The organism is Actinomadura rugatobispora, from assembly GCF_055379765.1.
In genome coordinates this window covers 12326926-12383819 of sequence record NZ_AP029191.1, presented here as the reverse complement: position 1 = coordinate 12383819, position 56894 = coordinate 12326926, and the positions used below count along the sequence as shown (strand labels likewise).

The 56894-nt window shown below is 72.1% G+C and carries 49 protein-coding genes and 1 pseudogene (2 of these 50 only partly in view); 36 read left to right on the top strand and 14 right to left on the bottom strand.

The window, feature by feature from the left end:
- Positions 1-382, bottom strand: a pseudogene (locus ACZ466_RS55630) (SDR family NAD(P)-dependent oxidoreductase) (its annotated part extends 350 nt beyond the left edge of the window); the annotation flags it as partial.
- A gap of 326 nt (positions 383-708) precedes the next feature.
- Between ACZ466_RS55630 and ACZ466_RS55625 the strand changes: the two are divergent.
- Positions 709-2844, top strand: a complete 2136-nt coding sequence (locus ACZ466_RS55625; protein WP_464042562.1) for a (Fe-S)-binding protein — start codon at positions 709-711, stop codon at positions 2842-2844.
- A gap of 191 nt (positions 2845-3035) precedes the next feature.
- Here ACZ466_RS55625 and ACZ466_RS55620 read toward each other — a convergent pair whose 3' ends face one another.
- Entirely contained in the window at positions 3036-4190 is a 1155-nt protein-coding gene (locus tag ACZ466_RS55620; RefSeq protein WP_378283475.1) for an acyl-CoA dehydrogenase family protein, read from the bottom strand.
- Between the two features lie 397 nt (positions 4191-4587).
- On the opposite strand from ACZ466_RS55620, the gene ACZ466_RS55615 reads away from it, so the two are divergent.
- Positions 4588-5373 carry a FadR/GntR family transcriptional regulator gene (locus ACZ466_RS55615; protein WP_378283477.1) on the top strand — a complete coding sequence of 262 codons (786 nt, stop codon included), beginning with the start codon at positions 4588-4590 and terminating at the stop codon, positions 5371-5373.
- Between the two features lie 311 nt (positions 5374-5684).
- On the opposite strand, the gene ACZ466_RS55610 is transcribed toward ACZ466_RS55615, so the two are convergent.
- The 3 genes from ACZ466_RS55610 to ACZ466_RS55600 form a co-directional block, all read right to left on the bottom strand.
- Positions 5685-6620 carry an LLM class flavin-dependent oxidoreductase gene (locus ACZ466_RS55610; protein ID WP_378283478.1) on the bottom strand — a complete coding sequence of 312 codons (936 nt, stop codon included), beginning with the start codon at positions 6618-6620 and terminating at the stop codon, positions 5685-5687.
- Between the two features lie 115 nt (positions 6621-6735).
- Complete coding sequence (gene fabG, locus ACZ466_RS55605) at positions 6736-7521, bottom strand: 3-oxoacyl-ACP reductase FabG (RefSeq protein ID WP_378283479.1); 786 nt, start codon at positions 7519-7521, stop codon at positions 6736-6738.
- The gene (locus tag ACZ466_RS55600) at positions 7518-8333 is read right to left on the bottom strand and encodes a crotonase/enoyl-CoA hydratase family protein (RefSeq protein WP_378283480.1); all 816 of its coding nucleotides are present in this window, start codon (positions 8331-8333) and stop codon (positions 7518-7520) included. The genes fabG and ACZ466_RS55600 overlap by 4 nt, the downstream gene beginning before the upstream one ends.
- A 266-nt stretch (positions 8334-8599) precedes the next feature.
- Here ACZ466_RS55600 and ACZ466_RS55595 point away from each other — a divergent pair, with 266 nt between their 5' ends.
- Genes ACZ466_RS55595 through ACZ466_RS55585 form a run of 3 tightly spaced genes read left to right on the top strand, consistent with a single transcriptional unit; the run spans position 8600 to position 12212 of the window.
- A complete protein-coding gene (locus ACZ466_RS55595) occupies positions 8600-9943 on the top strand; it encodes a hypothetical protein (protein ID WP_378283481.1) in 1344 nt (447 codons plus the stop codon).
- Positions 9940-11358 (top strand): acyl-CoA reductase, encoded by a 1419-nt coding sequence (locus ACZ466_RS55590; protein WP_378283482.1) that lies wholly within the window; start codon positions 9940-9942, stop codon positions 11356-11358. The genes ACZ466_RS55595 and ACZ466_RS55590 overlap by 4 nt, the downstream gene beginning before the upstream one ends.
- Complete coding sequence (locus tag ACZ466_RS55585) at positions 11355-12212, top strand: oxidoreductase (protein WP_378283483.1); 858 nt, start codon at positions 11355-11357, stop codon at positions 12210-12212. The genes ACZ466_RS55590 and ACZ466_RS55585 overlap by 4 nt, the downstream gene beginning before the upstream one ends.
- 105 nt (positions 12213-12317) lie before the next feature.
- On the opposite strand, the gene ACZ466_RS55580 is transcribed toward ACZ466_RS55585, so the two are convergent.
- Positions 12318-13124: an enoyl-CoA hydratase-related protein gene (locus ACZ466_RS55580; protein ID WP_378283484.1), complete on the bottom strand. Its 807-nt coding sequence runs from the start codon at positions 13122-13124 to the stop codon at positions 12318-12320.
- A 52-nt stretch (positions 13125-13176) separates the two neighbouring features.
- On the opposite strand from ACZ466_RS55580, the gene ACZ466_RS55575 reads away from it, so the two are divergent.
- Positions 13177-14868 carry an AMP-binding protein gene (locus ACZ466_RS55575; RefSeq protein WP_378283485.1) on the top strand — a complete coding sequence of 564 codons (1692 nt, stop codon included), beginning with the start codon at positions 13177-13179 and terminating at the stop codon, positions 14866-14868.
- A gap of 20 nt (positions 14869-14888) precedes the next feature.
- On the opposite strand, the gene ACZ466_RS55570 is transcribed toward ACZ466_RS55575, so the two are convergent.
- Complete coding sequence (locus ACZ466_RS55570) at positions 14889-15917, bottom strand: LLM class F420-dependent oxidoreductase (protein WP_378283486.1); 1029 nt, start codon at positions 15915-15917, stop codon at positions 14889-14891.
- A gap of 65 nt (positions 15918-15982) precedes the next feature.
- On the opposite strand from ACZ466_RS55570, the gene ACZ466_RS55565 reads away from it, so the two are divergent.
- On the top strand, positions 15983-17158 hold the full coding sequence (locus ACZ466_RS55565) for an acetyl-CoA C-acyltransferase (protein ID WP_378283487.1): 1176 nt from the start codon (positions 15983-15985) through the stop codon (positions 17156-17158).
- 55 nt (positions 17159-17213) lie between these two features.
- On the opposite strand, the gene ACZ466_RS55560 is transcribed toward ACZ466_RS55565, so the two are convergent.
- Positions 17214-18434: a CaiB/BaiF CoA transferase family protein gene (locus tag ACZ466_RS55560; protein ID WP_378283489.1), complete on the bottom strand. Its 1221-nt coding sequence runs from the start codon at positions 18432-18434 to the stop codon at positions 17214-17216.
- Positions 18435-18563: 129 nt separating this feature from the next.
- Here ACZ466_RS55560 and ACZ466_RS55555 point away from each other — a divergent pair, with 129 nt between their 5' ends.
- The 10 genes from ACZ466_RS55555 (at position 18564) to ACZ466_RS55510 (ending at position 28449) form a co-directional block, all read left to right on the top strand.
- The gene (locus ACZ466_RS55555) at positions 18564-19052 is read left to right on the top strand and encodes a MaoC family dehydratase (RefSeq protein WP_378283490.1); all 489 of its coding nucleotides are present in this window, start codon (positions 18564-18566) and stop codon (positions 19050-19052) included.
- 22 nt (positions 19053-19074) lie between these two features.
- Entirely contained in the window at positions 19075-19734 is a 660-nt protein-coding gene (locus ACZ466_RS55550; protein WP_378283491.1) for an SRPBCC family protein, read from the top strand.
- A gap of 22 nt (positions 19735-19756) precedes the next feature.
- Positions 19757-20626 (top strand): FAD binding domain-containing protein, encoded by an 870-nt coding sequence (locus ACZ466_RS55545; RefSeq protein WP_378283492.1) that lies wholly within the window; start codon positions 19757-19759, stop codon positions 20624-20626.
- Positions 20619-21128, top strand: coding sequence for a (2Fe-2S)-binding protein (locus ACZ466_RS55540; RefSeq protein WP_464042556.1), 510 nt, complete (start codon positions 20619-20621; stop codon positions 21126-21128). Before ACZ466_RS55545 ends, ACZ466_RS55540 begins: the two co-directional genes overlap by 8 nt.
- Positions 21125-23533, top strand: coding sequence for a xanthine dehydrogenase family protein molybdopterin-binding subunit (locus tag ACZ466_RS55535; protein ID WP_378283493.1), 2409 nt, complete (start codon positions 21125-21127; stop codon positions 23531-23533). The genes ACZ466_RS55540 and ACZ466_RS55535 overlap by 4 nt, the downstream gene beginning before the upstream one ends.
- A 106-nt stretch (positions 23534-23639) precedes the next feature.
- On the top strand, positions 23640-24506 hold the full coding sequence (locus ACZ466_RS55530) for a sugar phosphate isomerase/epimerase family protein (RefSeq protein ID WP_378283494.1): 867 nt from the start codon (positions 23640-23642) through the stop codon (positions 24504-24506).
- A gap of 80 nt (positions 24507-24586) precedes the next feature.
- Positions 24587-25765, top strand: coding sequence for a CaiB/BaiF CoA transferase family protein (locus tag ACZ466_RS55525; protein ID WP_378283496.1), 1179 nt, complete (start codon positions 24587-24589; stop codon positions 25763-25765).
- A gap of 52 nt (positions 25766-25817) precedes the next feature.
- Positions 25818-26630 carry a UGSC family (seleno)protein gene (locus tag ACZ466_RS55520; protein WP_378283497.1) on the top strand — a complete coding sequence of 271 codons (813 nt, stop codon included), beginning with the start codon at positions 25818-25820 and terminating at the stop codon, positions 26628-26630.
- Positions 26631-26677: 47 nt separating this feature from the next.
- A complete protein-coding gene (locus ACZ466_RS55515; RefSeq protein WP_464042553.1) occupies positions 26678-27724 on the top strand; it encodes a hypothetical protein in 1047 nt (348 codons plus the stop codon).
- A complete protein-coding gene (locus tag ACZ466_RS55510) occupies positions 27721-28449 on the top strand; it encodes a GntR family transcriptional regulator (RefSeq protein ID WP_378283499.1) in 729 nt (242 codons plus the stop codon). The genes ACZ466_RS55515 and ACZ466_RS55510 overlap by 4 nt, the downstream gene beginning before the upstream one ends.
- A 239-nt stretch (positions 28450-28688) precedes the next feature.
- On the opposite strand, the gene ACZ466_RS55505 is transcribed toward ACZ466_RS55510, so the two are convergent.
- Positions 28689-29864 carry a CaiB/BaiF CoA transferase family protein gene (locus ACZ466_RS55505; protein WP_378283500.1) on the bottom strand — a complete coding sequence of 392 codons (1176 nt, stop codon included), beginning with the start codon at positions 29862-29864 and terminating at the stop codon, positions 28689-28691.
- 44 nt (positions 29865-29908) lie between these two features.
- Positions 29909-31522, bottom strand: a complete 1614-nt coding sequence (locus tag ACZ466_RS55500) for an MFS transporter (protein WP_378283501.1) — start codon at positions 31520-31522, stop codon at positions 29909-29911.
- 182 nt (positions 31523-31704) lie between these two features.
- Here ACZ466_RS55500 and ACZ466_RS55495 point away from each other — a divergent pair, with 182 nt between their 5' ends.
- Genes ACZ466_RS55495 through ACZ466_RS55465 form a run of 7 tightly spaced genes read left to right on the top strand, consistent with a single transcriptional unit; the run spans position 31705 to position 39807 of the window.
- Positions 31705-33183, top strand: a complete 1479-nt coding sequence (locus ACZ466_RS55495; protein WP_378283502.1) for an aldehyde dehydrogenase family protein — start codon at positions 31705-31707, stop codon at positions 33181-33183.
- On the top strand, positions 33180-34085 hold the full coding sequence (locus ACZ466_RS55490; protein WP_378283503.1) for an NAD(P)-dependent oxidoreductase: 906 nt from the start codon (positions 33180-33182) through the stop codon (positions 34083-34085). The genes ACZ466_RS55495 and ACZ466_RS55490 overlap by 4 nt, the downstream gene beginning before the upstream one ends.
- Positions 34078-34914 (top strand): N-acyl homoserine lactonase family protein, encoded by an 837-nt coding sequence (locus ACZ466_RS55485; protein ID WP_378283505.1) that lies wholly within the window; start codon positions 34078-34080, stop codon positions 34912-34914. Before ACZ466_RS55490 ends, ACZ466_RS55485 begins: the two co-directional genes overlap by 8 nt.
- 16 nt (positions 34915-34930) lie before the next feature.
- The gene (locus tag ACZ466_RS55480; RefSeq protein WP_378283506.1) at positions 34931-36088 is read left to right on the top strand and encodes an acyl-CoA dehydrogenase family protein; all 1158 of its coding nucleotides are present in this window, start codon (positions 34931-34933) and stop codon (positions 36086-36088) included.
- On the top strand, positions 36085-38163 hold the full coding sequence (locus ACZ466_RS55475; RefSeq protein ID WP_378283507.1) for an acetate--CoA ligase family protein: 2079 nt from the start codon (positions 36085-36087) through the stop codon (positions 38161-38163). The genes ACZ466_RS55480 and ACZ466_RS55475 overlap by 4 nt, the downstream gene beginning before the upstream one ends.
- Before the next feature lie 4 nt (positions 38164-38167).
- On the top strand, positions 38168-39538 hold the full coding sequence (locus tag ACZ466_RS55470; RefSeq protein ID WP_378283508.1) for an MmgE/PrpD family protein: 1371 nt from the start codon (positions 38168-38170) through the stop codon (positions 39536-39538).
- Positions 39535-39807, top strand: a complete 273-nt coding sequence (locus ACZ466_RS55465; protein WP_378283509.1) for a hypothetical protein — start codon at positions 39535-39537, stop codon at positions 39805-39807. Before ACZ466_RS55470 ends, ACZ466_RS55465 begins: the two co-directional genes overlap by 4 nt.
- Before the next feature lie 518 nt (positions 39808-40325).
- Here the strand turns inward: ACZ466_RS55465 and ACZ466_RS55460 are convergent.
- Positions 40326-41243, bottom strand: coding sequence for an SDR family NAD(P)-dependent oxidoreductase (locus tag ACZ466_RS55460; RefSeq protein WP_378283510.1), 918 nt, complete (start codon positions 41241-41243; stop codon positions 40326-40328).
- Between the two features lie 135 nt (positions 41244-41378).
- Between ACZ466_RS55460 and ACZ466_RS55455 the strand changes: the two genes are divergently transcribed.
- The 4 genes from ACZ466_RS55455 (at position 41379) to ACZ466_RS55440 (ending at position 46271) form a co-directional block, all read left to right on the top strand.
- The gene (locus tag ACZ466_RS55455; RefSeq protein ID WP_378283511.1) at positions 41379-42356 is read left to right on the top strand and encodes an LLM class flavin-dependent oxidoreductase; all 978 of its coding nucleotides are present in this window, start codon (positions 41379-41381) and stop codon (positions 42354-42356) included.
- Complete coding sequence (locus tag ACZ466_RS55450; protein WP_378283512.1) at positions 42353-43147, top strand: SDR family NAD(P)-dependent oxidoreductase; 795 nt, start codon at positions 42353-42355, stop codon at positions 43145-43147. Before ACZ466_RS55455 ends, ACZ466_RS55450 begins: the two co-directional genes overlap by 4 nt.
- A 42-nt stretch (positions 43148-43189) precedes the next feature.
- Positions 43190-44683: an aldehyde dehydrogenase family protein gene (locus ACZ466_RS55445; protein ID WP_378283513.1), complete on the top strand. Its 1494-nt coding sequence runs from the start codon at positions 43190-43192 to the stop codon at positions 44681-44683.
- A 187-nt stretch (positions 44684-44870) separates the two neighbouring features.
- Positions 44871-46271 (top strand): family 1 glycosylhydrolase, encoded by a 1401-nt coding sequence (locus ACZ466_RS55440; protein ID WP_378283514.1) that lies wholly within the window; start codon positions 44871-44873, stop codon positions 46269-46271.
- A gap of 31 nt (positions 46272-46302) precedes the next feature.
- On the opposite strand, the gene ACZ466_RS55435 is transcribed toward ACZ466_RS55440, so the two are convergent.
- Complete coding sequence (locus tag ACZ466_RS55435; RefSeq protein WP_378283515.1) at positions 46303-46836, bottom strand: PaaI family thioesterase; 534 nt, start codon at positions 46834-46836, stop codon at positions 46303-46305.
- Between the two features lie 171 nt (positions 46837-47007).
- Here ACZ466_RS55435 and ACZ466_RS55430 point away from each other — a divergent pair, with 171 nt between their 5' ends.
- Entirely contained in the window at positions 47008-47784 is a 777-nt protein-coding gene (locus tag ACZ466_RS55430) for an SDR family NAD(P)-dependent oxidoreductase (protein WP_378283516.1), read from the top strand.
- Between the two features lie 16 nt (positions 47785-47800).
- Positions 47801-48550, top strand: a complete 750-nt coding sequence (locus ACZ466_RS55425; RefSeq protein ID WP_378283518.1) for an SDR family NAD(P)-dependent oxidoreductase — start codon at positions 47801-47803, stop codon at positions 48548-48550.
- A gap of 74 nt (positions 48551-48624) precedes the next feature.
- Here the strand turns inward: ACZ466_RS55425 and ACZ466_RS55420 are convergent, their stop codons facing one another.
- Positions 48625-49704 carry an amidohydrolase family protein gene (locus ACZ466_RS55420; protein WP_378283519.1) on the bottom strand — a complete coding sequence of 360 codons (1080 nt, stop codon included), beginning with the start codon at positions 49702-49704 and terminating at the stop codon, positions 48625-48627.
- A 152-nt stretch (positions 49705-49856) separates the two neighbouring features.
- Between ACZ466_RS55420 and ACZ466_RS55415 the strand changes: the two genes are divergently transcribed.
- Genes ACZ466_RS55415 through ACZ466_RS55390 form a run of 6 tightly spaced genes read left to right on the top strand, consistent with a single transcriptional unit; the run spans position 49857 to position 56288 of the window.
- Positions 49857-51296: an OB-fold domain-containing protein gene (locus ACZ466_RS55415; RefSeq protein WP_378283520.1), complete on the top strand. Its 1440-nt coding sequence runs from the start codon at positions 49857-49859 to the stop codon at positions 51294-51296.
- Positions 51297-51307: 11 nt separating this feature from the next.
- Positions 51308-52516 (top strand): acetyl-CoA acetyltransferase, encoded by a 1209-nt coding sequence (locus ACZ466_RS55410; RefSeq protein ID WP_378283521.1) that lies wholly within the window; start codon positions 51308-51310, stop codon positions 52514-52516.
- Positions 52517-52547: 31 nt separating this feature from the next.
- Positions 52548-53033 carry a PaaI family thioesterase gene (locus ACZ466_RS55405; protein WP_378283522.1) on the top strand — a complete coding sequence of 162 codons (486 nt, stop codon included), beginning with the start codon at positions 52548-52550 and terminating at the stop codon, positions 53031-53033.
- Between the two features lie 19 nt (positions 53034-53052).
- The gene (locus ACZ466_RS55400) at positions 53053-53910 is read left to right on the top strand and encodes an enoyl-CoA hydratase-related protein (protein ID WP_378283523.1); all 858 of its coding nucleotides are present in this window, start codon (positions 53053-53055) and stop codon (positions 53908-53910) included.
- A gap of 26 nt (positions 53911-53936) precedes the next feature.
- Positions 53937-54791, top strand: coding sequence for an acyl-CoA thioesterase (locus ACZ466_RS55395; protein WP_378283524.1), 855 nt, complete (start codon positions 53937-53939; stop codon positions 54789-54791).
- A 33-nt stretch (positions 54792-54824) separates the two neighbouring features.
- Positions 54825-56288, top strand: coding sequence for a class I adenylate-forming enzyme family protein (locus ACZ466_RS55390; RefSeq protein WP_378283525.1), 1464 nt, complete (start codon positions 54825-54827; stop codon positions 56286-56288).
- Between the two features lie 77 nt (positions 56289-56365).
- Here ACZ466_RS55390 and ACZ466_RS55385 read toward each other — a convergent pair whose 3' ends face one another.
- Positions 56366-56894, bottom strand: the 3' portion of a protein-coding gene (locus tag ACZ466_RS55385; protein ID WP_378283526.1) for an ABC transporter ATP-binding protein. The gene runs 224 nt beyond the window's last position; the window shows 529 of its 753 coding nt (coding positions 225-753); its start codon lies beyond the right edge, outside the window; the stop codon is at positions 56366-56368.

Sequence of the window (56894 nt, the reverse complement as noted above, 5' to 3'; positions counted from 1 at the left end):
CGCCGTTGCCGAGCTCGACCATGGTGCGCGCGGCCTCGCGCGTGGTGAGGTAGGCGCCGTCCAGGTCGACCCGCATCAGGTCGCGCCATTGCTGGAGCGTCGAGTCGAGGTAGCGCGGGTTGGTCATCGAATTGGCCAAGGCCGCGTTGGCGAAGCAGGAGTCCAGCCGGGAGAACTCCTCGACCGTCCTGGCGAAGCCGGCGACGACGGCGTCTTCGTCGGCGATGTCGATCTCGTAGGCGGCGACCCGGTGGCCGTGCGCGGCGAGGCGCTCGGCCGCGGACTCGTTCTTGCCGGGATTCCTGCCCCAGATGCAGACGTCGGCTCCGGCGCGGGCCAGCCCTTCGGCCATGCCGAGACCCACGCCGGAGTTCCCACCGGTGACGAGCGCGACATGGCCGGTGAGATCGAGGGGGGTGCGGTGTGGTCACGATGTGCTTCCTTGGTGAGAAGTCGCGACCTCGCAGCTCGGCCCACGTGCGCCTCGGCCGCACCGCGCGGGCGGCGGCCGAGTGGTCGAGGTGCCTCCGGCCCCGGCGGCGCGCTGCCGTGCCTGCGGGCCTCACAGGTCGACTCATGGTCCGAGAAATAGTAATCTAATTTGACTGATTTGCAAGTCTGGTGCGGTGGAGTGCGTCCGGCGCCGGCCCAGCGGTGATTCTGGTCTCGGGGCGATCGTCATCGCCCGTACCTCAGGAGGACGGAACTGTGCAGTACGCGATCACGTTGATCGTCGGGCTCGTCGGTGTAGCGGTGGCGCTAGCGCTGGCGGGCCGGCGGGTGAGGTTCCTGTGGGATCTGTTCAAGAGCGGTCAGCCCGACCCCGATCGTGTTCTTCAGCTCAAGCGTGACAAGAAGAGCGGTGTGGAGGGGCAGGTCACCGAGGTCCTGGGGCAGCGCAAGCTGCTGAAGTGGACGGTGGCCGGTGCGGCGCATCTGGCGGTGATGTGGGCGTTCCTGCTGCTGATCACCGTGTACGGCGAGGCGGGCGTCCAGCTGCTGTTCGGGTTGCACGCCCACATCCCGTTCCTGCAGACCTGGGGGCCGATCGGGTTCGTCCAGGACACGATCGCGCTGGCGTGCCTGGCCGGTCTGGCCACCTTCGCGCTCATCCGGGTGAGGAACTCGCCGAAGAAGCTGGACCGGGGATCGCGGTTCAAGGGCTCGCACACCGGCGGCGCGTGGCTGATCCTGTTCATGATCTTCAACGTGATCTGGACGATGCTGGCCTTCCGCGGCATGGAGGTCGCCAACGGCAACTTCTCCTACGGCAGGGCCGCCTACGCCTCCTACGGCGTCGGGCAGCTGCTGGAGAACATCGGCGAACCCGACAGCGGCCTGCTGAACGGGCTGGAGGCCTTCTTCCTGCTGGCCCACATCGGCGTGGCGCTGATCTTCCTGGTGATCGTGGTCAACTCCAAGCACCTGCACATCTTCATCGCGCCGCTGAACGTGATGTTCAAGCGCCGCCCCGACGGGCTGGGCGCGGTGCAGCCGATGATGAGCCGGGGCAAGCCGCTGGACTTCGAGGAGGCCGACCCCGACGAGGACACCTTCGGGCGCGGGAAGATCGAGGACTTCACCTGGAAGGGCTTCCTGGACATGGCGACCTGCACCGAGTGCGGGCGCTGCCAGTCCCAGTGCCCGGCCTGGAACACCGGCAAGCCGCTGTCCCCGAAGATGGTGGTGCTGGAGCTGCGCGACCACGCCTTCGCCAAGGCCCCCTACATGCTGGCCTCGGAGGAGGAGCGGGCCGCCTTCACCGACGAGCAGAGGGCCGCCATGCAGGTGGACAAGGAGCTGGTCGGCGAGGACGGGGTCATCCACCCCGACGTGCTGTGGTCGTGCACCAACTGCGGTGCGTGCGTGGAGCAGTGCCCGGTCGACATCGAGCACATCGACCACATCCTGGACATGCGCCGCTTCCAGGTGATGATCGAGTCCTCGTTCCCGTCGGAGGCGGGGGTGATGCTCAAGAACCTGGAGAACAAGGGCAACCCCTGGGGCATGTCGGAGATGAAGCGCCTGGAGTGGATCGAGGAGCTGGACTTCGAGGTCGAGGTCGTCGACGACAAGCTGTCGGAGGACACCGAGTACCTGTTCTGGGTCGGGTGCGCGGGGGCGCTGGAGGACCGGGCCAAGAAGACCACCAAGGCGGTCGCCGAGCTGCTGCACATCGCCGGCGTCAAGTTCGCGGTGCTGGGCCCGATGGAGGCCTGCACCGGCGACCCGGCCCGCCGCCTGGGCATGGAGTTCGTGTTCCAGATGCTCGGCCAGCAGAACGTCGAGACGCTCAACGACGCGGGCGCCAAGAAGATCGTGGCGACCTGCCCGCACTGCTTCAACACCCTGGCCAATGAGTACCCGCAGATCGGCGGGGACTACGAGGTCGTGCACCACACCCAGCTGCTGGCGCACCTGGTCGAGGAGGGCAGGCTCACCCCGGTCACCCCGATCGAGGAGAACATCACCTACCACGACCCCTGCTTCCTGGGCCGTCACAACAAGGTCTACAAGCAGCCCCGCGACATCATGGCCACCGTCCCGGGCGTCAAGACCCAGGAGATGCACCGGCACAAGGACCGCGGTTTCTGCTGCGGCGCCGGCGGTGCGCGGATGTGGATGGAGGAGCGGATCGGCAAGCGCATCAACACCGAGCGGGTGGACGAGGCGCTGACCACCGACCCCGACACCGTCTCCACCGCGTGCCCGTTCTGCCTGGTGATGCTGGGCGATGCCATCAACGAGAAGAAGAACTCCGGCGAGGCCAAGGAATCGCTGGAGGTCGTGGACGTCTCCCAGCTCCTCATCCGCTCCATCAAGGGCGAAGGCACCGCCGAATGACCTCCTGGACGAACGCGAACAGGCCCCTGAGCCCATCGGTCGTGGTTGGGCCCAAGGGCTTGGAACACGGGTGAAAAAATCGGGAGAGCGTCTTGCTCGATCGAGTCGGCCCGGGGAGCGTCCGTGCGGATCGGTTCACTGTCCGCGCTGACCATGACGAGGGCCTGTCCGGTCGTGCCTGGTGGAGTGGGTCAGGACGAAGCGCCGCTCCCAGGTGTGGCGGCGAGCAGTTCGCGCGCCATGATGATCTGCTGGATCTCCGCCACGCCTTGGGCGACGTCGAAGAACACCGACTCGCGGTAGAGACGTTCCACCACCATGTCCTTGGTCAGCCCGTACGCGCCGCACACATGCAGCGCCGCCTGAGCGGCCTCCCGCGCGGCCCGTCCCGACACGAGACGGGCCGCGGCGGCCTCCGCGGCGATTCTTTCCCCCCGGTCGAGCAGGTCGGCGCAGGTCAGGACCAGGGACTCGGCGCCGACGACATCCGCGGCGGCCTTTCCGAGGAGCGCCTGCACGGTGGGGAAACGCCTGCCTATCGGCGTGCCGCGGTACTCGCGGGTCAGAGCGTAGGACGCGGCCTCTTCCAGGGCCCGCGTGGCGATCCCCACGCAGATCATCGACGCGCGCACCTTGCCGAACGCCTCACCGGCCAGCATGACCTCGAACCCGCTGTCCAGGCCGCCCACCAGGCCGTCGTCGTCCACCCGCACGTTATCCAGGGTGACCGGCCGGGCCTCCGTCCCACCCATCGACAGCACCTCGCTCGGCCGGCCGGCCTGCCAGCCCGGGAGAGAGGTGTCCACCAGGAACGCTCCCAGCGCCTTGTCGGAGGTCCTTGCGAACACCAGCGCCAGCTGGGCCTGTTCGGAGAAGGAGATGAACTGCTTGGTGCCCGAGAGCGTCCAGCCCGTGCCGTCGCGCCGGGCCTGGGTGGTGATCTGACGGGGGTCCGAACCGGTCGCCGGCTCGGTGAACGCCCACGCCGCCATCAACTCTCCGGAGACGAGTCCCGGGACGAAGCGCTCGATCTGCGTGGGCGTGCCGTGCTTGAGCAGGGTCATCGCCACCTGGATGGTGGTGCCGGGGTACAGCGCGGCGACGGCGCAGTGCCGTGCCACCTCGCGGCTCGCCACCATGTAGGCGCGGACCGTGCCGCCATCGCCGCCGTACCGCTCGGCGAACGGCAGCCGGGTCATTCCCAGCTCGCAGACCGCCCGCCACAACTCCGGAGAGAAGCGCTGGTCACGGTCGACCCGCGGGGCCAGCGGGGCGACCGTCTTGGCGGCCTGACCGTCGATGGCGGCGCGCAGCTCCTCCAGCTCCGGCTCTACGCGAAGTCTCACCACGCCTCCGCCAGGGTCGGCAGTCGATGCATCGTCATGGCGAATAAGTTAGATAATATTGTTAATATGTCAAGTTCCAGGCCGGTCCTGCCGGTGGAAGTGCCCGGACCGCAGCCGGGCGTGGCCGACCCCCGGTGGTCAACCGTCCTGTCCCGGGCGGCAAGCCGGCGGCGCAGTGTGCGGGTGGCTTCGACGCCGACGAGCATCCGCGGCCGGACTCCATGCTGGAGAGGGCCGGTGCTCGGGCGCACGGCCGTCTCGGATGACCGACATGCCCTCGCCAATTTAGCCGTAACAGAATAAAGAGATAACTTATTAAATTCTGCTACCCTAGCGTCATGAGAGCTGACACTGCACCGGCCGCTCCCGTCCGGTGCGGGGCGGAAGGCGGAGGAGCGTGACCGAGTCCACCGAGTCGACGACGGGGCCGGGAACGCTGGGCCGGCGCGTCCGCGTCCCCAAGATGGCCGAGCTGGTGGCCGCGCAACTGCGCCGCAAGATCGTGCGCGGTGAGCTGGCCGGCGGGGCGGCCCTGCCCGCCGAGACCACGCTGATGGAGGAGTTCTCGGTCTCGCGGCCGACGTTGCGCGAGGCCTTCCGCGTGCTGGAGTCCGAGGCGCTGATCAGCATCCGGCGCGGTGCCCGGGGCGGCGCGCGGGTGCAGGTTCCGCAGGGAGAGGTCGCGGCCCGGTACGCCGGGCTGGTCCTGGAGTACCGCGGCACCACGCTCCAGGATCTCTACCAGGCCCGGAACCTGATCGAGGCTCCCTGCGCGGGGCTTCTGGCGCAGCGGGCCACCGATGACGACCTCGACCGGCTGCGCACCGCGGTGCGCGAGGCCGAGCTGCTGATCGATGATCCGCCGGCGTTCATCCGCGCGCACATGCAGTTCCACGCGCTGGTGGTCGACATGTCGGGGAACGAGACCATGCGGGTGCTCAACGGCATGGTGCGGCACATCATCGACCAGGCGAACTGGTCGCATGTGGATCTCGACGCGGGCAGCCCCGAGAACATCGTGGCGAACCGGGAGGGCTTCCGGGCCCACGTGCGGCTGGTGGAGCTGGTGGCCGCCCGGCAGTCCGAAGCCGCCGAGGAACTGTGGCGGGCCCACCTCGAGGCCGCGGGGGAGTACCTGTTGAACAACCAGTCGATGACCACGGTGCTCGATCTGCTGGGCTGAGGCGAGCCGGGTCCCTTCTCGAGTGGGCCCGGCGCGCCTCCCGAGAACCGGAACGGGAACCCTGCCTCAGAGGCGGTGCTCCTTGCCGGGAATGGTGAGTCCCGAACGAATCCGGGCTCCTTTATGGCTGCCAGGTTGGACCAACCGCCTTTCACGCGGTCGGATACTCGTCCCGGTGCTCCGGCGCGGCGACGGCCGGGAGGATCTGTGCGAAGCGTCCCTTGGCTCTCTTCATCCCTGCAGGGAATCCGCGCCGCCCAGGGCGGACTTGCCTCTGAGGGGCACCTTCGAGCGGCGCGGAGTCGCGCTCGTCAGGAGTCGGACGGTGCTTTCCGCAGGAGGGTGCGCACGGCGACGGCGCCCTCGATGGTGGCCTGGGCGCCGGCGTCGCCCGTGATCAGGTTGAAGGAGCGGCATCCCGCTCGCACGTACGGCAGCAACGCCGCCGCCACGTCCTCGGGAGTCCCGTACGGGCTGTAACGCTCGAACTTCTCGAAGGGGGTCCGGTAGAGGCGCTCCATCATGGTGGCCAATCCCGGACGGGCCTCGCCGGGGGAGTCGCCGAAACCGCACCAGACGTGCATGCCGTGGCCCCACCGCTTGACCTGGCGGCCGCGTGCCGAGGCGAGCTCGGCGATCCGGGCGCAGGACGCGGCGTACCGCTCGGGCGTGGTCCACAGCCCGAGCCATCCGTCGCCGTGCTCCGCCGTACGGCGCAGCGCCGCGTCGGACCGGCCTCCGACCATGATGGGCACGGCGACCTCCGGCGCCGGCCGGACGGACACGTCGTCGAGCGTGAAGAACTCGCCCGACGCGCTCACCTCCGCGCCGCCGAGCAGCGCCCGGACCAGTGGGATCGCCTCGTCCATCCGCCGCCCGCGCGTCGCCGGGTCGACGCCGCACGCGCGGTACTCGGCGGGGTCTTCCCCGCCCACGCCGACACCGAAGACCACTCGGCCGGGGGCCAGGCCCGCCAGAGACGCGACCTGCCGCGCCACCGGAACGGGATGGCGCAGGGGCAGCAGGTAGACCGCCGTCTGGACGGTGACGCGCGTCGACAGCGCCGCCAGCGCCGTGGCGTGGAGGAGGCCGTCGAAGCCCTGGCCTCCCTTGAAGGTCACGTGGTCGCCGACGAACAGCCGGTCGATTCCGGCCTCCTCGGCGTCCGCCACGAAATCCCGCAGCGCCGCCGCGTCGTGGAAGAGCTCGTGCGGCACGCGCACTCCCACGGTGATCTCATCGTCCATCTGTCCTCCGTACCGTCGAAAGGGGGTGCGCCGCGGTCTGATCAAGGCGGGGACGCCGTTTCGCGGTTCCCGTCAGGGCCTTGGCCGCGGTACTTGTGGCCACTTCGAGCAGGCCCTAGGCGCCCATGCTGAGGCCGCCGTCCACGGTGACCACCGATCCTGTGATGTAGCCGGCGCGCTCGTCCAGCAGGAACCTCACCGCGTGCGCGAGTTCTCCAGGGTCGCCGCGGCGGCCCAGCGGGATCATCGCCCGGATCGCCTCCTGTGCCGGAGCGGGCATCACGTTGGTCATGTCGGTCTCGAAGACCCCGGGCACGACCAGGTTCACCGTCACGCCCTTGCGCGCCACCGACCGCGCCAGCGAACGGGTCAGTCCCAGCAGCCCCGCCTTGGCGGCGGCGTAGCCCGCCTCGACGGGGCTGCCCATCGCGGCCGTCACGCTGCCGATGTTGACGATGCGGCCGAACCGCCGGTCGGTCATGGGCTCCAGAACCGCCTGCGCGAGGTGGAACGGGCCGCTGAGGTTGGCCCGCAGGGCGTCGTCCCACTCCTCCTGGGTCATCGCGCGGACCTTGTTCTCGATCAGGAGGCCGGCGTTGTTCACCAGGTGGTCCAGCCGGCCGTGCGTTGCCAGGACGTCCTGCACCAGCCGCCGGCAGAAGGCGCGGTCTCCCACGTCGCCCCGGTGCAGGGACAGGGAGCCGCCGTCCGCCGCCACCTCGTCCGCGAGTCGGCGGGCGGCCTCGTCGTCTCGGGCGAAGACCGCGGCGACGTGCACGCCCTCGGCCGTCAGGACGCGCGTGATCGCGGCTCCGAGCCCTCGGGTGCCGCCGGTCACCACGGCGACCCGGCTCGGCTCGCAGGCCGCGTCCGCGTCGTGCCCGTTGGGGGAGGCGGTCACCGGCGCGCCGCCCCGTCCAGCCTGGCGCGCACGGCCTCGCGCTGGAGGGGACTGCCCACATTGCGCTCCATGAACGCGCGCTCGGCGCGGAATCCCGCCTTCATGGCCTCCTCGTCCCAGGCGCGGTTCAGCATGCTCTTGGCGGCGCGCACCGCCGCCGGGTTGCGGCCGGCGATCTGCGCGGCGATCGCCAGCGCCTCCTCCCGCGGGTCGGCGCACACGCGTGTCGCCAGCCCGATGCGGACGGCCTCTTCCCCGGTGACCTTCCTGGCGGTGAGGGTGAGTTCCTTGGCGACGTCCACCCCGACCAGGCGCGGCAGGATCTGCGTGCCGCACATGTCGGGCGTCAGCCCCCAGTCCATCTCCAGGACGCCCATGCGCGCGTCCGGTGCCACCAGCCGGATGTCGGCGCCGAGGGCCAGTTGCAGCCCGCCACCGAGCGCGAAGCCGTGAACGGCGGCGATGACCGGGACCTCGTGCACCTGCCACACCCAGACGGCTTTCTGTCCCCGGCCCAGGACCAGGCCGGGGACGCCGAACTCGTCCGGCGGATCCCCGGCGTCCTCGACCGCGGCGGGCCGCCAGGGGCGGGCGTCCGCCTGGGCCTGGAAGGCGGCGAAGTCCAGTCCGGCGGAGAACGCGCGGCCCTCGCCGGACAGGACGATCGCGCGCAGGCCCGCCTCGTGCCGGAGCCGTTCGCCGACCCCGATGAGCTCGGCGAACATCGCGTCGTCGAGCGCGTTGAGCTTGTCCGGACGGTTGAGGCGCACATCGGCCACACCGCCCTCCAGCCGGCAGAGCACCCGGTCCATGGCCCGTCTCCTCGCACAACGCGTCGTAATCAGTTAGTTCATATAACTTAAATTCCGCCGCCTCGGGCGTCAACGCGGAATCTCGGGCGCGGGGTCGAGGTGGTCGAGAACATCCTGGTGGCGCTCCCGGACGGCCGGGAGGGGCCATTGACACGGTTCGGGGCGCGTACGTACGCTCGATATAGTTAAATCTTTCAGATTCGGTATGTGAATCTGACGCTACCTCCGTCCGTCCGGGGGCCGGATGGGGTCGAGGAGGAGAGGCCGTGACCAGCGCTCGGGAGACCATCAGGAGCTTCGTCGGCTCCGGTGACCCGTTCGACAGACCATCGGAAGAGGTGCGCGCCCTCCAACTGGAGGCCGCCCGTGAGTGCTTCGGCGAGCACCGGGAGCGCATCCCATTGCTGCGCCGCCGAGCGGACGAGACGGGCGTCAAGGAGATCCGCGCGGAGGGCGACATCGTCCCGCTGCTGTTCTCCCACACCAGTTACAAGTCCTACCCCCTCTCCTACATCACCTCGGGACACTGGGACCGCCTCCTGCGCTGGTACTCGACGGTCTCGGTGGTCGAGACGGGCGAGGTCGACGTCGACGGCGTGACCGACATCGACGACTGGATCGGGCGGCTGGACGCGGCCGGCCACCGGCTCTACATCACCAGCGGGACGTCGGGAAAGGTCTCGTTCCTCAACAGCACCGCGGCGGACCGGGACCTGCTGGGCCGGATCATGGCCAACCTCACCTGCTGGCCTGACCCGCTGCCGCCCGAGCGCGTCCGCCGGGGCTACATCCTGGCGCCCGCCAGCGGGCCGATGCGCTCCATCGACGGTTTCCGGATGCACGCCGACCTGTTCGTGAAGGAGGGCGAACTGCGGCTCCTGACGGAGGACTCGCTGCGCGTCTCCGAGCTGATGCACAGCGGGCTGCTCCGCAAGAAGATGGTCGACGGCACCGCCACCCCGCAGGAGGTCAAGGAGTTCGAGAACGCCTCCGGCGAACGCGAGGGGGTGATGCAGGCCGCGCTGGACGGGCTGCTCGACGACATCGCCGAGCACCGGCGCGAGCCGCTCTTCATCGCCGGGATGAACAACCAGCAGTGGGCCCTCATCCAGGGCCTCCGGGCGCGCGGCGTCCCCGACGGGGAGTTCCACCCCGACTCGCTGGTGCTCGCCGGAGGCGGCAACAAGAACCAGGTCCTGCCCGCGGACTACATGAAGCAGTTCGGCGACTTCTTCGGCGGCGTCCGCAGGGTCCGCAGCTACGGCATGACCGAGTTGCAGGGCTCCTGCCCGTCCTGCGAGAAGGGCAACTACCACATACCACCGTGGGTCCTCCCGCTGGTCCTCGACGAGCCGGGCGAACGGCTGCTCAACGAGGACGAGGGAGTGGTGGAGGGGCGCTTCGCCTTCCTCGACCTCTCCCTGGAGGGCCGCTGGGGCGGGCTGATCAGCGGCGACCGGGTGAAGGTCGACTTCTCCGCGTGCGCGTGCGGCAGGACCGGTCCCACGGTGCTGCCCGACGTGTCCCGGTACGGCGACCTCGGCGGCGACGACAAGATCACCTGCGCGGCGACACTCGACTCCTACGTGAGGGGGATGATCCAGGCATGAGCGGCACGGTACTGTCCGGCACCGGCGGTGACGCGGTGACGACCCGAGGGCCGGTTCCCGTGGTCCACGTCGTCCAGGGCGCCGTCCAGCAGGGCACCGACATCGTCCACGGCCGCACGGGGGCGGAGTTCGCCACGCCCGCTCTCGACCTGGACCACCTGGTGTGGTCCAGGACGGAGCCGGGACCGGCCTTCGAGGTGCCCGTCGCCGAGATCGTCGATCTGCTGGTGGAGACCGGCGAGCGGCTCAAGGCCGATGCCGACGGCCTGCTCGCCGAGGCGCTGGAGCACATGGTCGAGGTCAACCCGCTGCCGCGGGAGGTCCTGGAGCGGGCGTACGCCCGGCTGTGGCGCAGCTTCGACCGCGCGCAGATCCAGGCGCAGATCGACAACGAGCTCGGCGGCTCCGACGTGCTCGACGGCTGGCGGGAGGTGGCGCTGCCGGGCGGGCGCGTCGGTTCGATCCGCGCCTTCCCGCCGCGCCTGGTGCACATCCTGGCCGGCAACGCTCCCGGTGTGGCGGCCATGTCCATCGTGCGGGGCGCGGTGACCAAGGGCGTGAACCTGCTGAAGCTGCCCTCCAACGACCTGTTCACCGCCACCGCGATCCTCCGCACGATGATCGCGCTCGCTCCCGGGCACCCGGTGGTGCGCTCCTTCTCGGCGGCGTACTGGCGGGGCGGGGACGAGACCGTGGAGAGCACGATCTTCCGCGCGCAGTTCTTCGACAAGCTGGTCGCCTGGGGCGGCGAGGCCACCATCCGGGGCGCCCTGAAGTACGTCGGCCCGGGGTTCGAGCTGGTGTCCTTCGACCCCAAGTCGTCGATCTCGTTCATCGGACGGGAGGCGCTGGCCTCCGAGGAGGCTCTGGGGGAGGCCGCCGAGGCCGCCGCCGCCGACGCCACCTTCTTCAACCAGGCCGCGTGCGTGGCCAGCCGCTTCCAGTTCGTGGAGGGGCCGGTGGAGAACGCCGACCGCTTCGCGGCGGTCCTGTGCGAGCGGCTGGGGGTGGCGCGCGAGTTCTCCTCCGCCGGCGGCCCGAAGGTCGGCGGCGAGCTGCGCGAGGAGATCGAGGTGCTGCGCGAGCTGGAGGAGGACTACCGGGTCTGGGGCGGATACGACGGCCGCGGGCTGGTCATCCGCTCGCCCGAGCCCGTGGAGTTCCACCCCGACGGCAAGATCGTGAACGTCGTGCCCGTGCCCTCGCTGGCCGACGCCGTCCGCCACGCGGGCGTCGCGACGCAGACCGTCGGCGTGTACCCGGCCGCGCGCAAGGTGGAGCTGCGCGACGCCCTGGCGTCCGCGGGCGTGCAGCGCGTGGTGCCGCTCGGCGGTGCGGGCGGCATGCCGCCGGGGCTCGCGCACGACGGCTTCTACCCGCTGCAGCGCCTCATGCGATGGGTGAACGACGAATGAGCGACCGGACGCCGGCGACGCACTGGATGATCACCGGTGTGTCGAGCGGGCTGGGCAGGGCGCTCGCCGAGGCCGTGCTCGAACGCGGCGGGGTCGTGGTCGGATCCCTGCGCGACAAGGAGCGGGCGGCCGACTTCGAGGCGCTCGCCCCGGGGCGCGCGTTCGCGATCCTGCTCGACGCCACCGACCCGCCCGAGGTGCTGGCGGAGCGCGCCGCCCAGGGACTGCGCCTGGCCGGCCACATCGACGTCCTGGTCAACAACGCGGGCTACGGCCTGCTGGGCGCGGTCGAGGAGGTGAGCGAGGAGGAGATCCGGCACCAGATGGACACCAACTTCACCGGTCCGCTGCGGCTCGTCCGGGCGCTCCTCCCGCACTTCCGTGAGCGCCGCCGGGGCCATGTCGTGAACATCAGCTCGGTCGCGGGGTTCACCGGCCAGCCGGGGCTGGGGATCTACAACGCCTCCAAGTTCGCGCTCGAGGGGCTGTCGGAGGCGCTGCGGCTGGAGCTCGCGCCGTTCGGCATCGGCGTCACCATCGTCGAGCCGGGCGCGTTCCGCACCCGATGGGCGGGGCCGGGGCTGCGGCAGGCCGGGCGGCGCCTTCCCGAGTACGAGGTGGTCACGGCCATACAGGGAGGGCTGGAGCGGCTGGACGGAGCGCAGCAGGGCGACCCCCGGCGCGCCGCGGCGGCGATCATCAGGGCCGTCGAGGCGGCCGAACCGCCCGGCCGGCTGCCGTTGGGAGCCGATGCCGTGAAGGCGGTCCGGGGCAAGCTGGCCGGTGTCGGCGGTGAACTGGACGCCTGGGAGGACGTGGCCGTCTCGACGGCGTTCGAGCCCGCCGGTCCCTGACCCGGCGCGGGCCCGGCCGGACGGGCAGCGTCTATGGGTGCCCGCGGGCGCGGTGGAATCCGCCCCGCGGGCATCCGTCGAGGAGGCCGATCAGATGCACGCCGGTCATCGCCCGCTCCACCTCGGGGGCCGCTTCTCGCTGAACGCGCGCGGTCCTTCGAGCGCGTCGTGACTCTTGGCGATCTCGTCGTGCGAGGTGTCGTTCAGTGCCCAGGCCTCCGGCTCGGGAAGGCGTGCGGACACGTGCGCCACGGCCTTGCTGGCGCGCACCGCGAGCGGGGCGTTGGCGGCGATGGACGAGCCGAGCTCCACGGCGGTCGTGAGCGTTTCCGCGGGACGCACCACCTGGTTGACCAGGCCCCACTCCAGTGCGGTCGCCGCGTCGATCGGCTCGCCCGTCAGCAGGAGCTGGAGGGCGCGCCGGGTGCCGACGATCCCGGGCAGCCGTACCAGCCCGCCGCCGCTGGCGAGAACGCCCCGCTTGACCTCGGGCAGCGCGAAGCGCGCGTGCTCGCCGGACACCACCAGATCGCACGCCAGCGCCAGCTCCAGCCCGCCGCCGTAGGCCAGGCCGTTGACCGCCGCGATCACCGGCGTCGCGATCCGGTCCCGGACCAGCTCCGAGACGACGCGCGGCCCCGGGACGGAGGGGTCCGCGCGCCCGGCCAGCTCGTGCAGATCGCCTCCCGCGCAGAAGGCGCGCTCGCCGGATCCGGTGATGACGATCGCCCGCACGGCCGGGTCGGCGTCCGCGGCCGCCAGCGCCCGCTTGAAACGGCGGGCCAGCCCGGTGGTGATCGCGTTCATCGACCGCGGCCGGTTGAGCGTGAGGACGCGGACGGGGCCGTGGCCGGTGACGAGCAGCTCCCCGCCGCCCGCCACCGGCCCCCCGTCGGTGAGAGATGCGGTCATAGAATCAACTTAATAGGTTGAATTATTCAAGTCCAGCGGGAAGGTGGAAGGCATGGCGGCCGAGGCCCTGCCCAGCCGGGAGGACCGGTGGGAGTACATCCCGCCGGAGTTCCGGATCCGTGACGACGAGCGTTTCCTCAGCATCCCCGACGCCGTGCGGGTCGCGGCCGCGCGCCACCCCGGCCGCGAGGCGATCATCGAGGGGGACCTGCGGCTGACCTTCGCCCGGCTGGAAGAGGTCATGATCGACGCCGTCCGGGCGGCGATGGCGCTCGGCGTCCGGCCGGGGGACCGGGTCGCGGTCTGGGCGCCGAACTCCGCCCGGTGGATCCTGGCCGCGCTGGCCGTCCAGGGCGCCGGCGGGATCCTCGTCCCGCTCAACACCCGCTTCAAGGGCGAGGAGGCCGCCTACATCCTGCGCAAGAGCGGCGCGACGGCCCTGTTCACCGTCACCGGCTTCCTCGGCAGCGACTACCCGGGCATGGCCCGGCGGGCGGCCCCCGACCTCGCGGCGCTGGCCCCCGGCCGGGTCGTCGTGCTCTCCGGCGAGGCGGCGACCGGTGACCTGTCCTGGGAGGAGTTCATGGCGGCTGGGGCCCCGGTCGGCGAGGACCGGGCCCGCGCCGCGGTCGACGCCGTCGCCGGCGAGACCGTCTCGGACATCATGTTCACCTCCGGAACGACCGGGCGACCGAAGGGCGTGGTGCTGACCCACGGCCAGTCGCTGCGCGCGCACGGCTGGCTGGCGCGGGTCATGGACTTCCGCGCCGGCGACCGGTACCTGATCATCCCGCCGTTCTTCCACACCTTCGGGTACAAGGCCGGATGGATGGCGTGCATCGTCCACGGGGCGACCATCCTGCCCCAGACGGTGTTCTCCGCCGGCACGGTGCTGGAGACCATGGAACGGGAGCGCGTGTCGATCCTGTGCGGCCCGCCGACCCTCTTCCAGGACCTTCTCGCCTCGCCGCGCCTTCCGGAGGCCGACCTGTCCGCCCTGCGGGTGGTGATGGCGTCGGCGGCCCAGGTCCCGCCGGAGCTCAACCGCCGGATCCGCGAGGTGCTCCGTCCGGAGATCCTGCACAGCGGCTACGGGCTGACCGAGGCGACCTCCCTGGTCACCGCGACCCGGCCCCGGCAGGACGACTTCGCCGACATCACCACCACGGTCGGCCGGGCGGCGTGGGAGGTGGAGGTGCGCATCGTCGATCCCGAGGGGCGCGACGTGCCGCGCGGCACCGCCGGCGAGCTGTGGTGCCGGGGCTACACCGTGATGTCGGGGTACTGGGACGAGCCCGCCGCCACGGCGGAGGCGATCACCGAGGACGGCTGGCTCCGTACGGGAGACGTCGCGGTGATGGACGACCGCGGGTTCATCCGGATCGTCGACCGCATCAAGGACGTCGTCATCGTCGGCGGGTTCAACGTGTACCCGGCCGAGGTCGAGCGCATCCTCGGGGAGCACCCGGACGTGGAGTCCATCGCCGTGGTCGGCGTCCCCGACGAGCGGATGGGCGAGGTCACGGCCGCCTTCGTGGTGCCCCGGCCGAGCGCCGCCCTGGACGCGGAGGAGTTCAGGACCTGGGCGGCAGGGCTCATCGCGGGGTTCAAGGCACCGCGCCATGTGGCGGTCGTCGAGGCGCTGCCGCGCAACGCCGGCATGAAGGTCCTGAAGAACGAGCTGCGTGAGCGCGCTCGCGACCTCGTCCAGCGCGGGTCAGGGACCGGGCAGGGGAGTCCCTGACCCGCACTGCCGGCGGCCGCCTACCGGGAGTCCGCCTTGAGATCGGCCATGACGGGCGTCCACAGGTCGATCTCGTGCTCGTAGGGGGCGTAGAACTGGAAACGGGTCACCAGGTCGCCGAAGCGCTCGGTGAGGACGGAGGCGATCCGCTCGGGGGGACCGACGACGGCGAAGGCGTTGAGCACCTCGTCGTCGATCGCGTCGCCCATCGTGGTCCACTTCTCCGGGTCGTCGCCGCGCGACAGGGCGTGCAGCTCGTCGCCCAGCGCGCCCCAGCCGTGCAGGTCGAGGACGCCGCGGTAGGCCGGGGTGCTGGCGTAGAAGGCGATCTGTTCCCGGACGGCGCGGACGGCGGCGGCCAGCGACTCCTCGGTCGTCCCGGTCGCGGTCAGCGGCAGACCGACCACCTCGAATCCGTCCCCGGACCGGCCGGCCTTCTCTCGACCCCGGCGCACGGTCGGCAGGGTGACCTCGCGGATGTAGCGCTCGGTGGTGAAGCCGTGCAGGAGGATCCCGTCGCAGACCTCGCCGGCCACCTCGCACATGGCCTCGCCCACGGCGGCGATGACGATCTTGGGGGCCGGGGTGGGGAGGGGGCCGGGGGAGAAGAAGGGCGTCATCAGAGTGTGGCGGTAGAAGTCGCCCTCGAAGCTCAGCTTCGAGCCGTTCTGCCAGCTGTCCCAGATGGCGCGGATCGCGCTCACCATTTCCCGCATGCGTGCGGCGGGCCTGCTCCAGGGCATCGAGAAGCGCCGCTCGATGTGCGGCTTGACCTGGCTGCCGAGGCCCAGGATGAAGCGGCCCTCGGTGTAGCGCTGCAAGTCCCACGCGGTGTGGGCCAGGGTCATCGGTGATCGCGCGAACGCGACGGCGATGGCCGTTCCCAGCTCCAGCCGCCGGGTGGACTGCGCCGCGGCGACGTGCGGGAGGAAGGGGTCGTGCTTGGACTCCGACGACCACAGGCCCGCGTAGCCCCGCTCCTCGTGCTCGCGCGCCGTGGCCGCCATCTGCTGAAGTGACCCAGTGGTCAGCTTTCCGTCTGCCTGCATGGAGGCAGCTTAAATGATTCCGCTGATATAGTTAAATAATTCATCGTTCCGATCGGAGGAGGCACATGTCGAACGTCGTCATCGTGGAGGCCGTGCGCTCGGCCGTCGGCAAGCGGCGGGGCGGTCTCTCCCACCATCTGGCCCCCGACCTGTTCGCCGACGTCCTCGGCGGCCTGGTCGCCCGCGCGGGCATCGACTCGGGCGTCGTCGAGCAGGTGACCGGCGGGTGCGTGAGCCAGGTCGGCCAGCAGTCCGGCAACATCACCCGCACCGCCTGGCTCACGGCGGGGCTCGACCAGAGGACCGCCGCGTCGACGATCCACGCCCAGTGCGGCTCGTCCCAGCAGGCGTTCACCCTGGCGTACGGCATGGTCGCGGGCGGGGTCGCCGAGGCGGCCGTCGCGGGCGGCGTGGAGTCGATGAGCCAGGTCCCCATGGGGTCGAGCACCCTGCCCGAGCTGGGACCGGCCAGGACGCCCCGCTACGAGCGGCTCTACGAGATAACGTCGCAGTTCGAGGCGGCCGACCGCATCGCCGAGGCATGGGGCCTCACCCGCCCCCAGCTGGAGGAGTTCGCCGTCCTCTCGCAGGCGCGGGCCGCCGCGGCCATCGCCGAGGGCCGCTTCGCGAGCCAGATCGTGCCCGTGGAGGCGCCCGTCGCCGGCGAGGACGGGACGATCGTCGGTACCGGGATCGTCGACACCGACGAGGGGCCCCGCCCGACGACGCCGGAGGGGCTGGCCGGCCTGCGGGTGAACCAGAAGGACCGGCCCGGGGCGCTGCACACGGCCGGGACGTCCTCGCAGATCTCGAACGGCGCCTCGGCCCTGCTCCTCATGACCGAGGAGCGGGCCGGGCGGCTGGGGCTGACGCCCCGCGCCCGGATCGTCGACTCCCTGATGGTCGGCAGTGATCCGGTGATGCTGCTGACCGGCCCGATCCCGGCGACGCGGGCGATCCTGGAGCGCAACGGCCTCACCCTGGACGACATCGACGTCGTGGAGATCAACGAGGCGTTCTCCTCGGTCGTGCTCGCCTGGGGGCACGAGCTCAAGGCCGACTTCGCCAGGGTCAACGTCAACGGCGGCGCGATCGCGCTCGGGCACCCGCTCGGAGCGACGGGCGGCGTGCTGCTGACCAAGGCCCTCAACGAGCTGGAGCGGACGCGGGGCCGCTACGGCCTGGTCACGATGTGCCAGGGCGGCGGCATGGGCACGGGGACGATCATCGAACGGCTCTGAACCGGGACCGCCGGCGAGGCGGTGTCCGGGGACGGTGACGCCCCCGGACACCGCCTCAGATCACCCGCTTCGCCGCGAGATCGGCGATCGTGTCCTCGTCCAGGTCCAGCAGGCCGCTCAGGACGTCGCGGGTGTGCTCCCCCAGCACCGGCGGTGCCGCGTAGTCCTCGACGGGAGTGCCGGACATCCTGATCGGGTAGCGCAGGCCGGGGATCGGCCCCGCCGTCTCGTGCGCCATCTCGATCGGCAGCGCGCGGTGCCGGACGTGCTCGTCGCCGAGGGCCGAGCGGATGTCGTTGACCGGGCTCACCGGCACGTCGGCCGCGTCGAGCACCTCGATCCAGTGTCGCGCCTCGCGCTGGACGAAGATCGCCTCCAGTACCTCCAGCAGTTCCAGCCGGTGCTCGATCCGCGCGGAGATGCTGGAGAACCGGGGATCCTCGATCAGCCCGGGGTGGCCGATCGCGCGGCACGCCCGCCCGAACTGCGGGTTGGTGGTCGCGACGATGAAGAACCGGCGGCCGTCCGCGCACTCGAACGCCTGGGAGGGGATCCCGCCGAATCCCCCGTTGCCCCGCCGTTCGGGCACGTCACCGGAGACCAGGTAGTTCTGGACGTAGTGCGACATCGACGCGATCCCGCAGTCCAGCAGGGAGACGTCGAGGTGCTGCCCCGCGCCGTGCAGGTCCCGGTGCCGGAGCGCCGCCAGGAGGGCGGTGCCGGTGTACAGGCCGGTCAGGATGTCGATCAGGGAGAGCCCGGACTTCATCGGGCCGGCGCCGGGGGTCCCGTCCGGGTGCCCGGAGACGCTCATCATGCCGCTGAGCGCCTGGAAGATCCCGTCGTACCCGGCCCTGCGCTCGTACGGACCGCTCTGGCCGAACCCCGTGACCGAGCAGTAGATCAGCCGGGGGAAGCGCTCGCGCAGGTCCTCGTACCCGAGCCCGTACTTGGCGAGGACGCCGGGGCGGAAGTTCTCCAGGAGGATGTCGGAGCGGCCGATCAGGCCGAGGAGCACCTCCCTGCCCCGGTCGGTGGTGAAGTCGAGGGTGATCGACCGCTTGTTCCGATTGCAGCTGAGGTAGAAGGCCGACATGCCCGCGGTGTCGCCGTCCAGGAAGGGCGGGCCGTACTGCCGGGCGTCGTCCCCGGTCGCCGGGCGCTCGACCTTGACGACCTCCGCGCCGAGGTCGCCCAGCATCTGACTCGCCAGGGGGGCCGCCAGGATCCGGCTGAGGTCCAGGACGCGGACCCCGTGAAGCGCGCCGTCGCTCACCGCTCATCTCCTCGTTCGGGTTCACTGAATATAGTTCAATAGATTAAACTTTTTTGATGGCGCCCTGTGGTCAGGGCGGGTGAATCAGATAGATTATTACATTATTGTCGGGTCGTGGAGGGATGCGAGATGACCGGGACGGCGAGTGCGGCCGAGCCGCTCGTGCGGGGCATGACATGGGAGGACATGGAGGAGGGCGCGGCCTTCCGCACGGCTTCGAGGACCGTGACCGAGACCGACCTGATGAGCTTCGTCCACCTCGGCGGCTTCAACGAGCCGCTCTTCTACGACGCCCGGCACGCCTCCGAGGGCGGCTACACCGGGAGGCTCATCCCCGGTGCGCTGGTCTACGTGTTCGCCGAGGGCCTCATCCTGCAGACCAACGTCCTGCACGGCACCGGGCTGGCGTTCATGCACATGGAGTTCACGGTCGAGCGGCCCACCTATGTGGGGGACACCCTGCACGTGGTCGTGGAGACGACCGGGTCGCGCCCGTCCAGCAAGCCCGGGCGCGGGGTGGTGAGCACCCGCTGCGGTGTGATCAACCAGCGTGGCGAGGAGGTCGCGGTCTTCACGCCCGTGCGGCTCATCCGCGGGCGTGACTTCGAGGCGAGTTAGAGCGGAGCCGGGAGGAGTCGTCATGGAGTTGGAGAACCGGTTCACCGTGCCGGTGGGCGTCGACGAGGCGTGGAAGGTGCTGCTCGATGTCGAACGGATCGCGCCCTGCATGCCGGGCGCCGTCCTCGAGTCGGTCGACGGGGACGGCTTCGCCGGCAAGGTCAAGGTCCGGCTCGGCCCCATGTCCCTGACCTACCGGGGGAAGGCGTCCTTCACCGAGAAGGACGAGCGAGCGCACCGCGCGGTCATCGCGGCCTCGGGGAGGGAGGCGAAGGGCGCGGGAACCGCCAAGGCCACCATCACCGCGGCCCTTGAGGAGCGTGGTGCCGAGACGCTGGTCCGCGTGCGGACCGATCTGGCCATCACCGGACGTCCGGCGCAGTTCGGCCGCGGCATCCTGGAGGAGGTCGCCGGCTCCTTGATCGGCCAGTTCGCCGACGCGCTGGCCGCCGAGGTGTCCGCCTCCCCGCAGAGCACGCCGGCCCCCGGCGAGGCCGGCCCGGTCGACGCCGGACCCGCGGCGCACGCACCCGCGGCGACGACGGGCCCAGCGGAGGTGAACCTGATGAAGGCGGCGGCCTGGCCGATCGTGAGGCGGGCCTTGCCGCCCCTCGCCGCCATGCTCCTTGTCCTTGCCTGGATGGCGCACCGCCGTAACAGGCGGCCCGAACGGACCGCGTAACCGAACGAAGGAGTCCGCGGCGATGAAGCCCGCTGCGTTCGAGTACCACGTCCCATCGACGGTGGCCGAGACGGTCGGCATGCTGGCCGAGCTCGGCGACGACGCCAAGATCCTGGCGGGTGGCCAGAGCCTGGTGCCCATGATGGCGCTGCGGCTCGCCCGGCCCGAGCACCTGGTGGACGTCAACCGTGTCGCCGGGCTGACCGGCGTGAGCCGGGAGAACGGCTCCCTCGTGGTCGGCGCGGCCACGCGCCACGCCACCCTGCAGCGTGATCCTGAGATCGCCTCGGCGGTGCCGCTGCTGGCCAGGGTGGCGCCTTTCATCGGGCACTTCCAGATCCGCAATCGCGGAACGCTCGGCGGCTCGCTCGCGCACGCGGACGCCGCCGCCGAACTGCCCGCGGTGGCCCGCGCCCTGGACGCCGAGTTCGAGGTGGCCGGGCCCGGCGGCGCCCGCCGTGTCGCCGCCGCCGACTTCTTCCAGACCCTGTTCACCACGGCGCTGGAGCCGGACGAACTGCTCGTCGCCGTGCGGTTCCCGGTGTGGGAGCCGGGTAGCGGGTTCGCGGTCGCGGAGGTGGCGCGCAGGCACGGCGACTTCGCCCTGGCCGGGGCCGTGTGCGGGGTCCGGGTGCGCTCCGGCCGTATCACCAGGGTCGCGATCGGCCTGATCGGAATGGGCAGCGTCCCGGTGCGCGCCGAGGCCGTCGAACGCACCCTCATCGGCACCGAGGCGGCGGGGCTCGACCTCGCCGACGTCGGCGCGCAGGCGGTGGCCGACGCGGACCCGCCCGCGGACGTGCACGCCGGCGCGCGCTACCGCGCGAAGGTCGGCGCCACGCTCGTCGCCCGCGCCCTGTCCACAGCGCTCGAGGAGGCGAACCGTGGCTGAGATCACGACGGCACAGGAGTCCGGCACCGAGACCGAGGTCGCGATGTCGGTGAACGGCGTCGCGCGGCGCGTGCGGGTCGAGCCGCGCAAGACGCTCGCCGACACCCTGCGCGAGGATCTCGGCTTGACCGGGACCCATCTCGGCTGCGAGCACGGCGTCTGCGGAGCCTGCACCGTCCTGCTCGACGGCGAGGCCGTGCGGGCCTGCCTGATCTTCACCGTCCAGACCGAGGGGTCCGAGGTCACGACCATCGAGGGGCTCGCGGCCGACGCCGACTCCCTCACGCCGGTGCAACGGGCCTTCCGCGAACACCACGGGCTGCAGTGCGGCTTCTGCACCCCCGGTTTCATCATGTCGGCGACCGCCCTGCTCCGGGACGACCCCGACCCGGACGAGGAGGAGATCCGGGAGGGGCTGTCGGGCAACCTGTGCCGGTGCACCGGCTACCAGGGCATCATCCGCGCGGTGAAGACCGCGGCCGAGGAGGCGGGGCACCAGTGAGCACGGACCCGTTGAGGACCGCCCCGGCCGGTTCTCCCGCGACGCAGACCGCGCCCTTCGGCGCCACCGCCGCGCGCTGGATCGGCCGGCGCATGCACCGCCGTGAGGACATCCGCCTGATCACCGGCCGGGGCCGGTACATCGACGACCTGAACCGGCCGGGCACCGTGCACGCCGCCTTCGTACGCAGCACCGTCGCCCGCGGCGCCATCACGGCGGTCGACACCACCGCGGCCCGGGAGGCGCCCGGTGTGGTCGCGGTCCTCACCGCGGCCGAGGTGAACTCGCCCTCGCACCAGTTCTGGCAGACGATGACCGGCCCTGAGTCGGTCGGCACGCCAGGGCGGGTCCTGGCCGACTCCGATGTCCGGTACGTCGGCGAGCCCATCGTGCTCGTCGTCGCCGAGTCGCGCTACCAGGCGGAGGACGCCGCCGAACTCGTCGAGGTCGACATCGACGCGGAGGACCCCGTGCTCGGCTTCGCCGCCGCGCTCGCCGAAGACGCTCCCCGGGTGCACCCGGAACTGGCGAGCAATGTGGCCGAGGAGGTGCCGACCCCGGAGATCCCGGGACTGGACGAGCGGTTCGGCTCCGCCCCGCACGTGTTCACCGAGACCTTCGACCAGCACCGGTACCTGTGCGTGCCCATGGAGACCCGCGGCATCGTCTCGCAATGGGACCCCTGGACCCGGCAGCTCGAACTGGCCATCTCGGGCCAGGGAGTGCACGAGCCGCGCCTGTTCTACTCCCGGATGCTGGGCATCCCCGAGGACGCCATCCACGTGACCATGGGCGACGTGGGCGGCTCGTTCGGCCAGAAGATGTTCCCGATGCGCGAGGAGCACGCCGTCGTCATCGCCTCCCGGCTGATCGGCGGCCGTCCGCTCAAGTGGATCGAGGACCGGGCCGAGAACCTGATCGGCGGCGGGCACGCGCGCGAAGAGCGGATCGAGCTCAGGGTGGCCACCGACGAGCGCGGAGTGCTGCTGGCCGCCGAGGCCGACCACCTGGAGGACGTGGGCGCCTACCCCGTCCCCGGCAACGGCATGACCGCCGGGACCGGTGCCGTGATGTTCCCCGGCCCGTACCGGTGGGCGGGACCCGGATCGGTGCGCTACACCGGACGCGCCGTGTACACCAACACCTGCGGGCACTGCGCCTACCGCGGCCCCTGGATGATGGAGACGACCGGGCGCGAGCAGATGATGGACGTGATCGCGCGTGATCTCGGCATCGATCCGCTGGAGATCCGCCGGCGCAACGTCATCTCCCGGGACGAACTGCCGTTCACCACACCGTCCACCCTCGTGTACGAGACCGTCAGCCCGGCCGAGACCCTGGAGCAGGCGGCGGAGCTGATCGGCTATGAACGGTTCCGCCGGGAGCAGGAGGAGGCCCGTGGGCAGGGCCGCCTGCTCGGCATCGGGCTGTCGCTGTACGTCGAGCCGCAGTTCGGGTTCGGCCACCTCGGCACCGAGGCCGCGACGATCCGGATCGAGCCCAGCGGCAAGGTCAACGTCTACATGGGCACCGGAAGCCACGGGCAGAGCGTCGAGACGACCATGGCGCAGATCGTCGCCGACGAACTGGGCGTGCCGATCGACGACGTGCGCGTCGTCCAGGGCGACTCGGCCGCGACGCCCTACGGGCCGGGCACCGGCGGCAGCCGGACCGGCGCGATCGCCGGGGGCGCGGCGCACGCCGCAGCCGCGGCCATGCGCGAGCGCGTTCTGGGGATCGCCGCGCATCTGCTGGAGGCGAGCCCGGACGACGTCGAGATGGTCGACGCCGTCGCCCGGGTGCGGGGTGTCCCAGGAGGGCCCGCCGTGACGCTCGCGGAGATCGCCGCGGTCGCCTACATCGACAGCGACGCGCTGCCGTCCGGCGGCGAGCCGGGCCTGGAGGTCTCCAAGCGGTACAAGTCGCCGGCCTTCATGTTCTCCAACGCCTGCCACGCGGTGACCGTGGAGATCGACCGCGAGACCGGCACGGTGGAGATCCTCCGCTACGTGGTGTCGGAGGACTGCGGGAACATGATCAATCCCATGGTGGTGGAGGGGCAGATCGCGGGCGGTGTCGTCCAGGGGATCGGCGGCGTCTTCTACGAGCACATGATCTACGACGCCGAGGGCAACCCCACCACCACGACGTTCATGGACTACCTGCTGCCCACCGCCGCGGAGGTGCCCGACCTCGAATACGGGCATGTCGTCACCCCGTCCGGCACTCCGGGCGGGTACAAGGGCCTGGGCGAGGGCGGGGCCATCGCGTCCCCGGCCGCGCTGGTCAACGCCGTCCGCGACGCGCTCGCCCCGCTCGGCGTGAAGGTGAACCGGCAGGCGCTCTCGCCCGACCGGATCCTCGACTTGATCGACGGCGCCGGGAGGCCGGCGGGGACGGCATGAGCGGGCGCTCCGAACTAGCCGGTTTCACGGGACGGCGCTCACTCCCGACGACGCCGCCCGTGCCTCTGACCGAGCCCGCCACGGAGCCGGTGGATCGGGGTCCGACGTGACCGGCGGTCTCGTCGAGCATCTGACCTTCATGAACGGCTGCGCGGCGCGCGTCCCGTTCCGTGCGCTGCTGCCCGCCGTGGCGGCGGCCGGGTTCGACGCGATCTCACTGTGGCCGAACGTCTGGCGGCACGCCCTGCGCCGGGACGGGCTCACCTTGGCCGCGATGAGATCGATGCTCGATGACCACGGGCTGGGAGTGGCCGACTGCGACTCCTGTCGCGACTGGATACCGGGGCCCGACGGTGCGGCACTCGCGCTGCCGGGGCCGGCGGCGGACCGTCGCGAGATCTTCGAGGTCTGCGCCGCCCTCGGCGCCGGCACCGTCGTGGCGGTGCACCACGGATCCGGCGGGCTCGTGCTGGATCGCGATGCCGCGGCGTTCGCGGCGCTCTGCGACGACGCCGCGGAGCACGGTCTGCGAGTCGCGCTGGAGTTCATCCCCTTCACCCCGGTGCCGGACGTGGCGACCGCCTGGTCGCTCATCGACGCGGCGGGCCGGCCGAACGGGGGAATGGTGTTCGACGTCTGGCACCACGTCCGCAGTGGCGCTCACGACGGCCTGCCGGACACCGTGCCGGCCGCGCGCATCTTCACGGTGCAGCTGGCGGACGGTCCGCTCGAACCGCCCGGACCCGATCTGGAGGAGGAGGCGAGGAGCGGACGGCTGCCGCCGGGCGCGGGGCAGATGGGCCTTGCCCGGCTGCTGAGGATCCTGCGGGAGCGCGGCGTGCGCGCCGCCGTGGGCCCGGAGCTGGCGCTGCCGACGCACGCCCGGCCGCTCGAAGCACTGATCGCCGAGGTCGCCGCGGCGACCCGGAGCGTGCTCGCGGCGGCCGAAGTGAAGACCCGTCCAGCTGTGTAGATCCGTGGCGGTGGCGGAGCGGTTGAGGGTCTGCACATTACATGTAACATGAAGAATGCAGCTTGAATGGAAGGGGCGGCGTGACGGAGATCGAGGCCGAAACCGGGGGAGTGCTGGCGGGCCTGCGCGTCATCGACGCGGCGACCCTCTACGCGGGTCCCTTCATCTCGACCGTCCTCGCCGACCACGGCGCCGACGTGATCAAGATCGAACCGCCCGGCGGTGACCCCTACCGGACCGGCGGCAGCGCGCTGTGGGCCCTGCTGGGGCGCGGGAAGCGCTCGATGACGCTGGACCTGCGCCAGGAGCGGGGGCTCGCGATCCTCCGGCGGCTGGCCGAGCACGTGGACGTCGTCATCGTCAACCTGCTGCCGGACGCGCTGCGGCGGCGGGGGCTCGACTGGGAGACGCTGTCGGCCCTCAATCCCGGGCTGATCCAGGTCTGCGTCACCAGCTTCGGACTCGACGGCCCGCGCGCCAACGCTCCGGGTTCGGGCACGCTGGGCGAGGCGTTCTCCGGTCTCACGCACCTCACGGGGCACCCCGACGGAAAGCCGATGCTCGCCTCCGCGCCGGTCGGCGACGCCGTCACGGGCTACGTGGGCGCGTTCGGAGTGCTGGCCGCGTGCTACGAGCGCGCCCGCACGGGTCGCGGCCGGCTGGTCGACGTCAACCCCGTCGACTCCCTGCTCCATCTGCCGGCGCCCGCCCTGGCCGAGTGGACGGAGGGCGCTCCAGTGCCCGGCCGCCTGGACGGACGCCTGGCCGCCCCCGCGGTGCGCAACACCTTCCGCTGCCGTGACGGCACCTGGGTGGCGATCAGTTGCAGCACCCCGCGCCACCTCGATCAGCTGCTCGACTCGGTCGGGTACACCGGCGCCAGGCTCGGCGACGGCGACGCCTACGACGCCGCGGTGGCGGCCTGGGTCGGCCGGCACGACCGGACGTCGGTCATCGCGCGACTCGGCGAGCGCCGTCTCCCGGTGGTGCCCGTGCACGACGCGCGCACGCTCCATGAAGACGACCACGTCCGGGCGCGCCGCGCCCTCCGGCAGGTGGCCGCCGCCGAGGCCGGCGAGCGGTGGGTCCCGGCCGCGGCGCCGAGGTTCGTCGCGGAGCCCGACGCGGACGCCGCGAGTGGGAACGGCACGTCGGACGAGTGCCCCGGCTTGGGCGAGCACACGGTCGCCGTACTGCGCGACCTCCTCCATCTCGACGAAGCAGCGATTCAGCGGCTGCGCGAAAGCGGCGTCGTCTAGGCCGGCGACGCCCCTCGTCATCGAACCCCGCGGAACCACGGAAGGGACACCGATGAGCACCTCAGCCACGGTCTCGGTCGAGGACGCCGTCCAGCGACTGCGACCCCTGATCCAGGGCGACGGAGCCGACCTCCGGCTGGTGCGGATCGACGACGCCGTCGGCGTCGTCGAGATCGCACTCGAACTCGACGACGCCGGATGCGGCGACTGCGTGCTGCCCCCGGCGCGACTGCGGGACGTGCTCGCGATGCGCCTGCTCGACCTGGGGGTGGCATCCCACCGGCTGGTGGTGCGCGACCCGCGGACCGGGAGCGGACCGGAGCATGAGCGGGTCATCGTGCTCGACCCCACGGCGACCGTCGGAGGCGCCGCGCCGACCGCGCTGCCCGACGTGGGCCCGCTGGAGGGCAAGACGGTGTGCCTCCGGGTCGACGTCCTCTGGACGTCCTGGGACGTCGCCTCCGAGCAGTGGAAGAGCATGTTCGAGGCTGCGGGCGCGAACGTGCGGGTCTTCCGCCGAACGCAGGGCCTGGCGGGCGGCGACGGCGACACGGCCGATCGCGAGTGGGACGACATCCTCACCGGAGCCGACGCGGCCGTGGTGGGGCTCGGCAACTGCGGATCGTGCACGTCGTGGACCGTCAAGGACGCGGTGCGCGCCTCCCACGCGGGTGTCCCGACCGCGGCCGTGGTCACCGAGCACTTCGCCGCCCTCGGCGCCACGCTGGCCAGGAGCTACGGGGAGCCGGGGCTGCGGCTGCAGGTCCTGCCGTTCCCCTTGCAGACACGGCCCGACGACGAGGTCCGCGACATCGCCGTGCGGACCTTCCCGGCCCTGCTCGATCTCCTGGGGGCCCGGGCATGAGCGCGGAGGCACGGCCCGCTGCGCCGCCCTCGGGGTTCCAGAGCGCGATGCGCGAGGTGAGCGCGGACCCGGTCGCCTTCCAGGACTACGCGACCGTCGCGGGCTGGGGCGACGGCCTGCCGCTGGTGCCGCCGACGCCCGATCGTGTCGCGCGATTCCTGCGGACCGCGCACGCCGACCCCGACCAGGTGGTCGTCGACGGCGTCCCCCCGCTGGGAGCACCCTGCACGATGGAGAAGCTGGCGATCAACGCCATCATGGCGGGCGCGCCGGCGGACTCGATGCCGCTTCTCGTGGCGGCGATGCGGGCCATGGACGCCCCCGACTTCGAGCTGCACTCGCTCAACGCCACCACCGGGTCGGTGGTGCCGCTGCTCCTGGTCAACGGCCCGGTCCGCGCCCAGCTCGACCTGCCCCACGGCGCCGGCTGCCTCGGCGGCGTCGCGGGCTCCGCACCCGCGATCGGCCGAGCCCTGCGCCTGGTCATGCGCAACGTCGGCGGGCAGAAGGTCGGGGTCACCTCACAGAGCACCTTCGGCCAGCCGGGACGGGTCGCCGGCATCGTCTTCGGGGAATGGGAGGAGCGTTCGCCGTGGGCACCGCTGGCCGAACGTCGCGGACACACGGGGAGCGCGGTGACGGCCTACGGCGCCATGGGCACGCTCAACGTGTGCGATGTGCTCGCCCAGACCGGCGAGGAACTCGTGTCCATCATCGGGCGGTCGATGGCGGTTCCGGGAGCGAACGGCTTCCTCTCCGGCACCGCGTTCTCCGAGGTGCTCGTGCTCATCAACCCGACGTGGGCGGAGGTGATCGGGCGCGACCATCCCGACATCGCCGATCTTCAGCGCCGGCTCTGGGAGCTCGCCAGCCTTCCGCTCTCGGACTGGCCGAGGCGCTATCACGAGCCCATCGAGCAGCGCGGGCGGGTCAGGAACGGCCGCGTCCACCTTGTCCAGGACCCGGATCAGGTGCTGATCGCGGTCGCCGGCGGCGAGGGGGCGCTGCACGCCACGGTGATCCACAGCTGGGGGGCGACGCTCACGACAACGCGTCCGGTCGTCACTCCCTCGTCGGTAGAATCGCCAGGATGAGGGCTGCCGACCTGGGCGATTCCGAGCTTTCGAGCCTCTCGCCGATCGCCGATTCCGACTCGCTCACGAGCGTGGTCGAGGGGCGTCTGCGACGGGCGATCCTGTCCGGAGAGCTCGAGGCCGGCGCCCGGCTGAGCGTGCCCGAACTGGCGAGGCGGCTGGGGGTCAGCCGCAGCCCCGTGCGTGACGCGATCTACGCCCTCGAGCGTTCCGGTCTGGCCGAACTGCGTCCCAGGCTCGGAGCCGTGGTGCTCCGCGGCGGGCGCGCGGATCTCGGCGATCTCTTCGAGCTCCGCGAGGCGCTCGAGGGGATGGCCGCGCGGCTGGCCGCCGAGCGCATGGCGCCCGACGACCGCCGGCGCCTCCGCGAGGTCATGGCGCACCATGAACGCGCCGTCCACGAGAGCGATCTCCAACGGCACCTGGAGCTCGACGCCGAGTTCCACCGGCTCGTCAACGAGAGCGTCGGCAACGCCCGCCTGTCGGCGAGCCTGCGCGACGTCCATGATCAGATCATGGTCGTGGTCCGTGCCGCCGCCGCCGAGCCGGGAGGCATGGGGCCGGGGGTGCTGCACGACCACAACGCGATCGCGGACGCCGTCTGCCGTTCGGAGCCCGACGAAGCCGAACGCGAGGCGCGCCGGCATGTCAGGGCCGTGCTGCGGTTCGTCCTCGACGTCGGCTTCGCGGCGAGCGAGGGAGCGACGGCCGACCAGCGGGGCTGAACCGGCCCGTCCGATCGCGGCACGATGCCCGATCGCGCCCCCCTGCCGCCGGTCGCCGTCGTCGTCGCCGTCGGCTCACGCTTCGCCGTCCGGGGAGGTCCGGTAGCGTCGGCTTCGGGACATCGCCGGCGGCATCGTCCTCGACGCGGCCGGCGAACAGGATGCCCGTCTCCTCGAACGTCTGGCGTACGGCGGCGACGATCAGTGCCGCGGCCGGCCGGGGGCCGCGCTCGTAGTGGTCATTTCTGCTGGACGATGCCGGCGGAGAGGAGCCGGTCCACCTCCTCGGCGGGGAACCCCCAAGCGAGCAGGACGGAGCGCGAATCCGCGCCCGGGAGCGGGGGCGGACCGCTGATCCGGCCCGGTGTGCGGCTGAAGCGGGGAGCCGGGGCCGGCTGCGTCACATCGAACGCGCGGGGATAGGTGCCGCGGGCGGCGTTGTGCGGGTGGCCGGGCGCCTCGGTGATGCCGAGCACCGGAGTGACGCAGGCGTCGGTGCCGTCGAAGACCTCGGTCCATTCGGCACGGGTGCGGCCGCGGAAGATGTCGGCGAACAGGGTCTTGAGGCGCGGCCAGTTGGCGGGGTCGTCGCGGTCGGGCAGGTCGTCGGCGCGCAGTCCCAGCCGCGCCACCATGATCGCGTAGAACCGGGGTTCGAGCGGGGCCACCGCCATGTAGCGGCCGTCGCTGGTCTCGTAGGTGTCGTAGTAGGGCGCTCCGCCGTCGCAGAAGTTGGTGCCCGGCCTGTCCGCCCACCGGCCCTGTGCCAGCATCGAGTGGACCAGGGTGGTCAGCGACGCCACGCCGTCGACCATGGCCGCGTCGATCACCTGACCCCGGCCGGTCGCGCGGCTGTTCAGCAGGCCGCACACGAGGCCGAAGGCCAGCATCAGGCCGCCCCCGCCGAAGTCGGCGATGAAACCGGGCGGGGTCGCCGGAGGCGATCCCGGGCGCTGGAGGAGGGTCAGGGCGCCGGTCAGCGCCTGGTAGTTGAGGTCGTGCCCCGCCATCTGCGCCATCGGCCCGTTCTGGCCCCAGCCGGTCATCCGCCCGTACACCAGCATGGGGTTGTGCTTCAGGCACACATCCGGTCCGAAGCCCAGCCGCTCGGCCACCCCGGGCCGGAAGCCCTCGATGAGCACGTTGGCCCGCTCGACCAGGCGCATGAGGGCGTCCAGGCCCTCGGTCTGCTTGAGGTCGATCGTGATCGAGCGGCGGCCGCGGCTGAGGGCGTACTTCTCGGGCTTGACGGAGCGGGTGCCGGGGCGGTCCACCCTGATGACCTCGGCGCCGAGGTCGGACAGGAGCATCGCCGTGTACGGGGCCGCGCCCAGGCCGGCCATCTCCACGACACGGACTCCTGCCAGTGGTCCTTCGGACGCCGTGCCAGGGCGGTCGGCGGTTGTCTCGTCCACGTGCTCCTCCTGTGAGTTCGGCGATGACCTGCTTGCCCGGCGGTTCACCGGTCTCCCGGTGCGGCCTCGGCTGAGCCCGTCCCGCCGAGCAGGCGCGGCCCGCGCAGCATCGCGATCAGCGCGGGGCCGCACAGGACGACCACGAGAGACCAGGAGAAGGCGTCGTGGAAGGCGGCGGCGTACACCTCGGCGATGGCCTGCCGGAAGGGCTCGGGCAGTGCCGAGACGGTCTCGGGCGCGCCGATCAGGTCTCCGGCTCCCGCCCGGTCCGGAGCCCCGATCCCCGCCTCCGCCAGCCGCCCCGGCAGCAGGTCGGTGACGCGCGCCGTCACGATGGCGCCGACCAGGGCGACGCCGGTGGCCGCCCCGAACGAGCGGGCGAAGGTGATCAGCGAGGTGGTGATCCCGAGATCGGAGGCCGCGGCGTGCGTCTGGGCGACCATCATGAGGATCTGCACGGTCGACCCCAGCCCGAGGCCGATGAGGATCATCGCGGCGGGGAGGGCGGCCGTGGCGCCGGCGCCGCGGATCGACGCGAGCAGCAGCGCGCCGGCGAGGATCAGCGACGTGCCGGCCAGCGCGAACGGCTTCCAGACGCCGAAGCGGGACAGGGGGGCGCCGACCAGCGGCGTGGTCACGATCTGGCTGAGCAGCAGCGGCAGCATCAGCGTTCCGGAGCGGGCGGGCGTGACGCCCTGCGCGATCTGCATGTACTGCGGCAGCAGGAAGAGGGCCACGTACATCACCCCGCTGGTGACCATGCTCGCCGCCGCGCAGATCAGGAACGGGCGGCTGCGGAGCAGCCGCGGGGGGAGGACCGGGTCGGCCGCGGTCCTTTCGGCCCGTACCAGGAGGGCGGCGAAGAGGACGGCCGCCGCCGCCAGCGCGGCCGTCCCCGGCGATGACCAGGGGATCGTCCGGCCGCAGAAGGTGACGATCAGCAGCATGCAGACCGTCGTGCCGACCAGGCAGACCATCCCGGCGAAGTCCACCGAGCGCCCGGTGCCGCGCCCCTCCGGCGGAAGTCCCCGCAGGACGAGTGCGCAGACCAGGACGGCCAGCGGGACGGCGCCGAGGAAGCACAGGCGCCATCCGGACGGGCCCAGCCCGACCAGGTGGCCGCCGATGAGCGGTCCGGACACGGCCGCCGTGCCGTAGCCCATGACGACGTAGCCGATGTACCTTCCCCGTTCGCGCGGCGTGGTCAGGTCGCCGAGCAGGACCTGGGTCATCACCAGCAGGCCGCCGATCCCGATGCCCTGGACCGCCAGTCCGGCGATGAGCTGGACCGTCGTCGTGGCGCTTCCGGCGATCGCGGCGCCGGTGACGTAGAGCAGCGCGGTCGCGAGGAAGACCCGGCGGCGGCCCAGGACGTCGGCCAGCTTGCCCATGATGGGGCCGGCGATCGTGGCGGCCAGCAATGTCGTCGAGGCGATCCAGGAGACATGGGACTGGCCGCCGCCGAGGTCGCCGGCGACGGTCGGCAGCGCCGTCGCGATGACGGTGGTGGACAGGGTGGCGACGAACTGGCCGGACGCCAGGCCGGTGATCGTTGTCAGCGGTGGACGCGCGCCCCCGCCGCTCGCTGCCGCGCTCGTGACCTCGCTCCGTTCCGGCGCCGTGCCCGGGAACACGTGCACCCGGTGGCCGGCGCCCATGGCGATATCAGTAAATATGTCAGATAATTATGCCACTCCCCGATGGGCTTCGACGCCGGGGTGCCCCGGCGTGTGCGTCCCTTGGGAGAGATTAAGTTAAACTATATAACTATTGACCTGGGGTGGCGGCCGAGCCCGGCGGCGCCGCCCGGCGCAGCGCGTACGACGGAAGAGAGCCGATCATGACAGAGGTCGCCCGCACGCACCCTCTCCTGGAGGATGCGCGCCTACCCGAGGTGCTGACGGCCGTGACCGCCGGGGAGCACGCCCCCCGCGGTTCCGGCCCGATGCTCGACGTCGAGGATCCGGCCACCGAGAGCACGGTCGCGAGATTCGAGGAGACGACGGCCGACGGCGTCGCCGGGGCCGTCGAGAACGCCCAGGCCGCGTGGCGGGGCTGGGCGCGGCTCGACCCCGTCGAACGGGGCCGCCTCCTCAACCGGGTGGCGCGGGCCCTGCGCGAGAACGCCGACCGGCTCGCCCGGCTGGAGTCGCTGGACTCGGGCAAGCCGCTGTCCCAGGCCCGCACCGACATCGCCGGAAGCGCACGCTACTTCGAGTACTACGCCGGCCTGGCCGACAAGATCCACGGGGAGACGATCCCGCAGCCCAGGGGGACGTTCACCTACACCGTGCGCGAGCCGTACGGCGTCGTGGCCCACATCACCCCCTGGAACGCCCCGCTGACCCAGATGATGCGCGGAGTCGCCCCGTGCCTGGCGGCGGGCAACACCGTCGTCGTCAAGCCCTCCGAGCTGACGCCCCTGACGTCGGTGCTGGCCGCGCGCCTGATGGTGGAGGCGGGGCTGCCCCCGGGCGTCTGCAACGTCGTGCTCGGCGCCGGGGACACGACCGGGGCGGCCCTCACCCGGCATCCCCTCGTGCGGCACATCACCTTCACCGGTTCCGTCGCCGCCGGGCGCCGCGTCGGGGCGGTGGCGGCCGAGCGGATCATCGACGTCAACCTCGAACTGGGCGGGAAGTCGCCCACCATCGTGTGCGCCGACGCGGACCTCGGCGCGGCCGCGAAGGCCGGCGCGCTGGCGGTGATCCGCAACTCCGGCCAGTCGTGCTTCGCGACGACCCGGCTGCTGGTGGACCGCCGGGTGCACGGGGACTTCGTCGAGCGGCTCGCCGGGCACGTCGCGGGCCTGTCGGTCGGCCACGGCCTGGACGATCCCGACCTCGGACCGCTGATCTCGGCGCAACAGCGCTCCCGCGTGCTCGACCACATCGACCGCGCCGTGCGCGACGGCGCCGAGGCGGTGGTCGGCGGCGGCGCGGCCGAGGGCGCCGAGCGCGGCTACTTCGTCTCGCCGACCCTGCTCAGCGGGGTCACCAACGACATGGCCGTCGCCAGGGAGGAGATCTTCGGACCGGTCCAGTCGGTCATCGCCTTCGACTCCCTGGAGGAGGCGGTCGAGATCGCCAACGACACCGAGTACGGGCTCTCCGCCGGCGTGTTCACCGCGCACGTCGGGACGGCGCACCGGATCGCGGCCGAGCTCCAGGCGGGCCAGGTGCAGGTGAACCGCTACTCCGGCGCGGGCGTCGAGGTGCCCTTCGGCGGCTACAAGAGCAGCGGCCTGGGGCGGGAGAAGGGCACCGAGGCGATCACCCACTACACCCAGCTCAAGAGCGTCATCGTCGCCACCTCATGAGCGTCACTAGGGAAGGATCGGACATGGCAGGCACACCGGTTCTCGGATTCATCGGCCTCGGCGTGATGGGCTCGCGGATGTGCGCGAACCTCGTCCGCCGCTCGGGGGCGACCGTGGTCGTCTTCGATCCGGTCGAGGACGCCGTCGACGCGGCGGTGGCCCTGGGCGCGCGGCGCTGCGCGGGCATCGGCGAACTGGCCCGGGACGCCGACATCGTCTTCCTGTCGCTGCCGAGCATCGCCGAGGTCGAGTCCGTCTGCGAGGAGCTGTCGGCCGCGGCGGGACGTCCCCGGATCGTCGTCGACATGAGCACCAGCGATGTGCAGCGCACCCGGGAGCTGGCGGCGCGCCTGGAGAAGTCGGGCGTCGCTCTCGTGGACGCGCCGGTCGCGCGGCTCCGCCAGGCGGCCGAGGACGGCACGCTCCTCATCACCGTGGGCGCCACCGAGGCGCGGTTCGCCGAACTGGAGCCGTTCCTGTCCTGCATGGGCAGCGACATCGTGCACGCGGGCGGCACCGGCAACGGCCAGGTGATGAAGATCCTCAACAACATGGTGCTGTTCCTCAACATGAACGCGCTCGCCGAGGCGCTCACCATCGGCCGGGCCGCCGGGGTGGACGGCGCCCTGCTGTTCCGGACCCTGGCCCTGGGGTCGGCCGACAGCTTCGCGCTGCGCCGGACGGCGACCGCGACGATGATCCCCGACGAGTTCCCCGAGCGCGCCTTCCCGACGAACTACGCGATCAAGGACCTGGCCCTGGCCCTGCAACTGGCGCACGACCAGGGGATCGAGCTGCCCGCGGCGGGCCAGACCATGGCCCTGCTCGAACGCACCCGCGACGCCGGCTACGGAGAGAACTACTACCCCTCGATGATCAAGCTGGTGGACGGCCGTGGCTGAGCGCCCCGGACGACCGGGCCCGGACCTTCCGGACTGGGACGTGTGGGCGCTGCGCCTCGGTTCGGTGGACCGTCCCGCACGCGACAACTTCCTGATGCCCTGCGCCCGCTCCGGCGCGATGCGCCTGGACTTCACGATGTGGGTCGCGCGCGCGGGGGACCGGGTCGTCGTCGTCGACACCGGCTTCAGCGAACGCGCCGGAGAGAAGCGCGGCCGGCGGCTCGACCTCCGCCCTGCCGAGGCGGTCCGGCGGCTCGGGATCGAGCCCGGCCGGGTCAGCGAGGTCGTCCTCACGCACCTGCACTTCGACCACGCGGGCAACCTCGGGGACTTCCCGCAGGCCCAGGTCTCGGTCCAGGCGGGCGAGCTGGAGTACACCACCGGCAAGGCCATGACGCATCCGGCCCTCAACCACTTCTTCGAGGCCGATGACGTCGTGGAGGTCGTCCGCCGCGTGCACGACGGCGGGGTGCGGGTGGTCGAGGGCGATCTCGAACTGGCCCCGGGCCTGGAGCTCTGCCTCATCGGCGGCCACACCAAGGGCCTCCAGGTCGTCCGCGTGCACACCGCCCGGGGGTGGGTCGTCCTCGCCTCGGACGCGCTGCACTACTACGCCAACTTCCACGAGCGGAACCCGTTCCCCGCGATCCTCGACCTGGGGCAGATGCTCGACGGGTACGACCGGATCGGACGCCTCGCGGCGAGCCAGGACCACATCGTCCCAGGCCACGATCCCGCGGTGTTCGACCGCTACGCCGATTCCCATGACGATCTGCCCGACGGGACGGTGGCCTTGCACCGCGCTCCCCGGCGGGCTCCCGCTCCCTGACGAAAGCTGGTTCTCCATGGATTTCTCCCTGCCGCCCGAGGTGGACGAGTTCCGCCGCTCGGTGGAGGCGTTCTCGCTGGAACGGCTCGCCCCCCAGGCCCGTGAGCGGGCGCACTCCGCCGACTACCCGTGGGACGTGGCGCGGGCGATGGCCGCCCAGGGCCTGCTCGGCCTGACCATCCCCGAGGACAAGGGCGGCCAGGGCGCCGGCCTGCTCGCGGCGGTGACTGCCATCCAGGCCGTGGCCAAGGGATGCCCGCGCAGCGCCGACGTCGTCCAGGCGGGCAACTTCGGCCCGATCCGGACCTTCGCCGAGTACGCCACGCCCGCCCAGTGTGAGCGCTACCTGCCCGGGCTCCTGGCGGGGGAGACCCTCATAGGGCTCGGCATGACCGAGCCGGAGGCCGGGTCGGCCGTCACCGACCTGACCACGAGCGCGGTGCCGAAGGGCGACGGCTACCTGGTGAACGGCACCAAGATCTTTTCGACGCACAGCGCCGAGGCGACCGTCTTCCTGGTGTACGTGCGGTTCGGCCCCGGCGTGGGCGGCATCGGCTCGGTGCTCGTGGACCGCGACAGCGAGGGGCTCACCATCGGAGAGCCCTCGACGTTCATGAACGGCGAGCGCTGGTGCCAGCTCTACTTCGACGACTGCTACGTGCCGGCCGATCAGGTGCTGCTGGGCGAGGGCGGTTTCAAGAGGCAGATCAGCGGCTTCAACGTCGAGCGGCTCGGGAACGCGTCCCGCTCCATCGCCCTGGGACGCTACGCGTTCGACCAGGCCACCGGGCATCTCACCACGCGCCACCAGTTCGGCCGCCCACTGGCGGAGTTCCAGGGGCTGCAGTGGATGTTCGCCGAGGCAGCGGTGAAGCTGGAGTCGGCCCAGATGCTCCTGCACAGGGCGGCCGTGGCGGGTGACCGGGACGGCATCCCCTCGGCGTTCGACACGGCCGTCGCCAAGTTCGCGGCCAACCAGGCCGGATACGGCGCCGCCGACGTCGCGATGCAGGCCATGGGCGCCACCGGGTTCAGCACCGAGTCCCTGGTCGAGTACTGCTTCCGCCGCACGCGGGGATGGATGATCGCCGGGGGCTCGACCGAGGTCCTCAAGAACCGCATCGCCGAGCACGTTTTCGGCCGCCGCTTCAGCCAGCGGGGCGCCGCCTCATGACGCGACTGTACGACGCACTGCTCAGCCCTTCCTCCGTGGCGATCGTGGGCGCGTCGGACACTCCCGGCAAGACCACGGCCCGGCCGCTGGAATACCTGCGCAGGCACGGGTGGAAGGGCGAGCTGTTCCCGGTCAATCCCGCGCGCGAGACCGTGCTCGGCGAACGGGCCTGGCCCTCGCTCGGCGCGCTTCCGGTGGTGCCCGACCACGTTTTCATCCTCACCGGGCCCGACCTCGCGGTCGAGGCGGTGCGCGAGTGCGCCGATCTCGGCGTGACGGTGGCCACGGTCATGGCCGACGACTTCCTGGACGACGGCGGGCGCGGCGCCGCCCGGCGCGCCGAACTGCTGGAGATCGTCAGAGCGTCCGGTCTCCGGCTGCTCGGACCCAGCAGCCTGGGCGTCACCGCTCCCGGGGACGGCCTCGCCCTCACCGCGAACGCCGCCTTCGCCGAGGCGGAACCCGGTGACGGCGGCGTGTTCGTCGCCTCGCAATCCGGCAGCGCCATGGGCGCCCTGCTCTCGCGCGGCATGGAGATGGGCGTGGGCTTCCGCGGCATGGTCTCTACCGGGAACGAACTCGACCTGACGCTCGGCGAGATCTGCCTCGCCTCGGTCGACGACCCGCGGATCGAGAGTTACGCCCTCTTCCTGGAGAACATCACGGGCGCCGACGACCTGCGCGCCTTCGCGCGGGCCGCCGCGGAACGGGGCAAGCCGGTCCTGGCCTACAAGCTCGGCCGGACCGACGCGGGCGCCCGCCTGGCCGTCTCGCACACCGGTGCCCTGGCCGGGGACGACGCCGTCGCCGACGCGCTGCTCAAGGATCTGGGGATCGCCAGGGTGCGCACCTTCGAGGCACTGCTCGAAGGGCAGAACCTGGCACGCGGCCTGCCGCTCCGGCCTGCCGGGGCCGCGCGGCCCCGGGTGTGCGTGCTGTCCACCACCGGCGGCGGGGGTGCGATGGCCGTCGACTGCCTTGCCGCCGCCGGGGCCGACCTGCCGGGGCCGTCGCCGGAGACCATCGGGCGGCTCGCCGAGGCCGGGATCGCCGCGGGCCATGGCGCCCTGATCGACCTCACGCTCGCCGGCACCCGCTACGACGTGATGAAGAGCGCGCTCGACGTGGTCCTGGCGGCACCGGAGTTCGACGCCGTCGTGGCCGTGCCCGGCAGTTCCGCACGGTTCCACCCCGAACTGGCGGTCAAGCCGATCGTCGACTGCGCGGCGAACGGCAAGCCTCTCGCGGCGTTCGTGATGCCCGCGGCGCCCGAGGCGTTGCGCCTGCTGAGGAGCAGCGGGGTGGCGGCCTTCCGGACGGCGGAGGCCTGCGCCGACGCCCTGTTCGCGGTCTTCGGCCGCCGGAAGCCCGCCGCGGGAGACCGGCCGGGTCCCAGGCCGCCGTCCGCGGACTCGGAGATCCTGGACGAGGCCGAGTCGTACGAGGTGCTGGGCGGAGCCGGTCTCTCCTGTGCCCCGCACGCCGTGGTGACGGCCGGTGAGCTTCCTCCCGGCCTTCCGGTGCCGGGCCCGGTGGCAGTCAAGATCCTTTCAGCGGAGGTGCCGCACAAGTCCGATGCGGGCGGCGTCGTTCTCGGCGTCACCGACGGCGACGGCCTGCGGGCGGCCGCGGACCGCATCGCGCGGTCGGTCACGGAGCGGCTCCCCGCCGTGAAGCCCGAACGCTTCCTGGTGCAGACGATGGCGCGGGGGCTCGGCGAGGCGCTGGTCGGCTTCCGGCACGACCCCGACGCCGGCCCGGTCGTGGTCCTGGCCGCGGGAGGGGTGCTGGCGGAGCTCTACCAGGACCGCAGCGTCAGGCCCGCCCCGGTCGATCCGGGCACGGCCCGCGAGATGATCGGCGAGGTCATCGCCTTCCGGGCGCTCGCCGGCTATCGAGGCGCACCCGTGGGCGATCTGGACGCCCTGGCCCGCGCCGTCGCCGCGGTGTCCCGGCTCGCCGACGCCGACGGCGCGGCGATCCTCGAAGCCGAAGTGAACCCGCTGCTCGTGCTCCCCGAGGGCCAGGGCGTCGTCGCGGTGGACGCGCTCGTACGCCGCGAGAGAGAGGTCTGAGGAGATGGCCGGGACAACGAACGGGACGGTCATCGGCGCACTCACCGAACGCGCGATGGAGCTGCGCGCCGCGCCGATGCCGTCCGCGGCGGCCGACGCGGCGGAGCTGGCCCTGGTGGACTGGCTCGGCGTCACGCTCGGCGGCAGCACCGGCGTGCCCGCCCGAGCCCTCCTCACTGGACTCGGTCCGCTCTCGGGGGCCAGCCGCCTGGCGGGCGGCGGGACGGCGCCGCCCCCGCTGGCCGCGCTGGTGAACGGCACCGCCGCGCACACCCTGGAACTCGACGACATCTACGCGCCGGGGCTCTTCCACCCCGGGGCACCGATCATCGCCGCCGCGTTGGCAGTGGCGGACCAGGTGCGCGCCTCGGGAGAGACGCTGCTGCGCGCGGTGGTCACCGGATACGAGGTCGGCTGCCGCGTGGCCACCGACCTGGGGCCCGCGCACTACAAGCACTGGCACACGACCGGCACCGCCGGCAGCGTCGGTGCCGCGGCCGCGGCGGCGGAGGTGCTCGGCGCGGACGAGGACGTTTTCGCCCACGCCCTCGCCCTGGCCGCGACGATGGCCTCCGGGCTCCAGCAGACCTTCCGCAGCGACGCGATGGGCAAACCCCTGCACGCGGGGAACGCCGCGCACGCGGGCGTGGTCGCGGTGGCCCTGGCCGCCGGAGGCGTGACCGGGGCCGCCGACGCCCTGGAGGGGGAGGCGGGACTCGGAGCGGCCTCGGGAGCGCCGTCCCGTTGGGAGACGTGCCGCGCCCCGCTCGGCTCGCCGCCGGCCATCAATGCCGTCACCGTCAAGCCCTATCCATGCTGCGGGCACACCTTCGCGGTCATCGACGCCGTCCTGGAACTGCGTGCGAAGGGGCTGACCGCGGACGATGTCGACCGTCTCGACGTCGCCACCTACTCCACCGCACTGGCGGTCGCCGGCATCGCCCGTCCGCGCACGGCCGCCGAGCGCAGGTTCAGCATTCCCCACCTCGCGTCGCTCGCCCTGCTCGACGGAGCCGTGACCGCCGCGGCCATCGAGTCGGACAGGAAGGCCGCAGACCTCCGGGCACTCGCGGAGGCGGTGCGGCTGGAAGCCGACCCGGTCTTCGAGGAGCGGTTCCCCAGTCGTCGCGGGGCCCGCGTGACGGCGGTGACCCGCTCGGGGAAGCGGATGACCGCCGAGGTGCCGGACCGTTCGGGCAGCCCGCAGAACCCACTGCCGTACGAGCGCGTGAAACAGAAGTTCCTCGACACCGCGGCGGCGGTGATCGGAACCCGCGGCCCCCGACTGCTGGCCCAGGTCGGCCGCCTCCGCGCTGGGGGCGAGGTCGTCGATCTCGAATTCGCTCAAGTCTCACGATCGCTGGGAGCGCCATGACCACCGTCCGTCATGACTTCGCCGTCGACGTGACGGCCGCGATGCCCGGGGACGGCCCAGCCACGGGCCCTGTCGAGGTCACCGCGACGGTCGTCGCCGATCCTGGGGCCGTACCGGACCGTCCGCTGGTGGTGCTGGCGATCCCGGGCGGGACCTACCACCGCCGTTACTGGGATCTCCAGCCTCCGGGCCGGGAGGGCTACAGCAAGGCGGAGTGGCTTGCCCGGCGCGGCTCACGCCGTCAGCCGGTTCGTGCGCGACGGCCTTGAGAGGGGCGCGTTCGCCGAGGCCCTGCCGCCGTTGCCTGATGCGGCGCGTCACCCATCGTCATCGCCAACATTCCGGAACACCGACGGTTCGGTGCGATCCCTCAGGAGGAGCGCAGGCGGCTGATCATGGAGGACAACGCCAGGACGTCCGGCCTCCCCGAGCTGCCCATGTACCACGGGGCGCCGCGGGACAACTTCCGAGGCGTCTTCCATGTGGAAGACGTCCCCGACGACCTGTGGGATGGCGCACATGCACAACTTCGCCGACACCCGCGAGCGGCTGTGGCGGCGCTTCGCCGACTGGCTGCCGGTCATCGCACCTCGTTGACACCGCCCGCCTGACGCCTTCCGGCGTAGGGCGCCGAGGTCTGTGGGCGTGCTGGCGCTCGCCCGTGAGCGCTTCGGCTCACTTGGCCCCGGAGCGTGCGACGCAGCTCCGGGGCCCAGGTGTTCGTGGGTGTGGGAAGGTCGTTCAACGCATGACGACCTGCGGCAGCGGGGTCCTCAGCCGGTCGCGGTCAGGACTTGTCGGGGAGTAGGCCGATGGGACGGCCCGCGGGCGCGGCGCCGTACAGTTGCGGCAGGGACTCGACCAGCTCGTCGGCGGTGACCGACGCGCCCGAGCGGGCGTGGTGCGTGGCGGAGATGGTCCAGGACTGCATCCGGTTGACCTTGTCGCCGTCGACCCTCAGGACCTGGCCGGTGAGCCAGCCGGCCGCGTCGGAGGCGAGGTAGACGACCACGCCCGAGGCGTTGGCGGGGTCCAAGGGGTCGAAGCCGTTCTCGCCGGGCGCGCCGCCCTTCAGCATCTCGGCCGTCATGCGGGTGGCCGCGATGGGGGAGATGGCGTTGACGGTGACGCCGTAGCGGCGCATCTCCATGGCCGCGATCGTGGTCAGGTTGGCGATGCCGGCCTTGGCCGCGCCGTAGTTGGACTGCCCCACCTGGCCGAACAGGCCGGTGCCCGAGGTGGTGTTGATGACGCGGCCGGCGACCGGCTCGCCGCGCTTGTACGACTCGCGCCAGTAGGCGCAGGCGTGCCGGGTGAGCCCGAAGGTCCCCTTGAGGTGCACCGCGATCACGGCGTCGAAGTCGGCCTCGGTCATCGAGAAGATCATCCGGTCGCGCAGGATGCCCGCGTTGTTCACCACGATGTCGAGCCGGCCGAACCCGGCGACCGTGTCGGCGACCAGGGCCTGCGTCGCCTGCCAGTCCGCGACCGAGCTCCCGTTGGCGACGGCCCGCCCGCCGAGCTTGGTGATCTCGGCGACCACCTCGTCGGCCGGGGACTCCGCGGCCTGCTCGCCGTGCAGGCCGGCGCCGAGATCGTTCACGACCACGGTGGCGCCCGCCTCGGCCAGGGCCAGGCAGTGCGCCCGGCCCAGGCCGCGGCCGCCTCCGGTGACGATGGCTACCTTCCCGTCCAGAAGCCCCACGACTTGCCTCCTCATGCGATGGCCGAGCCGACGTCGGCAAATACTTTAATTATCTTACTGTATCTCGGGTTGGACCCTATCCTTGGCGGGATCGGCTGAATAGGGTAGATGTTTAAGCGAACTGAGGGGTGAGGGATGAAGGTCGGTGTCTGGTTCGATCTGCGCAACCCGCCGCGCTGGCGGCGGGATCCGGCGCGCCTGTACGCCTTCGTGCTCGAGATGTGCCAGGAGGCCGAGCACCTCGGCGCGGACTCGATCTGGTTCACCGAGCACCACCTGTTCGAGGACGGCTACCTGCCCCAGCCGCTGACGTTCGCCGCCGCCGCGGCCGCCCGGACCCGCCGGGTGCGGCTGGGCACCGGGATCCTGATCGCCCCGCTCCGCAAGACCCCGCAGCTGGCCGAGGAGGCGGCGGTCGTGGACCTCGTCAGCGGGGGAAGGGTCGACCTCGGGCTCGGCGCCGGCTACCGGGTGCCCGAGTTCGACCTGTTCGGAGCCGACATCGGCGAGCGCTACCGGACCCTGGACGCGCAGGTCGGCGAACTCCGGCGGCTCTGGGGCGACGGCGGACTCACCCCGGCCCCCGTCCAGGAACGCCTGCCGATCTGGCTCGGCTACCTGGGGCCGAAAGGCGCTCGGCGGGCGGGCCGGATGGGCGAGGGTCTGCTCACGGCCAATGCCGAGTCGTGGCCGGAGTACCGGGCGGGCCTCGCCGAGGGCGGGCACGATCCCGGCGCCGCGCGCATGGCGGGGGGCATCGAGGGGTTCGTCAGCGAGGATCCCGAACGGGACTGGGCCCTGCTGGCACCGCACGTCGCGTACCACTTCGACAGCTACCGCCGCTACATGGTGGAGGGGACCGGGCGGCTCGTCCCGCGACCGGTGGACCCCGACGTGCTGCGGTCGCGCCCGCCCCGGGGCCCGCTGACGTCGTTCCCGGTCGACACTCCCGAGAACATGGCCGCCCACGTGCGGAAGTACGCGGGCGAGGCGCCGGTGGAGACGGTGTGGTTCGGCGCCTCGGTCGCCGGGTTGCCCGAGGAGGCGGTGGCCCGGCATATCGGCGTGATCTGCGAGCGGCTGCGTCCGCTGCTTCAGGAGGGTGCCGCGTGAGCAGGCTTCAGGGCAAGATCGCGGTCATCACCGGAGCCGCGTCCGGCATCGGCGCCGCGACCGCCCGGCGGGTCGCCGCCGAAGGGGCGAGCACGGTCGTGGCCGATCTGAACAAGGACGGCGCCGCCGCGGTCGCCGAGGAGATCACTTCGTCCGGCGGGACCGCGACCGCGGTGGGAGTGGACCTGGGCGACACGGACTCGGTGCGCGCCATGATCGAGAGCACGGTCGGCGCGTACGGCGGCGTCGACGTCCTGCACAACAACGCCGCCGCCACGCACCTGGCGGCCAGGCGGGACCTGGCCGTCGCGGAGGCCGACCCGGCGGTGTGGGACGACACCATGCGCATCAACGTGCGCGGCGCGATGGTCGCGATCCAGGCCGCCCTGCCGCACATGATCGCCCGTGGCGGCGGCGCGGTGATCAACACCTCGTCCGGGTCCGGTCTGGCGGGGGATCTGCGCAATCCCGCCTACGGCGCGTCCAAGGCCGCCCTGATCAACCTCACCTGGTACGTCGCCACCCAGTACGGCAAGCAGGGCGTCCGGTGCAACGCGATCACGCCCGGGTTCATCGTGACCGGTGCGAGCAGGCACTCCGCCCACGGCGCGATGCAGGAGACGATGCTGCGCCACCACCTGACGCCCAGGCTCGGGTCGCCCGAGGACGTCGCCGCGGCGGTGGTCTTCCTCGCCTCGGACGAGGCGGCCTTCATCACCGGGCAGACCCTCGGCGTCGACGGCGGCCTGCTCGCCCACCAGCCCTACGTCGCGGACATGCGGCAGGGATAGCCGCGCCGCATCCGATGAGAACCCGATCCGAGGAGTACCCACATGGTGAACGTGGACGTCGAGCTGCACCGGCGCAAGGCGGCCTCCGATCTGCCGCGACCGCGGCTGATCATCGGGGGTGAGGACGTCCTCGACGCGAGCGGGGGCGTCCACGAGCACGTCAATCCCGCCACCGGCGAAGTTCAGGCCGCCGTGCCGCTCGCCGGGGCCGGGGAGGTCGACCGGGCGGTGGCGGCCGCCCGCCGCGCGTTCGAGGAGGTGTGGGGGCCGATGCGCCCCGCGGAGCGGCGCCGCCTGCTGACCCGCTTCGCCGGCCTGATCCGCGAGCACATCGAGGAGTTCGCCGCGATCTGCCCGCTGGAGAACGGGGTCTGCATCGGCGGATGGGCCGAGAACGTCGGCCCGCACGTCGCCGAGTGGACCGAGTACTACGCGGGCTGGGCGGACAAGATCGAGGGCGGTGTCTCCGCCGCCTACAGCCCGAACGAGTTCGTCGAGTACACGGTCGCCGAGCCGTACGGGGTGATCGGCCACATCATCACCTGGAACTCGCCGGCGCTGTCGCTGGCGATGAAGGTGCCGCCGTCGCTGGCCGCGGGCAACACCGTGGTGATCAAGCCGGCGGAGAGCACGCCCTTCTCCGCGCTGCTGTTCACCGAGCTGGCGCGTCAGGCGGGCATCCCCGACGGGGTGATCAACGTCGTCACCGGCCTCGGCGAGGCGGGGCAGGCGCTGGTGACCCATCCCGGGATCGACAAGATCTCCTTCACCGGCGGCCCGGTCACCGCGCGCCACATCATGGCCGCCGCGGCGGCCTCCCTCAAGCCGGTGCTGTTCGAGCTGGGCGGGAAGTCGGCCAACCTGCTGTTCGCGGACGCCGACCTCGACGCCGTCGGCCCCTACTGCGCCGCGTTCGCGATGAGCAACTCCGGCCAGGGCTGCGCGCTGCCGACCCGGCTGCTGGTGCAGCGCCCCATCTACGACGAGGTCATCGAGCGGGTGGTCGGCACCGTCAAGGCGCTGCCGGTCGGCGACCCGCTGGACCCGGCCACCTACATCGGGCCGCTGATCGACGCGACCGCCCGGGACCGTGTCCAGGACATGATCGAGAAGGCGGTCGCCGACAAGGCCGGACGCCTCGTCCACGGCGGCGAGCGCATCGAGGCCGACGGCTACTTCGTCGCTCCGACGGTCTTCGCGGACGTCGACAACAGAAGCGATCTGGCCCAGAAGGAGGTGTTCGGCCCGGTTCTGGCCATCACGCCGTTCGACACCGAGGACGAGGGGGTCGCCCTGGCCAATGACAGCGAGTACGGGCTGTCGGCCTACATCCAGTCCCCGAACGTCGACCGGATCAACCGCCTCGTCCCGCGCCTGAAGGCCGGCACCGTCTTCGTCAACCCCGGCCCCAACCCCATCACCTGCGCCGGCACGCCCTTCGGCGGTGTCGGGATCAGCGGCTTCGGCCGTGAGGGCGGCAAGGCCGGCCTGGACGAGTTCATCCACGTCAAGGGGGTCGGCGTCGGCCGCTCCTGAGCCTGCCCCGGGTCCGGGCCACGGTCTCGGACCCGGGGGACGGGTGTAACCGAGATCGCAGCGATGTGGCTTGACATGTAATGTGCATGCAACATTGTCACCATCCGATTCTGGTGTTAGCGTCGAGCCGTATTCCGGCCGTCTTCGGGCCGACCATCGCGTCAACTCGGCTCGCGGATGGTGCGTGATGATCGATTCAAGCCTTCGGAAGGCCTTCGACGGCGTCGACTGGGGCATCTCGACGTCCGAGGGGCTCGCCGCGCCGTCCCGCGGCTCCTTCGGCATCGCCCCGGCCGGGCCCTCGCGGCGCTGGTCGGCGGACCTGGAGGCGGTCGTGGGCGGCGCGCCGACCTCCTGCCAGATGGTCGCCGGCTGGCCGTACCTCCAGCCGGCCGGCCCGGGAAGCTGGGACAGGGCGGCCCTGGACCGCTGTGATCGCAGGCTCGACCAGTTGCTGGACCGCGGGATCAAGCCGGGCATCACACTCCTGCACATCGACATGCCGCGCTGGGCGGACCTGTCCGGAGGCTGGCTCGACCGTGACACCGCGGCGCGCTTCGCCGACTTCGCGGCGGGGATGGGGGAGCGGTTCGGCGACCGGGTGGCCCGCTGGACCACCGTCAGCGACGTGCTGGTCCACTCGGTGGCCGACTACGTCGCCGGAATGCTCCCGACCGGCCGCGGCGTGGGAATGCGGGGCCTGGTGGCCCTGCACCACGTGCTGCTCGGCGCCGGACTCGCCGTCCGGGCGCTGCGGCAGAACACGGGCGGCGCCGAGGTGGGCGGCTCCCTGACGCTGATAGGCGGCTACGCCGCCTCCGACGACATCAGGGACCGCGTCGCGCTGGACCGGCTCGAGAGCTGGGCGCACCGCCTCCTGCTCGATCCGATGCTGCTCGGCCGGCACATGGTCGCCGGGAACGACCGCTCGCCCGTGGAGGACGCCGGGTGCGTCCGGCCCGGGGACATGGAGGCGATCGCCGAGCCCGCCGACGTGCTCGGGGTCGTCTGGCACGTGCCCACACGGGTGGCGGCACCGGAGAACCTGGCCAGGCTGCTGCCGGTGCGGGAGTGCTTCAGCGCGCTCAACGACGCCAACCGCGTGCTCGCCCGTCTCGGCTTCGTGCTCGCGCCGATGGAGGCCGTCCAGACGACCCGCTACGGCTGGCCGGTCGTTCCCGAGGCGCTGGCCGACGCCGTCGCCGCTCTGGACGACATCTACGGTGACGCCCTGCCGCCGCTGCGCATCATCGACAACGGCATGTGCGACCTGGAACCCGCCACCGGCACCGACACCGACGAGGAGCGGGCGCGCCGCCGGGCCGGACTCACCGCCCAGCTGCGCTGGCTCGCCCAGGTGATGGCGGAGGGCGTCAAGATCAGCGGATACGAGTACTGGTCCCTGATGGACAACGCCGCGTGGAAGCTGCGCTACACGCGGCACTACGCGATGGCGGTCGACGGCCGGCAGCACCCGCCGCAGCCCGCGATCCCGCGTGACTGGCCCCACCAGGAGGCCTTCGGCGGGCCCCTGCCCCCGGTCAGGACGTCCACCAAGTCCGGACGCCGACCCCTCCACTCGGTCTAGGCCGCGAGCCCGCCCCGGGCCTCGTCGAGCGTCAGGGACTGCCCGCTGAGTCCTGCTGGGCCAGCCACTTCTCGTGGCGGTCGAAGTGCCCAGGGTCCCGGGCCACCCAGATGCCGGAGGCGCGCGCCAGGACCGCGCCGCCCGGCAGCAGTGACATCTCGCCCGCGATGTACCAGCGCGACCCCTCCCGCCGGTCCACCCAGGCCCTGACCTGGACGGGCCTATCGACGGGGACGGGCTTGACGAAGCTCACCGACAGTTCGGCGGTGACCGAGAGCGTCCGGTTCAGCAACGGTACGTGACCCAGGCATTCGTCCATGACCGCCGCCGTCCAGCCGCCGTGCGCGACGTTGGGACCGCCCTCCTGGTCCCGGGGGCAGGTCACGTGGAACCAGGCGTTCCCCGTGTCGTCGAGGCGCTCGCGCTGGACGCCGAGCCGGCACCGCCCGGCGGCGTGGCACGCGCCGCACAGCGCGACGCCGCCCCCGGTCCGCGGCGGATCCTGGAAATCGGAGCCCGCCCAGCGCCGGTCGGGCGTCCTGGGCCGGTCGTCGTCAGTGCGCATGCACGATCCTCGGGTAGACGGGGCTTCGCGGATGATCGAACCTCGCACAGGCTCGTGAATCAGTTATCTATATTCTATGATTATGCTACATCTCGGCCGACGCTCAACACCGGCCCCGAGGGCACCGCGCGGCCGCGTGCCGCGCCGGCGTCCCGAATTGGAGAGTGCCCCGTGACCGACCCCTACGACCGCACGCGCCTGTTCGATCTGACCGGCAAGATCGCGCTGGTCACCGGCGGCAGCCGCGGCCTCGGCCGCGAGATGGTCCTGGCCTTCGCCGCGGCCGGCGCCGATGTGGTGATCGCCAGCCGCAAGCTCGCCGCCTGCGAGGAACTCGCCGAGACCGTCCGCGGGACCACCGGCCGGGAGGCCCTCCCGATCGCGTGCCACGTCGGCAGATGGGAGGAGATCGACCGCATGGTCGACGCGGTCTACGACCGCTTCGGGCGTGTCGACGTCCTGGTCAACAACGCCGGGATGTCGCCGCTGTACGACAGCGTCCTGGACGTCACCGAGGAGCTGTACGACAAGGTCCTCGGAGTGAACCTCAAGGGGCCCTTCCGCCTGATGGCCCAGGTCGGCACGCGGATGGCGGCCGGCGCGGGCGGCTCGATCATCAACATCAGCAGCATCGGCGCCGTCCGGACCGGCAAGGACGTGATCCCCTACGCCGCGGCCAAGGCGGGGCTGAACAGCATGACCGCCTCGTTCGCCCACGCCCTCGGCCCCGCCGTACGGGTGAACGGGATCATGCCGGGCGGGTTCTTCACGGACGTGGCCGCGCACTGGGACCGCGAGGCGTTCGACCGGCACGCGGCCCGGACCTTCGCGCTCGGCCGGGGCGGGGAGCCCCGCGAGATCGTCGGCACGGCGCTGTACTTCGCCTCGGCGGCCTCCAGCTACACCACCGGGTCCGTCCTCGTCGTCGACGGCGGCGTACCGGCCTAGGAACGAAGGGAAGACCATGGCAGAAGCAGGACGGCTCCAGGGCAAGATCGCGGTGGTGACCGGCGCGGGTTCGGGCATCGGCAGGGCGATCACCCTGCGGTTCGCGGCCGAAGGCGCGCGCGTGGTGGCCGCGGACATCTCGGGAGCGCAGGAGAAGGTGGCGGCCGAGGCCCGGGGCGAGGTGGAGCCCTTCACGTGCGATGTCAGTGACGAGGCGGCGGTCCGGGCGCTGATGGCGCACTGCCGGGAGCGCCATGGCCGATTGGAGATCTTGGCCAACAACGCCGGCATCGCGGGCGGGGGCGCCCGCATCCACGAGACCGGCATGGACGCCTTCGACCGGGTGATGGCCGTGAACGTGCGCGGTTCCTACATGGTCCTCAAGCACGCCCTGCCACTCCTGCTGGAAGCGCCCAGTGGGGCCTCCGTGGTCAACACGGCCTCGATCGGAGGGTTCCGGGCGACACCGGGCTCGTCGCCCTACATCACCTCCAAGGGGGCGCAGGTGATGATGACCAGGGCGGCGGCCCTGGAGTACGTCAGGGACGGGATCCGGGTGAACGCGGTGTGCCCCGGCACGACGGAGACCGCGATCCTGGACGGCAGCCCCCCGGAGACGCTGCGGATGCTGTCGGACAGGATCCCGATGGGGCGGCTCGGCACCGCCGAGGAAGTGGCGAACCTCGCGCTCTTCCTGGCCTCCGACGAGGCGTCCTACATCACCGGCCAGTGCTACGTGATCGACGGCGGCCGCAGCGCGGGCTGAGCGGCGGGAAGGCGACAGGGCGGCGGAGCGCGCCGGTACCGGCTCCGCCGCCCTGGGCGTTCGGAGAGCGGCTCTCAGACCGCCGCCTGCCGGGGCGTCTGGTCCGGGACGCTGAAGAGCTCGTTGAAGGCGCCGCGGGTGATGCGTTCGCGGACCTGGTCCGGCACGCCGTCGAACAGGCCGCGGAGCGTCTCCTGCGTGTGCCCGTACGTGCCCTCCAGGTGGGGGTAGTCGTCACCCCACATGACGTTCTGGAAGTCGGAGTGGCGGACGGTGTCCACGGCGCTGGCGTCGTGCTGGAACGAGGCGTACACCTGCCGCTTCATGATCTCGCTGGGCAGCCGGCTGAGCTTGGGCCGGACGAACATGCCGTGCTGGCGGTAGGCCTCGTCCATCCGGTCGGCGATGGCCGGCAGCCAGGAGGCCCCGCCCTCGGCGATGAAGATCTTCAGATCGGGGTGGCGGTCCAGCGCGCCGCCGGCGACCATGTGCGACACCACGCGCATGCCGGGATAGGTGGTCTCCATGAAGTTGACCACGGCGCCGCCGGGCCCGCGGTAGACGACCGTGTCGCCGCCGGTGCCGATGTGGAAGGCCACGGCCATGCCGGCCCGTTCGGCGACCGTCCAGAGCGGCTCCCAGCGGTCGAGGCCGTACTCCTCGCCGGGGGCGGTCTGGGTGGGCAGGGACACCGCCTGGAAGCCCAGCTCGGCGGCGCGTTCGAGTTCGGCGACGGCGTCGTCCATGTCGGCCATGGACACGCAGGCGGGCGTGAAGATCCGCTCGGTGCGCCGCATGATCTCCGCGTGCGCCCAGTCGTTCCAGGCGCGGACGACCTCGCGGGCCAGTTCCCGGTCGCGGATCAGGGCCGACCAGAAGCCCATCGAGGGGAAGGCCACCTGGCCCCAGACGCCCTCCTGGTCGAGATCTTTGAGGCGGACGTCCAGGTCGCGCGCGCCCGGCGGCCGGATGGCGTCCATCAGGTCGTTGAGCTGGCGGTTGACCTGGTCGCCGTCGATGTAGAGCACCTCGAACCGGTCGCCGCGCTCGCTGCGCGGGGCGCGCTCGGCCAGCCTCTTGGGCAGTGCCTGGAGCCAGAGGTCGTCGGGCTCGAGCACGTGGGAGTCGGCCGAGTTGGCCCAGATCTTGGTCATCCGTCCTCCTGAACCTGCGCCGGTATAGTCCAACTATTCTATATATCTATCTATATCTGGCAAGCGAGCCGGGTGCCGCCCCGGGGTGTGGCGACCGCCCCATCGTTTGCTAAAGTAGTCTAATTATATAGCTATATCATGAGGGAGGTCCGATGGGTGGACTGGTCGCCTACGGCGCCTACGTCCCGCACCGCAGGCTGCGGCGGGGCGAGATCGCCGCGGTGCTGGGAGCGGCGGCCGCACCCGGCTCGCGGTCGGTCGCCGCGCACGACGAGGACAGCACGTCGATGGGGGTGGAGGCGGCGCGCGCCGCGCTGCGCGGCCTCCCCGGGGCCCACGCCCCACGCCAGTTGCTCTTCGCCTCCTCGGCCCCGGCCTACACCGACAAGACGAACGCGACCGCCGTGCACGCCGCGCTGCGGCTCGACAGGACGGCTCCCGCGGCGGACATGTGCGGGGCCGTCCGCTCCGGCTTCGCCGCGCTCACGGCGGCCCAGGACTCCCCGGTGCCGACCCTGGCCGTCCTGTCGGATCTGCGCGGCGGGCTCCCCGGCGGAGCGGACGAACGCGAGGGCGGCGACGCCGCGGCGGCGTTCCTGTTCGCCGGCTCGGGGGACACCGCCTCGACCGCCCCGGTGATCGCGGACGTGCTGGCCCGCGCCTGGTCCACCTCGGAGTTCCTGGACCGCTGGCGGATCCAGGGGGAGGCGTCGTCGCGGACATGGGAGGAGCGCTTCGGCGAGCAGGCCTACGCCCCGCTCGCCGGGGCGGCGTTCGCCGACGCGCTCAAGCAGGCGGGCCTGACCCCTGAGGGCGTCGACCACCTGATCGTCGCGGGCACCCACGGCCGGGCGGTCCGCGGCGCCGCCGCCCGGACGGGCGTGCCGCGCCGGGCCTGGGCGGACGATCTGGCCGAGGCCATCGGCAACCCGGGAACGGCCCAGTTCGGCGTCGTGCTGTGCGACGTGCTCGACCGGGCCGCGCCCGGCGAGACCATCGCCGTCATGCTGCTGGCCGACGGCGTCTCGGTGCTCGTGCTGCGCGCCACCGGGGCACTGGCCGGACGCAGGACGGAGCCCGCGGTCGCCGAGCAGATCGCCGCCGGGGACGACTCGCTCACCTACACGACGTTCCTGACCTGGCGGGGCCTCCTCGACCGGGAACCGCCCCGCCGGCCCGACCCCGAACCGCCCTACGCGCCGCCCATGCTGCGCTCGGCCGAGTGGAAGTACGCCTTCGTGGCGGGCCGGTGCCAGGTCTGCGGCACGCGCCACCTCCCGCCCGCCGACGTCTGCCGCGAATGCCGGCATGTGGGGCCGATGGATCCCGAGCCCATGGCCGACACGGCCGGGACGGTCGCGACCTTCACCATCGACCATCTGGCGTACTCGCTCAGCCCTCCGACGGTCATGGCCGTCGTGGACTTCGACGGCGGCGGCCGGATGCGGTGCGAGCTGGCCGACGCCGATCCCGGCTCGCTCCGGATCGGGGACCGGGTGGAGATGTCGTTCCGGCGCACCCGGACGGCGCGGGGCGTGCACAACTACTTCTGGAAGGCCCGGCCCGTGCGCCGCGGCGCCGCACGAGGCTGAGGAGGACACCGGTGGGATCGAACGGCATCCGGGATCGCGTCGCGATCGTCGGCATGGGCTGCACCGCCTTCGGTGAGCACTGGGACAGGTCGGTGGACACCATGCTGGTGGAGTCCACCACCGCGGCGGCGGAATCGGCGGGCGTCACCCTGGCCGAGGTCGACGCGTTCTGGCTCGGCACGCAGGGGTCGGGCTCCTCGGGACTGACGCTCAGCCGGGCTCTGCGCATCGGCGACAAGCCGGTGACCCGCGTCGAGAACTTCTGCGCCACGGGCTCGGAGGCGCTGCGCCAGGCGTGCTACGCGGTGGCGTCGGGCGCCTATGACATGGCGATGGCGGTGGGCGTGGAGAAGCTCAAGGACTCCGGCTTCTCCGGCCTGAGCGGGGCTCCCGTGCCCGACGACGGCACCGTCGGCATGAACGACATGACGGCCCCGGCCTCCTTCAGCCTCCTGGCGCCCGCGTACGCGCAGCGGTACGGCGTCGACATCGCCGAACTGAAGGACGTGCTGGCGCGGATCGCGTGGAAGAACCATGTGAACGGCGCGCGCAACGAAAGGGCCCAGTTCCGCAAGGAAGTGCCGATCGAGCGCATCAAGTCGGCCCCTGCCTTGGCGGGCATGCTGGGAGTGTTCGACTGCTCCGGAGTCTCGGACGGGTCGGCGGCGGCGATCGTGGTGCGCGCCGAGGACGCCCACCGCTACACCGACAGGCCGATCTACGTGAAGGCCCTGTCCTTCGTGGCGGGGGCGGCCACCGGCAGCAGCGACCCCGGCTACGACTTCACCACGTTCCCCGAGGTGGTGGCCTCGGCGCGGGACGCGTACCGGCAGGCGGGCGTGACCGACCCGCGGGCGCAGATCGCGATGGCCGAGGTGCACGACTGTTTCACGCCCACCGAGCTGGTGCTGATGGAGGACCTCGGGTTCTCCGAGCGCGGCCAGGGCTGGAAGGACGTGCTGTCCGGCGCCTTCGACCTCGACGGCGACCTCCCGGTCAATCCCGACGGGGGGCTCAAGGCGTTCGGGCACCCGATCGGCGCGTCCGGGCTGCGGATGATGTTCGAGGCGTGGCTGCAGCTGCGCGGCGAGGCCCCGGCCGACCGCCGGATCGCGTCCCTCGCCGAAGGGCGCCGGCTCGCCCTCACCCACAACCTGGGCGGCGCCCCGGGCGAATGCGTCTCCTTCGTCTCCCTGGTCGGTGCCGAGCCCGGCGCGTGACCTCCCCGCCACGAACATGGAAGGACGACGGATGACCGTCACCAGGCCCGACCCGCTCGGCGAGCGGGAGCAGCAGGACATGCGCGCGTGGTTCCGCGAGCACTGGGAACGCGGAGTCGAGTTCAACCGGGACTGCGGCATGAGCGTGCGGCGATGGGACCCCGACGGGGTCGAGATGGCGCTCCCCTTCGCCGAGCGCCTGAGCGCGCACGACGGCGTCTTCCACGGCGGCCTGCTCTCCGCCTTGATCGACACCGCCGGGGGCGGCGCCGTCATGGCCGGGCACGACTTCGCCAGGGGCAGCCGGCTCAGCACCGTCTCACTGTCGATCCAGTACCTCGCCCCGGCGCCCGGACCCGAGGTGGTCGCCCACGCCCGCTGCGTGCGGCGCGGAGGGCGCATCCACTTCAGCGAGGTCGAGGTCCGCCGCGCCGACGGGGTCGTGTGCGCCCGCGGCCAGGTCGTGCTGAGCGTGTCCGGCGAGCGGCCCGGCCTGGGCCGGCGGATCCCGAGTTGAACGACATGAGGAGCGTGTGATGTCCGAGCAAGCCGTCGACCGGCCCGACACGGACCTGGTCCTGTACGACGTGGACGAGGAGGGGGTGGCCACCCTCACCTTCAACAGGCCGGAGCGCAAGAACGCCTGGAATGTGCCCATGGAGGCGCGGTTCTTCGAGTTGCTGGACCGGGCGGCGGCGGACCCGCGGGTGCGCGTCGTGATCGTCACGGGTGCGGGCAGGGCGTTCTGCCCCGGCATGGACATGCAGCGGCTGGAGCAGAACTCCCGACCGGGCGAGGGCCTGCACCTGGAGGGCCGCAGTCCCATGTACAGCCGGCGGCTGCTGCCCAAACCCATGATCGCCGCCATCAACGGCGGATGCGCGGGCATCGGCCTGATCCAGGCGCTGATCTGCGACGTGCGGTTCGCGGCCCGCGGAGCCCGGTTCACCACCGCCTTCACGCGGCGCGGGCTGGCGGGCGAGTACAACCTGCCCTACGTGCTGCCCAGGCTCGTCGGGTTGGAGAACGCGCTCGACCTGCTGCTGTCGGGACGAACGTTCGACGCCGACGAGGCCAAGGCCCTGGGACTGGTCAGCCGGGTCGTGGAGCCCGGCGAGCTCCTGGACGCCGCCCGCGCCTACGCCCGCGACATCGCCCGCAACTGCTCTCCGCGCGCGATGGCCGTCGTCCGGCACCAGGTGTACGGCGACCTCGACCGCGACTTCACCGGTGCGCTGGGGCGCAGCTACTCGGCGATGGAGTACTTCGCGGGCTCCCCGGACTTCCGGGAGGGCGTGGAGAGCTTCACCCAGAAGCGTCCCCCGAAGTTCGAAGGACTGCCCCCGGACTTCGATCCGGAGGAGGCCACCCGAGACCCCTTCCTGCCCGGTTGAACGCCGAGAGGACGAAGGTGACCACTGTGAACAGTCCTTCCGGCCCGCCCGGGAGCGCCGTGGCCATACCCGGGCGGGAAGGGGCATGGCGGGATCTGCGGTCGCTGCTGAGCGTGGAGCCCACCGGGCCGGACGCCTTCCGGGCGCCGGCGACCCTGACCAGCCGCAGGACGGTCTTCGGCGGTCTCGTCGCCGCCGTGGCCGTGCTCGCCGCCGGGCGCACCGCCGCTCCCGGGCAGATCCCGCACTCGCTGCACGCCCACTTTCTGAGGCGGGGGACTGATCACCCCTTTCTGGACATCAGTGTGCGCCGCGTACGCGACGGTCGCGCCTTCGCCGTCCGTGAGGTGGAGGTGGCCCAGGGAGGACGGACCCTCTTCGTCATGACCGCCTCCCTGCACACCCCCGAGGCGGGGGACGACTGGCACGCGGAGGTGCCGGCCGCCGATCCCGGCGCGGTGGTCCGGACTCTGCCGACACAGCGTTTGAGCGATGTGGGGCACCCCTTCGAGATCCGGCATTTCGCCGCTCCCCGGGCGGACGGGTTCGTCCCGCTGCATCCCCTCTGGCTGCGCCACCGCGCCGCCGTCCCGGACGACCCGCTGTGGCAGATCGCCGCGCTGGCCTACATCTCCGATCTCGGGGTCGTCATGGACGCCCGCCCGCCCGGTTCGTCGCTGCCCCACGACGTCATCGGCATCAGCCTCGACCACACGGTCTGGTTTCACAGGCCGGCGCGGGTGGAGGAGTGGCTGCTGATGGAGTGCGACCCGCTGAGCAGCAGCGGCGGCCGTTCCCTCGCCCACGCCCGCATCAGCGACCGGGCCGGACGCCTCGTCGCGACGGTGCTCCAGGAGGGGCTCCACCGCCGTGCCCACTGATCCGTCCCCCGCGACGGCGACATGGAGGAAGCGTTGATCGATGCTGAGCGCGCGGCGGCCGCGGCCAGACCGCGCGAGGTCACCTGGTCGGAGATGGTGGCCGCGGCCTACGACCACGGCCGGCCCGCCGCCGTGTACGGCGACGCGACCTGGAGCGGCCGCGAGCTTCTGGACCGCGCCGCCGGGGCGGCCGGCTGGCTGGACTCGCTCGACCTGCCGGAGGGCGCCCCGGTGCCCGCGCTCGTCGCGTCCTCGCCCGAGGCCCTCGCCCTGGTCATCGCGGGCGCGGGCGCCGGCCACCCGATCGCCCCCCTGGGGACGCGGATGACGGCGAGCGAGGTCGCGACCGTGGTCGCGGGCCTCGACGCACCGGTGGTGCTCGCCCAGCCGGAGTACGCGGAGCTGGGACGCGAGGTGGCGGAACGGACCGGGCGCCGCCTCGTGCCGCTGCCGCCGTTCGAACCGGGGGAGCGCCCGCTGGCCGCCCGGCCGGAGGACATCGCGATCGTCCTGCACACCTCCGGCACCACGGGCGCGCCCAAGGCCGTGCCCATGCCCCAATGGCGCCTGGCGGCCCGCGCGAGGGTGAACGGGGCGCTGTGCGAACTGGGCCCCGACAGCCTCTACGGGGGGAGCGCGCCCTTCCACCATCTCTCCGGACTGGGGAACGTCGTGGTCGCGCTGGGCGCGGGGGCCCGCATGACCGGGATTCCGCGGTTCACCGTCGAGGGCTGGCGCCTCCTGTGCGAGAGAGGCGCCACGCACACCAGCATGGTGCCCTCCATGCTGGAGATGCTCCTGGCCGCCGGGGAGCTCGGCCCCGCGCGCTGGCGGGTCCTGCAGTACGGCGGCGCCCCCATCCGCCCGGACACGCTGAGGGCGACGTACGCCGCGGTGCCCGGGGTCCGCATGCTCAACATGTTCGGGCAGACCGAGGGCTCGCCGATGTCGGTGCTGACGCCCGACGACCATCGTGCGGCGGTGGCGGGGCGCGAGGAACTGCTGCTGTCGGTCGGCCGGGCCGCTCCCGGCGTCGAACTGCGCATCGACAGGCCCGGGGCCGACGGCATCGGCGAGGTGCACGCGCGGGGCGACCACCTGTTCGTGCTGGACGGCGAGGGCTGGCTGCACAGCGGGGACCTGGGCCGGGTCGCCCCGGACGGCTACCTGTACCTCTCCGGCCGGCGCAGCGACATGATCATCCGAGGCGGTGAGAACGTGCATCCGCTGGAGGTGGAGACCGTACTCGCGGCGCACCCGGAGGTCGCCGACGTCGCGGTCGTCGGCGTGCCGGACCCGCGGCTCGGCCAGACGGTCGCCGCCTTCGTCGTGCCGGCCGATCCGGGCGCGCCGCCGGACCCCGAGCGGCTGAGGACCTTCGTCCGCGCCGAACTGTCCGGGTTCAAGGTGCCCGCGTACTGGCACGTCGTCACCGACCTGCCGCGCAACGCCAACGGCAAGGTCCTCCGCCGCGTCCTGCGCGACACCGTCCCCTAGGACGCGGTCGCCGAGGTCCTTCGAGGGCATGAGGCGGGGCCGTGCCCGGGTGTCCCGGGCACGGCCCCGCCGTGGTTCTAGGCGCCGATGTAGCTGGCGAAGATGTCGCCCTGGAGGAGCTCGCCGGGCTCGCCGTCGTAGCCGATCCGGCCGCGCCGCAGCACGTAGGCGTGTGTCGCGATGTGCAGCACCCGCTGGGCGAACTGGTCCACGATCAGCAGGGCCACCCCCCGTGCCGCGAGGCCCTCCAGGAACGCGAACACCTCGTCGACGATCACGGGGGCCAGGCCGAGCGACGCCTCGTCCACCAGCACCACCGCGGGGTCGCGCAGGAGCGCCTGGGACATGGCCAGCATCTGCTGCTGGCCTCCGCTGAGGGTTCCCGCGGTCTGGTCGAGGCGGCCCGACAGCGCGGGGAACGCCTCGACCGCCCGCTCGATCGCGGTGGCCCTGTCGCGGGGCGCGGCCTGGAGCGCGAGGTTCTCCCGCACCGTGAGGCTGCGGAAGATGCCGCGCCCTTCGGGGACGAAGCACAGCCCCCGTTCGGTGCGCCGGTGGGCGGGCAGCCTGCTGATGTCCTCGCCGAGCAGCTCGATCCCGCCCGCC

What these genes read in the sequence shown, in the direction of transcription:
- ACZ466_RS55610 (WP_378283478.1), bottom strand. Translation starts at nt 6,620, where the DNA reads ATGGACGATGAGATCACCGTGGGAGTGCGCGTGCCGCACGAGCTCTTC.
- ACZ466_RS55600 (WP_378283480.1), bottom strand. Translation starts at nt 8,333, where the DNA reads ATGGACCGGGTGCTCTGCCGGCTGGAGGGCGGTGTGGCCGATGTGCGC.
- ACZ466_RS55590 (WP_378283482.1), top strand. Translation starts at nt 9,940, where the DNA reads ATGAGCGGCACGGTACTGTCCGGCACCGGCGGTGACGCGGTGACGACC.
- ACZ466_RS55585 (WP_378283483.1), top strand. Translation starts at nt 11,355, where the DNA reads ATGAGCGACCGGACGCCGGCGACGCACTGGATGATCACCGGTGTGTCG.
- ACZ466_RS55580 (WP_378283484.1), bottom strand. Translation starts at nt 13,124, where the DNA reads ATGACCGCATCTCTCACCGACGGGGGGCCGGTGGCGGGCGGCGGGGAG.
- ACZ466_RS55575 (WP_378283485.1), top strand. Translation starts at nt 13,177, where the DNA reads ATGGCGGCCGAGGCCCTGCCCAGCCGGGAGGACCGGTGGGAGTACATC.
- ACZ466_RS55570 (WP_378283486.1), bottom strand. Translation starts at nt 15,917, where the DNA reads ATGCAGGCAGACGGAAAGCTGACCACTGGGTCACTTCAGCAGATGGCG.
- ACZ466_RS55565 (WP_378283487.1), top strand. Translation starts at nt 15,983, where the DNA reads ATGTCGAACGTCGTCATCGTGGAGGCCGTGCGCTCGGCCGTCGGCAAG.
- ACZ466_RS55555 (WP_378283490.1), top strand. Translation starts at nt 18,564, where the DNA reads ATGACCGGGACGGCGAGTGCGGCCGAGCCGCTCGTGCGGGGCATGACA.
- ACZ466_RS55550 (WP_378283491.1), top strand. Translation starts at nt 19,075, where the DNA reads ATGGAGTTGGAGAACCGGTTCACCGTGCCGGTGGGCGTCGACGAGGCG.
- ACZ466_RS55545 (WP_378283492.1), top strand. Translation starts at nt 19,757, where the DNA reads ATGAAGCCCGCTGCGTTCGAGTACCACGTCCCATCGACGGTGGCCGAG.
- ACZ466_RS55520 (WP_378283497.1), top strand. Translation starts at nt 25,818, where the DNA reads ATGAGCACCTCAGCCACGGTCTCGGTCGAGGACGCCGTCCAGCGACTG.
- ACZ466_RS55515 (WP_464042553.1), top strand. Translation starts at nt 26,678, where the DNA reads ATGCGCGAGGTGAGCGCGGACCCGGTCGCCTTCCAGGACTACGCGACC.
- ACZ466_RS55510 (WP_378283499.1), top strand. Translation starts at nt 27,721, where the DNA reads ATGAGGGCTGCCGACCTGGGCGATTCCGAGCTTTCGAGCCTCTCGCCG.
- ACZ466_RS55500 (WP_378283501.1), bottom strand. Translation starts at nt 31,522, where the DNA reads ATGGGCGCCGGCCACCGGGTGCACGTGTTCCCGGGCACGGCGCCGGAA.
- ACZ466_RS55495 (WP_378283502.1), top strand. Translation starts at nt 31,705, where the DNA reads ATGACAGAGGTCGCCCGCACGCACCCTCTCCTGGAGGATGCGCGCCTA.
- ACZ466_RS55490 (WP_378283503.1), top strand. Translation starts at nt 33,180, where the DNA reads ATGAGCGTCACTAGGGAAGGATCGGACATGGCAGGCACACCGGTTCTC.
- ACZ466_RS55480 (WP_378283506.1), top strand. Translation starts at nt 34,931, where the DNA reads ATGGATTTCTCCCTGCCGCCCGAGGTGGACGAGTTCCGCCGCTCGGTG.
- ACZ466_RS55475 (WP_378283507.1), top strand. Translation starts at nt 36,085, where the DNA reads ATGACGCGACTGTACGACGCACTGCTCAGCCCTTCCTCCGTGGCGATC.
- ACZ466_RS55470 (WP_378283508.1), top strand. Translation starts at nt 38,168, where the DNA reads ATGGCCGGGACAACGAACGGGACGGTCATCGGCGCACTCACCGAACGC.
- ACZ466_RS55465 (WP_378283509.1), top strand. Translation starts at nt 39,535, where the DNA reads ATGACCACCGTCCGTCATGACTTCGCCGTCGACGTGACGGCCGCGATG.
- ACZ466_RS55455 (WP_378283511.1), top strand. Translation starts at nt 41,379, where the DNA reads ATGAAGGTCGGTGTCTGGTTCGATCTGCGCAACCCGCCGCGCTGGCGG.
- ACZ466_RS55445 (WP_378283513.1), top strand. Translation starts at nt 43,190, where the DNA reads ATGGTGAACGTGGACGTCGAGCTGCACCGGCGCAAGGCGGCCTCCGAT.
- ACZ466_RS55440 (WP_378283514.1), top strand. Translation starts at nt 44,871, where the DNA reads ATGATCGATTCAAGCCTTCGGAAGGCCTTCGACGGCGTCGACTGGGGC.
- ACZ466_RS55435 (WP_378283515.1), bottom strand. Translation starts at nt 46,836, where the DNA reads ATGCGCACTGACGACGACCGGCCCAGGACGCCCGACCGGCGCTGGGCG.
- ACZ466_RS55425 (WP_378283518.1), top strand. Translation starts at nt 47,801, where the DNA reads ATGGCAGAAGCAGGACGGCTCCAGGGCAAGATCGCGGTGGTGACCGGC.
- ACZ466_RS55420 (WP_378283519.1), bottom strand. Translation starts at nt 49,704, where the DNA reads ATGACCAAGATCTGGGCCAACTCGGCCGACTCCCACGTGCTCGAGCCC.
- ACZ466_RS55415 (WP_378283520.1), top strand. Translation starts at nt 49,857, where the DNA reads ATGGGTGGACTGGTCGCCTACGGCGCCTACGTCCCGCACCGCAGGCTG.
- ACZ466_RS55405 (WP_378283522.1), top strand. Translation starts at nt 52,548, where the DNA reads ATGACCGTCACCAGGCCCGACCCGCTCGGCGAGCGGGAGCAGCAGGAC.
- ACZ466_RS55400 (WP_378283523.1), top strand. Translation starts at nt 53,053, where the DNA reads ATGTCCGAGCAAGCCGTCGACCGGCCCGACACGGACCTGGTCCTGTAC.